General features: G+C 44.0%; 46 protein-coding genes (1 of these 46 only partly in view). 31 read left to right on the top strand and 15 right to left on the bottom strand.

Going from position 1 to position 57,671, the window contains the following annotated elements:
- Window positions 1-133: 133 nt before the first annotated feature.
- Window positions 134-313 (bottom strand): hypothetical protein, encoded by a 180-nt coding sequence (locus tag B0682_RS01825; protein WP_078306397.1) that lies wholly within the window; start codon window positions 311-313, stop codon window positions 134-136.
- Between the two features lie 524 nt (window positions 314-837).
- On the opposite strand from B0682_RS01825, the gene grpE reads away from it, so the two are divergent.
- From grpE to B0682_RS01780, 9 genes are all read left to right on the top strand, one after another.
- The gene (gene grpE / locus B0682_RS01820; RefSeq protein ID WP_078306396.1) at window positions 838-1,458 is read left to right on the top strand and encodes a nucleotide exchange factor GrpE; all 621 of its coding nucleotides are present in this window, start codon (window positions 838-840) and stop codon (window positions 1,456-1,458) included.
- 202 nt (window positions 1,459-1,660) lie between these two features.
- A complete protein-coding gene (gene dnaK / locus B0682_RS01815; RefSeq protein WP_078306448.1) occupies window positions 1,661-3,598 on the top strand; it encodes a molecular chaperone DnaK in 1,938 nt (645 codons plus the stop codon).
- 300 nt (window positions 3,599-3,898) lie between these two features.
- Window positions 3,899-6,802 carry a response regulator gene (locus tag B0682_RS01810; RefSeq protein WP_078306395.1) on the top strand — a complete coding sequence of 968 codons (2,904 nt, stop codon included), beginning with the start codon at window positions 3,899-3,901 and terminating at the stop codon, window positions 6,800-6,802.
- 194 nt (window positions 6,803-6,996) lie between these two features.
- Complete coding sequence (fmt, locus tag B0682_RS01805; RefSeq protein WP_078306394.1) at window positions 6,997-8,058, top strand: methionyl-tRNA formyltransferase; 1,062 nt, start codon at window positions 6,997-6,999, stop codon at window positions 8,056-8,058.
- Between the two features lie 20 nt (window positions 8,059-8,078).
- Window positions 8,079-9,419, top strand: a complete 1,341-nt coding sequence (rsmB, locus tag B0682_RS01800) for a 16S rRNA (cytosine(967)-C(5))-methyltransferase RsmB (protein ID WP_143823232.1) — start codon at window positions 8,079-8,081, stop codon at window positions 9,417-9,419.
- 95 nt (window positions 9,420-9,514) lie between these two features.
- Window positions 9,515-10,945, top strand: a complete 1,431-nt coding sequence (gene thrC, locus B0682_RS01795; RefSeq protein ID WP_078306393.1) for a threonine synthase — start codon at window positions 9,515-9,517, stop codon at window positions 10,943-10,945.
- A 169-nt stretch (window positions 10,946-11,114) separates the two neighbouring features.
- The gene (locus B0682_RS01790) at window positions 11,115-12,251 is read left to right on the top strand and encodes a LysM peptidoglycan-binding domain-containing protein (RefSeq protein ID WP_240494814.1); all 1,137 of its coding nucleotides are present in this window, start codon (window positions 11,115-11,117) and stop codon (window positions 12,249-12,251) included.
- 112 nt (window positions 12,252-12,363) lie between these two features.
- Window positions 12,364-13,602 carry a DNA-processing protein DprA gene (gene dprA / locus B0682_RS01785; RefSeq protein ID WP_078306391.1) on the top strand — a complete coding sequence of 413 codons (1,239 nt, stop codon included), beginning with the start codon at window positions 12,364-12,366 and terminating at the stop codon, window positions 13,600-13,602.
- 55 nt (window positions 13,603-13,657) lie between these two features.
- Window positions 13,658-14,290, top strand: coding sequence for an L-threonylcarbamoyladenylate synthase (locus B0682_RS01780; protein ID WP_078306446.1), 633 nt, complete (start codon window positions 13,658-13,660; stop codon window positions 14,288-14,290).
- An 86-nt stretch (window positions 14,291-14,376) separates the two neighbouring features.
- On the opposite strand, the gene B0682_RS09580 is transcribed toward B0682_RS01780, so the two are convergent.
- The 5 genes from B0682_RS09580 to erpA form a co-directional block, all read right to left on the bottom strand.
- The gene (locus B0682_RS09580) at window positions 14,377-15,009 is read right to left on the bottom strand and encodes a methylated-DNA--[protein]-cysteine S-methyltransferase (RefSeq protein ID WP_078306390.1); all 633 of its coding nucleotides are present in this window, start codon (window positions 15,007-15,009) and stop codon (window positions 14,377-14,379) included.
- On the bottom strand, window positions 14,993-15,517 hold the full coding sequence (locus tag B0682_RS01770; protein ID WP_078306389.1) for a disulfide bond formation protein B: 525 nt from the start codon (window positions 15,515-15,517) through the stop codon (window positions 14,993-14,995). Before B0682_RS01770 ends, B0682_RS09580 begins: the two co-directional genes overlap by 17 nt.
- A gap of 45 nt (window positions 15,518-15,562) precedes the next feature.
- On the bottom strand, window positions 15,563-17,122 hold the full coding sequence (gene gshA, locus B0682_RS01765) for a glutamate--cysteine ligase (RefSeq protein ID WP_078306445.1): 1,560 nt from the start codon (window positions 17,120-17,122) through the stop codon (window positions 15,563-15,565).
- Window positions 17,123-17,368: 246 nt separating this feature from the next.
- On the bottom strand, window positions 17,369-17,725 hold the full coding sequence (locus tag B0682_RS01760; protein WP_078306388.1) for a hypothetical protein: 357 nt from the start codon (window positions 17,723-17,725) through the stop codon (window positions 17,369-17,371).
- Window positions 17,726-18,150: 425 nt separating this feature from the next.
- Window positions 18,151-18,486, bottom strand: a complete 336-nt coding sequence (erpA, locus tag B0682_RS01755; protein WP_078306444.1) for an iron-sulfur cluster insertion protein ErpA — start codon at window positions 18,484-18,486, stop codon at window positions 18,151-18,153.
- 206 nt (window positions 18,487-18,692) lie between these two features.
- Between erpA and B0682_RS01750 the strand changes: the two genes are divergently transcribed.
- Both B0682_RS01750 and B0682_RS01745 read left to right on the top strand, forming a co-directional pair.
- On the top strand, window positions 18,693-20,651 hold the full coding sequence (locus B0682_RS01750) for an ATP-binding cassette domain-containing protein (RefSeq protein WP_078306387.1): 1,959 nt from the start codon (window positions 18,693-18,695) through the stop codon (window positions 20,649-20,651).
- 30 nt (window positions 20,652-20,681) lie between these two features.
- Window positions 20,682-21,710, top strand: a complete 1,029-nt coding sequence (locus tag B0682_RS01745) for a DnaJ C-terminal domain-containing protein (RefSeq protein ID WP_078306386.1) — start codon at window positions 20,682-20,684, stop codon at window positions 21,708-21,710.
- A 54-nt stretch (window positions 21,711-21,764) separates the two neighbouring features.
- Here B0682_RS01745 and B0682_RS01740 read toward each other — a convergent pair whose 3' ends face one another.
- Window positions 21,765-23,372, bottom strand: coding sequence for a mechanosensitive ion channel family protein (locus B0682_RS01740; protein ID WP_240494812.1), 1,608 nt, complete (start codon window positions 23,370-23,372; stop codon window positions 21,765-21,767).
- A gap of 174 nt (window positions 23,373-23,546) precedes the next feature.
- Entirely contained in the window at window positions 23,547-24,302 is a 756-nt protein-coding gene (gene hisA, locus B0682_RS01735; protein WP_143823236.1) for a 1-(5-phosphoribosyl)-5-[(5-phosphoribosylamino)methylideneamino]imidazole-4-carboxamide isomerase, read from the bottom strand.
- 349 nt (window positions 24,303-24,651) lie between these two features.
- Between hisA and B0682_RS01730 the strand changes: the two genes are divergently transcribed.
- The 8 genes from B0682_RS01730 (at window position 24,652) to B0682_RS01695 (ending at window position 32,812) form a co-directional block, all read left to right on the top strand.
- On the top strand, window positions 24,652-26,001 hold the full coding sequence (locus tag B0682_RS01730) for a Na(+)-translocating NADH-quinone reductase subunit A (RefSeq protein WP_078306383.1): 1,350 nt from the start codon (window positions 24,652-24,654) through the stop codon (window positions 25,999-26,001).
- Between the two features lie 4 nt (window positions 26,002-26,005).
- Entirely contained in the window at window positions 26,006-27,241 is a 1,236-nt protein-coding gene (locus tag B0682_RS01725) for an NADH:ubiquinone reductase (Na(+)-transporting) subunit B (RefSeq protein WP_078306382.1), read from the top strand.
- Window positions 27,222-28,076 carry a Na(+)-translocating NADH-quinone reductase subunit C gene (locus B0682_RS01720; RefSeq protein ID WP_078306381.1) on the top strand — a complete coding sequence of 285 codons (855 nt, stop codon included), beginning with the start codon at window positions 27,222-27,224 and terminating at the stop codon, window positions 28,074-28,076. Before B0682_RS01725 ends, B0682_RS01720 begins: the two co-directional genes overlap by 20 nt.
- 2 nt (window positions 28,077-28,078) lie before the next feature.
- Window positions 28,079-28,750 (top strand): NADH:ubiquinone reductase (Na(+)-transporting) subunit D, encoded by a 672-nt coding sequence (locus B0682_RS01715; protein ID WP_078306380.1) that lies wholly within the window; start codon window positions 28,079-28,081, stop codon window positions 28,748-28,750.
- Window positions 28,750-29,358 carry an NADH:ubiquinone reductase (Na(+)-transporting) subunit E gene (gene nqrE, locus B0682_RS01710; protein ID WP_078306379.1) on the top strand — a complete coding sequence of 203 codons (609 nt, stop codon included), beginning with the start codon at window positions 28,750-28,752 and terminating at the stop codon, window positions 29,356-29,358. The genes B0682_RS01715 and nqrE overlap by 1 nt, the downstream gene beginning before the upstream one ends.
- Before the next feature lie 90 nt (window positions 29,359-29,448).
- Window positions 29,449-30,687 (top strand): NADH:ubiquinone reductase (Na(+)-transporting) subunit F, encoded by a 1,239-nt coding sequence (gene nqrF / locus B0682_RS01705; protein WP_078306378.1) that lies wholly within the window; start codon window positions 29,449-29,451, stop codon window positions 30,685-30,687.
- Between the two features lie 139 nt (window positions 30,688-30,826).
- A complete protein-coding gene (locus tag B0682_RS01700) occupies window positions 30,827-32,110 on the top strand; it encodes a sodium/glutamate symporter (RefSeq protein ID WP_078306377.1) in 1,284 nt (427 codons plus the stop codon).
- 57 nt (window positions 32,111-32,167) lie between these two features.
- Window positions 32,168-32,812, top strand: a complete 645-nt coding sequence (locus B0682_RS01695; RefSeq protein ID WP_169832897.1) for a lysophospholipid acyltransferase family protein — start codon at window positions 32,168-32,170, stop codon at window positions 32,810-32,812.
- Between the two features lie 217 nt (window positions 32,813-33,029).
- Here the strand turns inward: B0682_RS01695 and B0682_RS01690 are convergent, their stop codons facing one another.
- Complete coding sequence (locus B0682_RS01690; protein ID WP_078306376.1) at window positions 33,030-34,604, bottom strand: mechanosensitive ion channel; 1,575 nt, start codon at window positions 34,602-34,604, stop codon at window positions 33,030-33,032.
- 720 nt (window positions 34,605-35,324) lie between these two features.
- Here B0682_RS01690 and B0682_RS01685 point away from each other — a divergent pair.
- The 6 genes from B0682_RS01685 to B0682_RS01660 all read left to right on the top strand — a co-directional run bounded on the left by B0682_RS01685 (window position 35,325) and on the right by B0682_RS01660 (window position 44,709).
- Entirely contained in the window at window positions 35,325-36,068 is a 744-nt protein-coding gene (locus B0682_RS01685; protein ID WP_078306375.1) for a BamJ family beta-barrel-assembly machinery protein, read from the top strand.
- Between the two features lie 337 nt (window positions 36,069-36,405).
- Window positions 36,406-37,044, top strand: a complete 639-nt coding sequence (locus tag B0682_RS01680) for a hypothetical protein (RefSeq protein ID WP_078306374.1) — start codon at window positions 36,406-36,408, stop codon at window positions 37,042-37,044.
- A 5-nt stretch (window positions 37,045-37,049) separates the two neighbouring features.
- On the top strand, window positions 37,050-39,191 hold the full coding sequence (gene recG, locus B0682_RS01675; protein ID WP_078306373.1) for an ATP-dependent DNA helicase RecG: 2,142 nt from the start codon (window positions 37,050-37,052) through the stop codon (window positions 39,189-39,191).
- A gap of 64 nt (window positions 39,192-39,255) precedes the next feature.
- Entirely contained in the window at window positions 39,256-40,209 is a 954-nt protein-coding gene (locus B0682_RS01670) for a hypothetical protein (protein ID WP_078306372.1), read from the top strand.
- An 82-nt stretch (window positions 40,210-40,291) separates the two neighbouring features.
- Window positions 40,292-41,638, top strand: a complete 1,347-nt coding sequence (locus B0682_RS01665; protein WP_078306371.1) for an efflux RND transporter periplasmic adaptor subunit — start codon at window positions 40,292-40,294, stop codon at window positions 41,636-41,638.
- Entirely contained in the window at window positions 41,638-44,709 is a 3,072-nt protein-coding gene (locus tag B0682_RS01660; protein ID WP_078306370.1) for an efflux RND transporter permease subunit, read from the top strand. Before B0682_RS01665 ends, B0682_RS01660 begins: the two co-directional genes overlap by 1 nt.
- A 106-nt stretch (window positions 44,710-44,815) precedes the next feature.
- Here the strand turns inward: B0682_RS01660 and argH are convergent, their stop codons facing one another.
- A complete protein-coding gene (gene argH, locus B0682_RS01655; RefSeq protein WP_143823235.1) occupies window positions 44,816-46,189 on the bottom strand; it encodes an argininosuccinate lyase in 1,374 nt (457 codons plus the stop codon).
- A 179-nt stretch (window positions 46,190-46,368) separates the two neighbouring features.
- Between argH and B0682_RS01650 the strand changes: the two genes are divergently transcribed.
- The 4 genes from B0682_RS01650 to B0682_RS01635 all read left to right on the top strand — a co-directional run bounded on the left by B0682_RS01650 (window position 46,369) and on the right by B0682_RS01635 (window position 50,295).
- A complete protein-coding gene (locus tag B0682_RS01650; protein ID WP_158077838.1) occupies window positions 46,369-47,484 on the top strand; it encodes a histidine kinase in 1,116 nt (371 codons plus the stop codon).
- A gap of 182 nt (window positions 47,485-47,666) precedes the next feature.
- Entirely contained in the window at window positions 47,667-48,404 is a 738-nt protein-coding gene (locus tag B0682_RS01645; protein ID WP_078306367.1) for a LytR/AlgR family response regulator transcription factor, read from the top strand.
- A gap of 20 nt (window positions 48,405-48,424) precedes the next feature.
- Complete coding sequence (gene hemC, locus B0682_RS01640) at window positions 48,425-49,390, top strand: hydroxymethylbilane synthase (RefSeq protein WP_276206612.1); 966 nt, start codon at window positions 48,425-48,427, stop codon at window positions 49,388-49,390.
- Window positions 49,387-50,295, top strand: coding sequence for a uroporphyrinogen-III synthase (locus B0682_RS01635; protein WP_078306366.1), 909 nt, complete (start codon window positions 49,387-49,389; stop codon window positions 50,293-50,295). Before hemC ends, B0682_RS01635 begins: the two co-directional genes overlap by 4 nt.
- Here the strand turns inward: B0682_RS01635 and B0682_RS01630 are convergent.
- From B0682_RS01630 to B0682_RS01610, 5 genes are all read right to left on the bottom strand, one after another.
- Entirely contained in the window at window positions 50,292-51,179 is an 888-nt protein-coding gene (locus B0682_RS01630) for a fructose bisphosphate aldolase (RefSeq protein ID WP_078306365.1), read from the bottom strand. The genes B0682_RS01635 and B0682_RS01630 overlap by 4 nt on opposite strands.
- 137 nt (window positions 51,180-51,316) lie before the next feature.
- A complete protein-coding gene (locus B0682_RS01625; protein ID WP_078306364.1) occupies window positions 51,317-52,183 on the bottom strand; it encodes a hypothetical protein in 867 nt (288 codons plus the stop codon).
- A gap of 189 nt (window positions 52,184-52,372) precedes the next feature.
- On the bottom strand, window positions 52,373-53,491 hold the full coding sequence (gene mraY, locus B0682_RS01620; RefSeq protein ID WP_078306363.1) for a phospho-N-acetylmuramoyl-pentapeptide-transferase: 1,119 nt from the start codon (window positions 53,489-53,491) through the stop codon (window positions 52,373-52,375).
- 383 nt (window positions 53,492-53,874) lie between these two features.
- A complete protein-coding gene (locus tag B0682_RS01615) occupies window positions 53,875-54,213 on the bottom strand; it encodes a P-II family nitrogen regulator (protein ID WP_078306362.1) in 339 nt (112 codons plus the stop codon).
- A gap of 157 nt (window positions 54,214-54,370) precedes the next feature.
- Entirely contained in the window at window positions 54,371-55,165 is a 795-nt protein-coding gene (locus B0682_RS01610) for a universal stress protein (RefSeq protein ID WP_078306361.1), read from the bottom strand.
- 215 nt (window positions 55,166-55,380) lie between these two features.
- Here B0682_RS01610 and murD point away from each other — a divergent pair, with 215 nt between their 5' ends.
- On the top strand, window positions 55,381-56,934 hold the full coding sequence (gene murD, locus B0682_RS01605) for a UDP-N-acetylmuramoyl-L-alanine--D-glutamate ligase (protein WP_078306360.1): 1,554 nt from the start codon (window positions 55,381-55,383) through the stop codon (window positions 56,932-56,934).
- A gap of 231 nt (window positions 56,935-57,165) precedes the next feature.
- Window positions 57,166-57,671: the beginning of a putative lipid II flippase FtsW gene (gene ftsW / locus B0682_RS01600; protein WP_205760086.1), read on the top strand. 697 nt of this gene lie beyond the right edge of the window; only the first 506 of its 1,203 coding nucleotides appear in the window; its start codon is at window positions 57,166-57,168; its stop codon lies beyond the right edge, outside the window.

Genomic DNA, 57,671 nt, shown 5'->3' with positions numbered 1-57,671 from the left:
ACAATAAAAAAGCCAGCAAACTGCCAGCTTTTTGTTCACTGTGATTTTTAATAACGCTAATTTTTGATACTATGACAAAGTAACGTCATGTTTAAAAAAACATGTTTAAAAAGTAACGCCTAAAAAGCAACGTTTAGATACCTGCCGCTGATTTAAATGCGGCTTCATCGAAGTCATCGCCATGGGTAACCACGATACAGTTGTCCAAATTGACGTTAACAAACTTAACGCCTTGCACATTTTCAGTCTTTTTAACGATTTCATCGGCTTTATCTTTATCAGAAATTTTTACATCAAATTTGGTCTGTGACATACACTGTTCCTTGTAATTGATAAAATTTGTTAAGAGTGATTGAGTTAAGAGTAAGAGTGGTTAGTGGTTAAAGCATAAAAACCAACTCTTTATCAGAATAACAAATACCATCACAAAATACCATCCATTCCAACCCATCATCTTACCGTTTGTCTAATCATCTTACCGCTTGTCTAATAAGCAACATAAAGTTGCACAACCACAACACACCTTAACCTGTCATGACTCACAAAATTGATAAAAATAAATTTATGCAACAAAATACCCCTATTATCTTGAAAATCTGCCCCATGACCATTATCAATACAAACAACACAACCACTGTCCATCACCTGCCCACCATTTGTTTTCCCAGCAAAGTGATGAATAAGCCAAGCGATAAGTAGGCGGTATAATGATAGTTAAGTCAAAATGACGGTATTTAATAAACAGTATTTAATAAACAGTATTTAATAAACAGTATTTAATAAAACGACAGTTAGTCCACAGTCCACAGATGACATTTGGTCAAAAAAGGAGCAATCATGAATGACACCACCCCCAAAAACCAGCAAGCACAACATCTAAACGAGCCATCTGCCAATCATAGCAACCTAGATGAACAAGCGACCGTGCTGGAGCAAACCATCAATGAATTTGATCCACAGCACAACCAAGATGATGATACCATCAAAAACAACATCGACTTAGATACCTTTAAAGCTCGCATTGCTGAGCTAGAAAGCGAAGTCAAAGCCGCTAAAGAAGGGCAAGCTCGTGCCAATGCTGAGTCTTATAACGCCCAAAAACGCATGGAACAAGAAACAGATAAAGCCAAAAAATTTGCCTTGCAAAAATTTGTAAAAGAGCTGTTAGAAGTGGTAGACAACCTAGAGCGAGCCATCATCAGCGTACAAAATGATGATAATGCCGATGATGCCATCATGGATGGGGTGAAGCTTACTCATAAGTCCTTATTAACCGTATTAAACAAACATGGCGTCGAAGTGGTTGACCCACAAGGTGAAAAATTTAACCCTGAATATCATGAAGCCGTGGGCATTGACACTGATGCTGATGCTGATATGGTGGGCGAAGTGTTACAAAAGGGCTATACCTTAAATGGTCGCTCTGTCCGTCCTGCCATGGTAAAAGTAGGTGGGTAAAAAAAAGTAGGTGGGTAAAAAAGGGATAAAAATTAGAATGAAAATAACAAAAATATTGTTTTACCCCTTGAAAAAATCTGTAAAAAACCGATATAGATAAGCAAGCAAAAACGATGAAAGTTCTTTTTTAAAAGTTCTTTTTCATCAGTAAAATGAAACATCAGTGATTAAACAGTTATTAAAAAAATACGGAGAATTTATTATGGCGAAAGTCATTGGTATTGATTTAGGCACAACCAACTCATGCGTGTCAGTGATGGAGGGTGATAAGGTTAAAGTCATTGAAAATGCTGAAGGGGCAAGAACCACCCCATCTATTGTTGCCTTTAAAGATGGTGAAACCCTAGTTGGGCAATCTGCCAAGCGTCAAGCCGTTACCAACCCAACCAACACCTTATTTGCTGTTAAGCGATTGATTGGTCGTCGTTTTGATGACAAAGTGGTACAAAAAGACATTGGCATGGTGCCATATAAAATCGTCAAAGCCGACAATGGTGATGCGTGGGTAGAAGTCAATGGTAAAAAACAAGCACCACCACAGATTTCTGCTGAAGTATTAAAGAAAATGAAAAAAACGGCAGAAGACTACCTTGGTGAAAAAGTAACCGAAGCGGTGGTTACTGTGCCTGCTTACTTTAACGACAGCCAACGCCAAGCCACTAAAGATGCAGGTAAAATTGCAGGCTTAGATGTCAAACGCATCATCAACGAGCCAACCGCTGCCGCCCTTGCCTATGGCATGGACAAAAAACAAGGTGATAAGACCATCGCTGTCTATGACTTAGGTGGTGGTACGTTTGACGTGTCCATCATTGAGATTGCCGATGTGGACGGTGAACAGCAGTTTGAAGTACTCTCAACCAACGGTGATACCTTTTTAGGTGGTGAAGACTTTGACTTGGCGTTGATTGATTATTTGGTTGAGGAATTTAAAAAAGAGCAAGATGTTAACCTAAAAGGTGACCCACTTGCCATGCAACGTCTAAAAGAAGCGGCTGAGAAAGCCAAAATTGAGTTATCATCAGCTCAAAGTACCGAAGTCAACCTACCTTATATCACCGCAGACAGCTCAGGTCCTAAGCACTTGGTGGTTACCATCAGCCGTGCCAAGCTTGAAAGCTTAACCGAAGAGTTGGTACAGCGTACCATTGCCCCTTGTAAAATCGCATTGGAAGATGCTGGCTTATCAGCAAGTGATATTGATGATGTGATTTTGGTCGGTGGTCAGACTCGCATGCCTTTGGTACAACAAAAAGTACAAGAATTCTTTGGCAAAGAGCCACGCAAAGATGTCAACCCAGACGAAGCGGTCGCCATGGGTGCTGCCATTCAAGGTGCGGTGTTGTCAGGAGATAAGACAGATGTGTTGCTACTTGATGTCACACCATTGACTTTAGGCATCGAGACCATGGGCGGTGTGATGACACCAATCATCGAAAAGAACACCATGATACCCACCAAAAAATCACAAGTGTTCTCAACCGCTGAAGATAATCAGCCTGCGGTAACCATTCAGGTGTATCAAGGTGAGCGTAAAATCGCTGCCCAAAACAAGTTGTTGGGTAACTTTAACCTAACTGACATTCCACCTGCACCCCGTGGCATGCCACAAATTGAAGTCACCTTTGACATCAATGCTGATGGTATTATGAACATCTCTGCTAAAGATAAAGGCACAGGTAAAGAGCAAAGTATCCAAATCAAAGCCGATTCTGGTCTATCGGACGAAGAAATTGAGCAAATGGTGCGTGATGCTGAAGCCAATGCGGCAGAAGACGAGAAATTTGCTAAGCTTGCTCAGGTGCGTAATGAGGCTGATGGGCGTATCCATGCGGTACAAAAAGCCATCAAAGATGCTGGTGATAAGGTAACAGAACAAGACAAGCAATCTGTCGAAGATGCCATTCGTGAGCTTGAGCTTGCCACCAAAGAAGATGACCATGATGACATCAAGTCAAAACTTGAAGCCTTGGATAATGCCTTTTTGCCTGTGAGCCAAAAAATCTACGCTGGAGGTGAAGGTGCTCAAGGGGTTGACCCAAGTCAATTTGAGCAACAGGCAGGGCGTGCAGATACGGGCAATGCACAAAATGATGATGTGGTGGATGCAGAGTTTACCGAGGTTAAAGACGATAAATAATCTGTTTTGTTGCAGCAATTTTGGTAAAGAACATGTCTTTGAAAAATGTATTTTTAATGAAAAACGCATCTTAAGGGGTGCGTTTTTTTATGGTGCTGGTGTCATGACAGTAACACAGTAACAATGACAATGGTAATGGTAATGTGTGGTGAGACATCACCTACTATCACCTATTATCACCATATGCCACCACTATGGATACCTTGTTTTGGTGAGGTGGATAAGGCAGAATAGACAAGTAGACAAAGCAGACTAAATAATAATAAATAGGACAGACGGTAACGCAAAAGGCAGTTGTGAATGAGACCAGTACGCACGATTTACGGTGGTTTTTTTTATTATATGTTGTCCATCATGGTGTTGGTCGGAGCGTATTATTATGTGTGGATTGCCAAGGCAAGACAATACCAAGTCGAACAATCTAAGCTGATTTATGCGTTGATGTCACAAACTGCCTTGGTCATCGATGCTGAAATTGTTAAGCGTTATCAACAGGTTGCAATGACCGATACTAAGAGCATAAAAACGCAATACGTCAATATTCTTAGCCACTTGCAAAAATCATCACCTCTACAAGGCAGCACTTTTAATATTCATTTAAGTCAAAATCACTCTCTTAAGCCACAAGCGACCATCAATTTAAGCCACCAAGGATTAGATAATCAGTTTGATGATTTGTCTCAGATTGCTTTTTTTAAACAAAAACATGCTAAACAAAGTCATGATGCTTATGTCATCGATGGTGAACAGCTCACAGGCTATATTCCGTTGTCTTTTGGTTATGGCATCATGGTGCAGGTTAAGCATCGTCCCATTGATTATCAGCCACAGGCGTTGGGGTTTTGGTTGCCGATTATGTTGGCGTTACCACTGTTGTTATTGGGGCTTTATGTGTCATGTCATCGTAACCGACAATGGCAAATGGTGATTGACGATGCCCATGCGATTGCATCGCCACAGTCGCCTTTATCTTATCAATGTTTGTCGATGCCAAATAAGCATTTGGGTGATGCGTTTGACGGCTTATCCACCGCATTCAGTCGTCTTTTTTTGCAGACACAGCGTCAGCGTCGTGCTTTGCTTGTTAACAAAAGATTGACTCAGCGTTTGATGGAACATGCTCCCATTCCCATGGCGTTGGTGTGTCGCAGTGGGCATATTGGCTATGTGAATGCTCAATTCCGTAACGTGTTTCATTTGGAGGTTATCGATGATGCCAAGCGGTATGTGAGTGATTTTATCATGGGGGCAGACAAATCGGCACAAAGATTCATTAATCATTTGACAGACGTGCCATTATCTAAGCAGGCGATGGTGGTGGGATGCTTTGATAAGCGTCATTATCTGCTTAACATGAATCCGTGGTTTTCTGAGCATGGGCAGATGCAGGGCATCATGGTGAGCTTTACTGATGTGCATGAGTTGGTTATTAAGACAGCTGATGATACGCAAGTGATTGAGCAACTCAGTGCTCGTTTGTCATCGTTTGACAAACTTTGGTCAATGATGGGGCATGAGTTAAGAACGCCTTTGTCGGGTATTTTGGGCATGCTGGAGTTGTTTGGTAAAGACAGCTTAAACAATGAACAAAAAGAAGCCTTTGCGACGGTTGAGCGGACGGCAGAGAGCATGCTGGGCATGCTCAATGACATGCTAGACATGGCAAAGATGGATGCAGGTAAATTACAAATTAATTACGAAATCACTGACATCTTGACCTTGTGTCGGCAAGTGTGTGAGCTGATGGTTGGTAATGCACGCAAGCAGGGCATTGAGCTGTTGTGTTATTTTGACACCAGTTTTCCCAGATACATCAGCACAGATTCGGTACGATTGCGTCAGGTGCTGATGAATCTGTTGGGTAATGCCATTAAGTTCACAAAAACAGGCTATGTTGCGTTAATCATCAGTTATGATGAACTGCCAACTGATGAGCAACACACAGCAGGCAAACAGCACACAGCAGACAAACAAGAAGATGGCAATCAGCCTTGGCTTAGGTTCTCAGTACAAGATACGGGCATTGGCATCAGTCAAGAAGAACAACGCCATTTGTTTACCTTTTTTAATCAAGCCAATAACAGCATCAGCAGTCAATTTGGTGGCACAGGGCTGGGGCTGGCGATTTCTAAAAGCTTTGTCCAAATGATGCACGGTACGCTTAAACTGACCAGCATTGTGGGTCAAGGCAGCGATTTTAGCGTCTATTTGCCTTACCAACGTCATAACCAGCCTGTCTATCAATTTTCGACTGATTTTACGGGAATTGGCTTATATGTCATCAGTAGTCAAGCCATTAGTGGCAAATATTTGACACAAATTTTTAATGACATGGCATTGCCTGCGTTTGTGCGTGTGGGCATCAATGACAAAACCTTAAGCGATATTACAAACAAACAACAACAAGTAGATGGTACATTAAAAAGCGTGCTGTTGATAGAACATGAAGCACTGAATGACACATCATTGACACTGCTTAGTCAATTGCCCGATTATCAAAACATGGCAAAGATATTACTGAGCATGCAACCTGAACGCATGGTTGGCTTGAACTTACTTGATGAGTTTGATGGTTTTTTAAATAAGCCGTTAGACATCAGTGATTTGGTGTCTGAGTTAATGCGATTGACCCGACCAAATCAATATTTTGACAGTGTGGATACCCGACTGTCTGCCGTACAGACGCAGTTTAATGCCTTTATGGAACGCCATGCCCAATCTAACTTAATCCAATCTGACTTAATCCAATCTAATTTAGCCCAAGAGCAAGAAAACCAAAGTCAAGACCATCAAAGCACACACGCCATCATCGCCAATATTCGTCCCAATGTGCTGTTGGCAGAAGACAACCCCATCAACCAAACGGTGGCAAAAAAAGTACTCAATAAACTGGGCTATGACGTCATTGTTGCTAACAATGGGCAAGAAGCATTGGAATTATTGGCAAAACATCGGCAGAAAATCGCCTTGGTACTGATGGATTGTCGCATGCCAATCAAAGATGGGTTGACCGCATCTCAAGAAATTCGCCAAAAACGTGACAGCATTCCTATCATCGCTTTAACCGCTAATGCCAGCGATGAAGACCGACAATTATGCCTAAAAGCAGGCATGAACGACTTTTTAACCAAGCCCGTCAGAGTGCAAAATCTAGAACCGTTATTGAATAAGTATGACTTACAATCTAAGATATCCAAACATTAAAACTTAGGATACAAGAACTTAGGATACAAAAACTTAGGATACAAAAATTGTGTGGACATTGAAATTTGGGCATCAACATGACATATGACATCAGCCACATCAGTTAAATTCGGCATCAGTTAAAGTTAGGTTAAATAAAGTTAAATTAAATAAAGTTAAATTAAATAAAGTTAAATTAAATAAAGGTAAGCGTTATGAATTCAAGCCCACCTGTTAGCACCTTACAAGCAAAAACCGCCCAAGAAAAAACCAAAAAAACTCGAGTGGTATTTGCAGGCACGCCTGACTTTGCTAAAGTTGCCTTACAAACCTTAATTGACCATCAACATCAGCTAAACATTGACATCATCGCTGTCTATACCCAACCTGACCGCAAGGCAGGGCGTGGACAAAAGCTGACTGCAAGTCCTGTTAAAGAATTGGCCCTTGCCCATCATATTCCTGTGGAGCAACCTGTCAGTTTTAGCCTAAAGTATCAACCAGACAATGGCATCAGTGGTCAAGTTTCACGTGAAACATTGGCAAATTACCGCCCTGATGTGATGGTTGTCGCAGCGTATGGTTTGATTTTACCACTTGGTGTGCTCAACATGCCCACCTTTGGTTGTCTAAACATTCATGCTTCTTTGTTACCACGTTGGCGTGGGTCAGCCCCCATTCAACGAGCCATTTTAGCAGGTGATGCTAAAACAGGCATTACCATCATGCAAATGGCAAAAGGACTGGATACAGGTGATATGCTATATCAAGTGGGTTGTGAAATCACCGATACCGACACCACCCAAACCTTGCATGACAAACTGGCACAATTAGGTGGCAAAGCGATTGTTACTGTGTTGGCAGAGTTGCAAAATTATCAAGAAAATGCTCAAAAACAAGAAGACACGGTTGCCAACTATGCCAAAAAAATCACCACCGAAGAAGGCAAAATAAACTGGCAAGAAGATGCTTTCACCATTCAACGTCATATTCGAGCGTTAAATGCCTTTAGTTATTTGGATAACGATAAAGACCACAATGCACGAATAAAAATACTGGAAGCCAAGCCCATTAAGCCTGAGCAAACCACCACCTATCCAGCAGGATATGTGGTGAGTGTGGGGCGTAATGCGATTTTGATTGCTTGTGGTAAAGGAGCAGATGGTATGCAAAGGCTAATTAACATCACCAAAATGCAATGGGCAGGTGGTAAACCACTCACTGCCGAGCAAATTGCCAATGGGGATAAGTTAAATGATGGAGATATGTTTGTATGATGTGCCACAATGCTCCCAGCATGTCGTCTAATCCTTCGTCTGGCACCTTGCTTAGTACTCGTGCCAAAATCATTATAATCCTTGAGAAAATCCAACAAGGTCAATCGCTTGCCACATTATTGAATGATTTACTAGGTAGCGTATCGCCCCAAGATAAAGGGTTTGCTCATGAATTGTTACTTGGCACACTGCGTCAATGGTGGGCATTGTCTCGCATTGGCGAGGGCCTGATTGAAAGAGAGGTCAGTGATAAAGGTGTTTGGGCAGGTTTGAATATTGGTTTATACCAACTATTATATATGGATACGCCCGATTATGCAGCGATTGGTGCAACGGTTGAAGCGATAAAGCAACTGAATAGAGGTTACGGTGCAGGGCTTGTCAATGCGATTTTACGAAAAGTACAAAAAAACCCTGCTAAATTCCACAAAAAAATCACCAAAAACCACAGTTTGCCCAACTGGCTTGCCCAACAGCTTAAGCAAGATTGGGGTGAGTATTATGGTGAATTGGGGCAAGCATTACGCCAATCTGCCCCGATTTTTTTGCGAGTCAATGCCCAATTTAGCACCATGGCTGATTATGCCAAACTGCTGAATGAACAAAACATCAACTTTGATATTGTCACAACAGGCTTTAATGACACCCAAGCCATACGCCTAATTGATAACGTTAAAATCACCCAATTACCTCATTTTAATGATGGCTGGGTCAGTATACAGGATTTGCATGCCCAGCTTGGTGGTTATATTTTGCATGAATTGCCATTAGCAAAACCGATGACATTACTAGACACTTGCACGGCTCCAGGGGGGAAGTTGACTCACTTATTAGAGTTGTTTCATGTGGAACAATTTGCACAAGTTGTTGCACTTGATAATGATAAAGAACGTCTAAAAAAAGTGGGTGAAAACCTTGAGCGATTGCAGTTACAGAATAAAAAAGTAACATTGGTGTGCGATGATGCCACCACCTTTGTTGTGGATGCGCCCTTTGATGTCATTGTGTTAGATGCTCCATGTACTGCCACAGGGGTGATACGTCGACACCCTGACATTGCCCTACTTCGTACTGAACATGATGTGGCACAAACGGTGAGCTTGCAACGGCAAATTTTGGCAAATTGTTGGCAAAATTTGGCGGTTGGGGGGTATTTGTTGTATATTACTTGTTCGTTATTAAAAGCAGAAAACGAACAGCAAATCCAAGTTTTTTTGAGCAAAAATCAAAATGCTGATGTGGTGGATTTTGTGTTGAATTTAAATAACCAAATCAAACGAGACATTGGTTATCAATGTTTACCCATTAACCCCAATGGCGGTGATGGGTTTTATTATGTGTTGTTAAATAAAAGAATGTGATAATGTGTTGGCGACGATGTGTTTGGGCAACCACAGCAAACCGACCACAGTAAGCCATCAATGGTATGAACTTTAATTAATCATTGGAAAATCAAATGCACTATATCAGCACCCGTGGCAATACCGAAAAAATGTCATTTAGTGATGTGTTACTGATGGGACTTGCCCCAGATGGTGGCTTGATGCTCCCTGAGAGCTACCCACAGATTGATGATGCCACGTTAACTCAATGGCGTGAACTTAGCACCACAAAAACAGGGTATCAAGACTTGGCTTTTGAAATTATGAGCTTATTTGCCACTGACATACCAAAAGTGGACTTAAAAAATTTGATTGACAAAACTTACACTGCCCAAACCTTTGGTACAAATGACATCACGCCCATTCGTACATTAAAAGATGGCATCAAAATTCTTGAATTGTCCAATGGCCCAACGTTAGCCTTTAAAGACATTGCCATGCAGTTTTTGGGTAATGCCTTTGAATATGTGCTAAAACAAAAAGGCGAACGTCTGACCATCATCGGTGCAACATCAGGCGACACAGGCAGTGCCGCTGAATATGCCTTGCGTGGCAAAGACAACATTGAAGTGTTTATGATGTCGCCGTATGGCAAAATGAGTGCGTTTCAGCGAGCCCAAATGTATGGCTTAGACGATAAAAACATTCATAACATTGCCATTAAAGGCATGTTTGATGACTGTCAAGACATTGTCAAAGCCTTACAACAAGATGCCAACTTTAAAGCCAAATATGACTTAGGCACGGTCAATTCCATCAACTGGGGACGTATCTTGGCTCAAATCGTGTATTATTTTAAAGGCTATTTTGCCAGTACCACCGATAATGGTCAAAAGGTCAGTTTTTGTGTGCCATCGGGCAACTTTGGCAATATTTGTGCAGGACACATTGCTCGTGAAATGGGCTTGCCCATTGGGCGACTAATTGTGGCGACCAATGAAAATGATGTCTTGAATGATTTTTTTACCACAGGAAAATACACCCCACGCACCGCTGATAAGACTTATGTGACATCTAGCCCATCAATGGACATCTCTAAAGCATCTAATTTTGAGCGATTTATTTATTTGTTGTTAGACAAAGATGGTGAAAAATTAAGCCAACTTTGGGCAAATGTGAACAGCGGGCAAGGTTTTAACTTAAAAGAGTTATTAGAAAATATTAACAATAAATACGGCTTTGCGTCAGGTAAATCCACCCACGCCGACCGCATTGCCACCATTAAATCTGTCTATGAAAGTGATGATGACTTACTGGACCCACACACGGCAGACGGCGTGAAAGTGGCTCGTCAAGTGCGTCAAGATGATGAAATCATCATCTGTGCTGAAACCGCACTGCCTGCTAAATTTGCTCAAACCATCAATGAAGCGGTGGGTGAGATTGACATTCCTAGACCTGAGCATACCAAAGGCATTGAAGCCTTGCCACAGCACGTTACGGTATTGGACAATGATGCCCAGTTAGTGCGTGAGCAGATTGAGAAGTTTGTCGTGGCGAAATGATGGGCAAAAATTGAATTTTTAGCTAAAAAATGGCTCATTTTGTCAGTTTGTTGCCAAATCTTGCTGATATTATGTTATTGTTAGACGATATGTAAATGAGATACAATGTTTATTTGGTCATGATTGCAATGATTCCAGTTCAGTTTCATTTTATGCTCAATGTCATTTTATGATGGATACAACAATGAAAAACACCGCTCGCTTTGTTAAAAAAATGCTTACTGGCAGTGTCATGGCAGCCACGTTGCTGTCAGCCATTCCTGCTCAAGCGGACAATCCCCCACCGACCTTTAAGGCAGATGCCCCCAACCGTTATGTGGTAAAAAAAGGCGATACCCTTTGGCACATCTCGGGGCGTTACCTTGAAAGCCCTGCTCGTTGGCGTGAGATTTGGGCAACCAATCCACAGATTAAAAACCCCCATCTTATCTACCCCGGGGATATTTTAATTTTGTGTGTCATTCGTGGTGAGACCATGGTTGGCATTGATACAGGTGAAGGCTGTGCAGGGGTAGAAAAACACGTTACAGGTCAAGTTACCCAAACCCCTCAAGTTACCCAAACCCCTTCTGTTGTTGTTACTGATGTTGCCAATAGCATTCCTGCCATTCCGTTATCTACCATTCGTCATTGGTTGGATAAGACCGTCATCGTCGACCCAACCAATTATGAAGCCACACCGTATGTCTTGGCATCTAAAAATCGCAATCTGCTTACCGCAGAAGGGGATAAAATCTATGTCAAAGGTGTTCCGTTAATTGTTGGTCAAAGATATGGTGTGTATCGTGAAGGTCAGCCGTATGTAGACCCATTAACCAATCAAGTCATGGGCTTAGAGGTTACACAAGTGGCATCAGGCATCGTTACTGATGTGGCGAGCAATGGCATATCTAGCCTACAGTTGCTAAAAAACTATGATAAAGAAGTGCGTGAAGGTGATCGTGTCTTTGTCGAATTGGGTAATTTTGTTCCTCCTGTGTTTAATCTTCGTCCTGCTCAAGTCAGCCGTGGCGGTCGTATTTTAAGGGTGATGGATTCTATCAACTATGCTGGGCAAGGCAGTGTGGTGTCTATTAACTTGGGTGCACTACAAGGGGCAAATCCTGGTGATGTGCTGACGGTTTATCGCAGTGGGGCATTGGTGCGAGACATACGAGATGATGACGCAACAGTGCGCCTACCCAGTGAGCCTGCTGGCAACGTGATGATATTTAAAACATTTGATAACATCAGCTATGCGTATGTGCTTGACTCAACAGTGCCGTTAGATGTGGGTGATAAGTTATTGCCACCACCTTATATTTAAGTATTTAATCATCACATTGCCATTTACTCCCATGTCGCATCAATCGGGCAGATAATGTTATCTGCCTTATTTTTATGTTTTTATGGCATATTTTTGATAATGGTTTTGATTTATGACAGTGATACTCACCCATCAACAGCAAGCGATATTGAGCCTTTGGCAACAAGTCAATGCGTCATTGACTGCCTATCACAAACTATTGACCCATTTTGGGTCAGCAAGGTCGGCTCTTGATGCTGGTGGGCAGGCTTGGGCAAAGATTGGCATTCATGCCACACATGTGGCTCGCCATCAAGACACAGATAAAAGTCAGCAGGTGTTAGAGCAGATTGAGCGGTCTGTTTATCAAGGTGAGTATCAGCTAGTCTTTGCTGATGGCAAAGATTATCCTCAACAATTAAGCCATCTATATGACCCACCACCGTTGCTGTTTGTCAAAGGCAACGTAGCACGCTTGCAAGATGCCCAAATTGCCATTGTTGGCAGTCGCAAGCCCACGCCACACGCACAAAAAATCACCTTTGACATGGCACAATATTTGGCTGAGCGGGGCTATGTCATCACCAGTGGCTTGGCTCAAGGGGTAGATAAGCAAGCTCACCTTGGGGCGTTAGAACAAAGTTCACCTGAACAACTTGGACGCACTGTGGGTGTGATGGGCACTGGCATTGATGTCTGTTATCCCAGCAGTCATGCTTTGCTGTTTGAGCGTATTGTTCAGACAGGGGGCTGTTTGGTAAGTGAGCTGTTACCCAGCACTCCCGCCAGTAAGCACACCTTTCCACGGCGTAACCGTTTGGTTGCAGGTTTAAGTCTTGCCACCATTGTTACCGAGGCCACCGTCCAAAGTGGTTCACTCATCACCGCACGGCTGACCAGTGAACAAGGTAAGCAGGTCTTTGCCATACCCAGTCACATTGATAATGCCAACGCTGAAGGCTGTCACCATTTGATACGAGAAGGGGCAACGCTCATCTATCACCCTGAGCAAGTCATCGAAGATGTACAAACACAGCGACACATCATCAGCCGTATTAGCCAGCCCAATACTCAACCGCCAACGTATGCTCATCAGCATCAAACCAACAAACCGCACATCAATCAACCACCAGAAAATATCAACACTGACCAACCATCGACTTCAACCATCACCAGTGCCACCTCTGTATCACAAATCACTGTACCCACACACCTACAAGCAATCTATGCCCACATTGACTGGAGAGGCATAGACCTAGACAATTTAGCGGTTAAGTTGGGTAAAGATGTCCAAACCCTGCTGGTACAACTGATGGAGCTTGAGCTGATGGGGCTGGTCATGACTCAAGGTGGACGCTACCTAAGAGTTTAGCCAAGTTTAATTTGGTTTAATGGACAGACACCCAATGACCACCACCCAACCTTTGTTGTCATCATCATATCCATCTTGCATCACCACTGAGCCAATGATTGCCAGTCAATGGCTTAAACAAGGTGAGCTGTTGGCATACCCGACTGAGAGTGTGTGGGGTATTGGTTGTGATGCCATGAACGAGCAAGCTGTCATCAAGATACTGACCATCAAACAGCGTCATGTTAATAAAGGCTTGATTGTGCTGACGGACACCACTGAGCGACTCATTCCACTGCTGGTTACTTTAACCAATAAGCAACGCCAGCAACTTGAAAAAAGCTGGCAAGCCCAACACCTAAAAGACCAACCCCCACAAGCACAAACGCAAGCCAGCACATGGCTATTGCCCTTACCCCATGGCATTAACCTGCCCCATTGGCTGACTGGTGAGCATGGCAGTTTGGCAGTGCGAGTCATTGCCCACCCAATCATACAGCAGGTGTGTCGGCACATGGTGTCAGCCGATAATCCCTTTGGTTTTATTGTTTCCACCAGTTGCAACCCATCTGGACAAGCACCTGCCAAAACTTTGCCAGAAGCCATCTGCTATTTTGGCGATGATATCGGCTATTTGCAAGGTGATACTTTGGGTTACCATAAGCCCAGTCAAATCAAAGATGCCATCACAGGTAAAGTTATCCGCTAACAACGTTATCTGCCAACAACAAAGTTACCTACTAATAATCAACTGATTGGTTTTCTTTTTTTTGTTTTGGTGTTTTGTCTTGTCTGTCATGTTTCAATTTTTAATAACGCTTGTTTTTTGTCAATCCCCCCAGTGTAGCCACCCAGTGAGCCATCACTTCGAATCACTCGATGACAAGGAATGATGATGGAAATGGGGTTTTTACCATTGGCATTGGCAACTGCTCTGGTGGCGGTGGGCTTGCCAATACGCAAGGCTTGCTTGGCATAACTGATGGTCTGCCCATAAGCAATGCGTTGTAATTCTTGCCATACTCGTTTTTGAAAAACTGTGCCTTGTAAAAGCAAAGGAATGTCAAACGTTTGGCGATGACCAGTAAAATACTGCCTTAGCTGGTGTTCTAAGTTATCCATTTGCTCTATCAGTTCAGTTGCTGGATTGGCGATTGAATTGATGATGTGAGGTGATGCGGTTTGTTGGCAATAGACTGCATTGATAAAATCCAACCGACACAATGCCCAGTGTTGTTTTGAGTGTGGCTTTGAATGTGGTTTTAAGTTCTCTGCATGGTCTGACAGTATCCATTGGGCTTGTAACTGCCCCAATGGGCTGTTGATATGTTGAATACCATGAGTTTGCTGTGTTTGCTGGTCATTATCTAAAAAACAATGATGATGACGCAGGGTGATTGACTGAGTTAAATCATGAGACTGACACATCGGATTTTAATATCCTTAATAATAAATAAACATGCACCAACGTCAACAGGGTAAACAAAATAGATGATTGCTCAGGAATTGATAAACCCATAAACGTCCAGCTAATTGCCCTACAGTCTCCTGAGCCACGGAACACTTGTTTAATCACTTCAAACAATGGTAGGGTATTGACCATGTACTCAAGCCCAGCCCCACAACTGGGCAAATCATTGGACGGAAACCACTGCATGTATACATGACGATACGCCACCCCTGTTGCCCACGCAATCCCTGCAAAACTGCCCAGCCATAACGTGAGCTTTATCCAGCGTTTTTTAGGATTGATGAGCAGTGTCAATAAGGCAAATATACCCATGATAATCACCCCAATCCGCTGAAAAACACACAACTCGCACGGATACAATCCCAAATGTTTTTGTAAATAAAAAAAAGCAAAACTCATGGCAACCACAGACATCAACAGCAAAAACGCATTGATACTGCGATAAGATGTTAAAACATGTGGCATGGTGAGCGCCTTATTTAATTAAGTTAATTAAGCAAGTTAAATTGATTAACGATATTGTTTGATAAATTCATTAAACGCTTGTGTTTGCTCAGCTTCTAGCTCGCTTTGTTGCATAAGCGACTTCTCTGCCAGCACTTCATATTTTGCTTGTAGATGGGGGCTTAGGGCATGCCCCAATATTTGCTTACGATGATGCAACGCCAAATCATACCCCAACTGCCATGTACTGCCCAAACGTTTGCTGTCAGCCATCAGTTGTGCCGATAAAGTCAGCTCTGGGTTGCCCACTTTACCCTGCATCAGTGCCATGGCAGTGCGGTATTCGTTACCACCTTGCTTAGCGTCCAACAGACTTGCTAAAGGCAACATATTATTCATATGCTGGTTCATCCAAGTGTGTAGTGAGATTTCTTTACCTGCAACCAAAATGGTCAAGTCTTCTTTTAAGCCATCATTAACCACCCGCTCAAGGTTAATGGCAAGCTCATCGTCTTCTTGTGGCAACAGCATGGGTGAATCGGTTAACAGACAGTACAACGCCAACACTTCCAAAAAGCACGCACTGGATAAACGAATGCCCACATCGCTATAAGGGTCTAAATCAATGGCACGAAATTCCACATAAGCAATGCCACGATTTTCAAGCGCTTGGGTAGGTGTTTCTCCTACCTTGGTCACTTGTTTGGGACGAATGGGGCTATAGTATTCATTCTCAATTTGTAAAATGTGGTCATTTATTTGAATGGGGTTGCCATCAGCATCATCTACGCCAATATCGCTAAACTGAGCAAATGGCGTGCCAATCGCTTGTCGCAAGCCTTGGATATATTCAGGCAAATGATTGTAGCGAATGTCTAACTGGTCCTGCACGCTGTTGGTGTAGCCCAACTTACCCATGCGTAAAGATGTGGCATGGGGTTTATAAAAGGTCTTAGTATTTAATGGCTCAAGATCATGCTCTCGCCCTTTTAAAAAGCATGGGCAGACGCTGGGGCTTGCCCCAAACAGATACAGAACCATGCTGGTCAGACGTTTAAAATTGCGGATAAGCCCAAGATATTTTTGGTTTTTAAAACTGGTCAAATCATCATCACTGCCCACATCACGTTGCCAAGCGACAAACAAATCATCGCCAAAAGATAAATTATAGTGCAATCCTGCGATGGTCTGCATACGCCTGCCATAACGCACCCCAAGCCCACTGCGGTATAAGGTCTTAAGCTTACCACTGTTAGATGTGCCATAGTCTGCCAATGGAATGTCATCGTCATTAGATGACAGCATACACGGCATGGACAAAGGCCACATCAGCTCACCTTCTGGCAATGCCTGCTGTACCAAAACATGAAGTTGACGAAGCATGTTTAACGCATCTTTGACTGATGACTTAGGCTCAGTAATCAGCTCTAGCAGACTTTCTGAATAGTCTGTGGTGATGAAAGGGTGGGTCAGCTTAGAACCCAGTGCTTTGGGGTGGGGGGTTTGTGATAAAAACCCATTGGACTGCATACGCAAGCCTTCTTTTTCGATGCCACGGAGCATGCTGGCGGTCAAATCAGCATCTAACCAATCAGGTGGCGTAAAGGTCATATCAGCTTGGGACATGGGGGTAGATATGGGAGCAGATAAAGGGGCAAGTTGAGCAGAAGTGTGTGTGGGCATGGGAGACTCTTTTTATAAGGTTTATTCATCAAAACAGCAAAAACTGTGTATGGCGTAGATTTTATCCTATTTAACCGATGATGTGTATGATAAGCTGGCAATGTTTTAATGCCTTATTGAATAAGCAACAAAAAAACACCCACCAAAAGGTGGGTGTTCTTAGCTCTATATGATGAGCTTTGCGATTGATTAAGAAAAATCAAGCTCAGTTTCAAACCCTTTCAAGCTATGGCGAGCCATGGCAAGGTTTGATTTTTGACGGTCAAGTACTAGGTACAAAAATAAATTTTCATTACGAACCAATGGGCGTAGCAAGTGATATTGCTTGCCTAGTGTGATTAGAATGTCTTCGATAGATTCGTTCAGACCTAAGGCATCAGCGACTTTACGCTTAGCACGGATAACTTCTGTGTTACCAGCAGAAGCCAATTCAAGATCCAAACCAGTACCTAAAGTAGCCAAAGCAAGACCTGACTCGCTATCAACTAGGGCAGCAGCGATGAAGCCATCAACTTGGTTTAGTGCGTCTAAAGATAATTTAGCCATGATAATTTTCCTTTTAAAAGATTAAATTAAAATTATCGTTAATATAAATAATAATTACTTGTTAATTTTGTTTGTAAATGATAGTTCAGTCTATGGTTATAAACTTATTAACAGATAACAAATTATTTAACCTGTTTAACGACATGTTGGTTAAGAGAACATTGATATGGACAGAAAGTTAAGAAATTTATTAATGTCTCAACCCACATCAGAAAATATACCGAATAATGGGCTTGGTTGCAAGGGGGTATCTGATAAAGTGAGTAAACGGTTGATTGACTGGTTAATGATGCGAATGAATAAAGCTTTAAGTCATGGGAAATCAAGCAAAACCATGGTTTGTTGATTTGGTCGCTATTTGCTACCATTTATCGTACATGATTATCCAATTATTTTTATCAATGGTTACATTAAGGTAAATAAAACTAAATTGAAAATGATGAGCCACAACCGCACGTGGTGGTGGCATTTGGGTTGGTCACGGTAAAGCGTGAACCCTCTAGCCCTTCTGTGTAATCAACGGTAGAACCTTGTAGATATTGGTAACTCAATGAATCAACCACCAAGGTAACATCGTCATTGATAAAGCTGGCATCATCATCACCAAGTTCGTTCGCAAAGTTAAAGCCATAAGAAAATCCTGAGCAACCACCACCAGTAACATAAACTCGCAACATCAGGCTGTCATCGCCTTCTTCGATGCGTAGGCGACGCACTTTGTCGGCGGCGTTGTCAGTTAGTATCATGGTAGGGCTTGTCATGGCATGGTCTCTTTGATATGGCGTTTTGATACGGACGATTGCTTTTATGCTTTGATGTGGCATCAATTTGGCAATCATGATGGTGTCATTATGATGATGTAATATAGTATCATAATTCCATAAATCAAGCGTCTTAATTAGGTGTCTTAATGCGATTGCGTTTTAATAAGGTTGTGTTTTAATAAAGTCATGAGTAGTCAGGTCAAATGATAGAATTTAATGATGTCAGTGTGCGTCGAGATGGGCGTGTGCTGTTTAAAGATGTCAGCTTTCAGCTACACCCTAAGCAAAAGGTGGGTTTAATTGGTAACAATGGCACGGGAAAATCGTCCTTTTTTGCGGTGTTGTTGGGTGAGCTTGGTGTGGATACAGGTGAGGTGAGCATGCCACCTAACTGGCAGATTGCCCATATGGCACAGGAAGTGCCTGCCAGTGATGAGTTGGCGATGGATTATGTGTTGGCAGGTGATAAAGAATGGTATGAGCTGAATGCCAAGTTGTTGGCACAGTCTGAGCTTGATGGTGAGCAGATAGCTAAGTTGCATCAGCGATTTGATGAGATTGACGGTTATCGGATACCTGCTAAGGCGGCTCAGATTTTGGCTGGGTTGGGGTTTGCCACGCATCAGCATGATCATGCGGTTAAGGCATTTTCAGGTGGTTGGCGAATGCGATTAAATCTTGCACGCACTTTGATGAGTCGAGCTGATTTATTGTTGCTTGATGAGCCAACAAACCATTTGGATTTAGATGCCATTTTATGGTTGGAAGAGTGGATTGCTGGATTTGATGGGTTGGTGTTATTGATTTCACATGACCAAAGTTTTTTAGATGCTTGTGTGGGGCATATTTTACACATCGAATATCAGCAAATGATTTTATACACAGGTAATTACAGTCAATTTGTCCGCATTCGCAGTGAACGGCTTTCTCAACAGCAACAAGCTTATGAAAAACAACAAGCCACTCGTGCCCATTTAGAGGATTTTATCCGCCGTTTTAAAGCCAAGGCCAGCAAAGCCAAACAAGCCCAAAGCCGTATCAAACAACTGGAGCGTATGAGTAAGATTGCTCCTGTGATGGCAGACAATCCGTTTACCTTTGCTTTTTATGAACCTGCACAGCTGACCTCGCCTTTAATTGTGATGGACAATGCCAGCGTGGGCTATGATGGCGTGCCATTGATTCAAAACATTCGCTTACAGATTACCCCTGACAGTCGAATTGGGCTATTGGGTATGAATGGGGCAGGCAAATCAACGGTCATTAAAGGTTTGGTTGGTGAGTTGCCATTGTTACCAAATGACCTGTTATCAAACCATAAAGGCGTGATAGGCACACGCACTGTTGCAGACAGTCTGGCACTTGGCTATTTTAATCAGCATCAAATGGACGCATTAGACAGCGAAGCCACGCCCATGTTGATGTTACAAAGATTGGCAGGCAACACATCTGATGCCGACTTAAGGGCTTTTTTGGGCAGTTTTGACTTTCGTGGTGAGCGGATTGACACGCCCATCAAGCTGTTTTCAGGCGGCGAACGGGCAAGGCTTACGTTGGCACTGATTGTGTGGCAACGCCCTAATGTGTTGGTGCTGGATGAGCCTACCAACCATTTGGATTTACAGATGCGTCAAGCGTTAAGCTTTGCTTTACAAAACTTTAGTGGGGCGGTGATTTTGGTGTCACATGACCGAGAGATGATGGCCACGGTTTGTGATGAATTGTATTTGGTGCATGATGGCAGATGTGAAATTTTTGATGATGACATTGCGTCTTATGGTGTGTGGCTGTCGCAAGTGCGAAAAGAGCAAAGCAAAACCCTCCATCATGGCGCATGTGAAACAATAAAAAAATCTGAACAAGCCAATTTAAGTGTATCAAAAGAAGAACAACGCAAAAAATCCGCTGAGCAACGCAAACTGACCGCTCCCATTCGTCAACGCATTGAAACTGCTGAAAATGGCATTGAAGTCTTGGATAAACAGCTTGCTGATTTGGAAAATAAGCTTAGCAATACGGAGCTTTATGACGACAGCCGTAAAGCAGAATTATTGACACTATTGGATAAGCAAAAACAGCTACAAAGGCAGCACAGCGAGCAAGAAGAAGCATTGTTAATGGCAATGACAGAGCTTGAAGAGATGGAAAGCGGATTTGAATGATGAATTAAAATGAAGAAAAAAAGGAAAATTATGAGTGATAAAACCCACTACGACAGCCTAGGGGTGAGTAAAAACGCCACCGAAGCTGACATTAAAAAAGCCTATCGCAAACTGGTGCGACAATATCACCCAGATGTCAGCGATGCTCCTGATGCCGATGAAAAAATCGCTGAAATCAACAACGCTTACGAAACCCTAAAGGACAAAGACAAACGAGCCGAATATGATGCCATGTTGTCTAATCCATTTGCCAGAGCTGGCGGGTTTGGTGGCACAAAAAGCGGTGGTTTTGGTTTTGGCGGTCGCACACAAGGGAGCGGATTTAAATGGGAAGATTTAAAGGACCAGTTTGGTGAAAATTCACCGTTTACCAGTGGTAGTTTTCGCTTTGATGACATTTTATCTGCATTTGGCTCTGGCAGACGTAAATCATCACAATCTGGGTCTGCTGGGTCAAGAGCAAACGGCTTTAATTTTGATGCAGGATTTGACCCAGCTGGTTCATATGGTTTTGGGGACAGTGGTCAAGACCAGCATGCTGAGATTGAAGTGGAATTGGCATCAGTGTATACAGGCGATGATTATCATGTTCGCTTAAGCGTTCCCACACGTGGGGCTGACGGTCATATCCAAAATCAAGACAAGACGCTAAAAATTAAAATTCCCAAAGGCATCACCGAAGGTAAGCAAATCCGCCTGACAGGACAAGGGGCTGTCAGTTTAAGCGGTGGTTCAAATGGCGATTTGTTATTAAAGGTAAAAATAAAACAGGCTGATGGCATACGCATTGATGGAGCAGATGTGTATCAAACCATTAACGTTACCCCTTGGCAAGTGGCGTTGGGTGAACACATTACCGTGCAGACACCAGCAGGCAGTTTTGGCGTAACCATTCCTGCAGGCAGTCAGTCAGGCAGTAATTTACGGCTTAAAGGCAAGGGCATTCCTGCCAACGACGTGGGCGACTTGTATCTCACCTTAAACATCACCGCCCCAACCATTGACAATGATGCACAAAGACAAGCGTATGAGCAGTTAAAAGCGGTTTACAGTCATTAAATATCCCACATTAAATATCCCATACGGTTTATGGGCTGTTATTCTTATAGGTCGTTATTCTTGTGGGCTATGATGACTGAGTAAATCTTTTTCTCCATCATTGCCTTGGATTTCTGCTTCCACTTTCTGTAACAGATTGGGGTCAGGGGCGGTGTCTAATACCGCATCAATGTCTTGACATGCCAAGATTTTCTTGGCACGTTCTTTGGCAAGTTGTTTTTGGTTGTTGTCGGTTGCTGTGCTAAGTGTTGTCTTATTTGTGTTCATTGATGGGGCGATGGGTTTGTCGCTTGTGATTGAATGATTGGTGGTAAAGTGGCTGGCAAGATTAATGATGGCATCTTCTAATGTTTGGTCAAAGTTCATCATATAAATGGGCTCGGGTAAATTAAAGCCATTATTTTCAAGGGCATGTTTGGTCTCACGAATGGCGACACTGCGTGCTTTTGAGAAATCAGTTGTGGTTTGGTTTACCCAAACTTGAAAGCCAAGTAAGATGTTTGAATCCCCCACTTCTTTAATGACGGCCGTTGCTTTGGGTTCTTTTAGCACAAATTCTAACCCATCAATGGCATCTAATCCCACTTTAATGGCGGCTAATGGGTCGTTGTTGGCATCTACACCCAGCTCAAAGGTAAAACGTCTTTCTGGGTTTTTGCTGTAATTTAGGATAGTGCCTTTAAATACTTCTGAGTTTGGTAATCGTAAATGATTGCCGTCTAATGTCATTAAAATGGTTGCACGGCTGGTTAAACGCACCACAATGCCTTCATGGTCATTAATCACCACATGGTCACGAGAGCGAAATGGCTGCCTGATGCTGAGCATCAACGACGCAATGTAATTTTCGATGGTGTCTTTCACCGCAAAACCCACGGCAATCCCCAACACCCCAGCACCGCCTAACAGAGTGCCGATGATGGCTTCTGCTCCCATCAAGCTTAAGCCCAATATTAACCCCAAAATGATAAAAATCACTTTGGCGGTCTGAGCCAAAAGTTCTGCCACAAAAGGGTTGGGCGTGATGCGTTGCCAAAGATTATTGCGATTGGCAAGCCAACCGCCAAACCATGCCATCAATCCAAACGCCAATATGGCCACTAACATCAAAGGCATCGCCCTTAGCCAACCTTTGGCTTTGATGTATAGATTATTAAGTACGGGGGTTACGTTGTCTTGTACGTCCAGCGTGCGACTGATGCCATCTTCCACCGTGACCACGTTGCTGACTCGGCTGGCAAGTTTCACCGCTTGTGTGGCTTTTTTTTCATTGGCGGTTTCACCACTTAATTTTACCACCCCTTCATTGACGGTGACTGTGACCGCCATCAGCCCATCTACTTCAGCAAAAATCCCCCGAATGCGTTCAGCAATCTTATCATCATTAATCAGTGCAGGGTTGCTTTCAATTGTACCGTTGATTTCGATGTCATCGGTTGGCGTGGGTAAGCTTGTGTCATCATTGGCGGTTGCTGTGTTGTTGGCTAACTGGTCATCAGATGACTGATTGCCAGATAACTGATTGCCAGATAATATGGTATCCACCATCAATAGCTCTTCAGCAACGGCATGGGCAGATGGGGCAAACAGCCCACTGCTGACAATGAACACAACGGTGGTAAGATAAGATAATAAAGTTTGACGCATTAATGAGTTATTCATGGCTAATGGGTAATGGGTGGTTTTTTATCTCTTTATGATACTGTATTTTAATTGTGCGATGTCAAATTTATGTCAAATTTTATGTTGTTTGCATAAATATAAAATTTAATATTAATAATCAACATTAATCATAACACCACAAAAAAACGGTGTCTTTGCTGATGACATATCAGCTTAGTCTGCGTCCAACAGCATTTGGGCTTCACCCAAATCTAGCGTGCCTTCATATATCGCTCGCCCTGTGATGATGCCTTTAAGGTATTGAGCATGTGGTTTGAGCGTGTGAATGTCGCTGATGTCGGTTACCCCGCCAGAAGCAATGACAGGCAGACCGCTTTGTTTGGCAAGATGAATGGTTTGCTCCACATTAACCCCCTGCATCATGCCATCACGAGCAATGTCAGTATAGACAATAGATGACACCCCCATATCCGCAAAGTGTTTGGCAAGTTCCACTGCCTTGATGTCGGTTACCGTTGCCCAGCCATGCGTGGCGACCATACCATCTTTGGCATCAATCCCCACCATGATATGCCCTGCAAACTCACGGCATGCTTCTTTGACAAATGCTGGCTCTTCTACTGCCTTTGTGCCAATGATGATGTCAGTTAATCCTGCATTCAGATAATGCTCAATGGTGGATAAGCTGCGTACGCCACCTCCTAACTGAATGGGCAACTTTGGGTGAGCTTTGGCAATGTCTGCCACCACCTCTTTATGCACAGGCACACCGTCAAACGCCCCATTTAAATCCACCAAATGTAGCCGTCTTGCTCCTTCACGCACCCAGCGGCTTGCCATCGCCACAGGGTCATTGCTAAATATGGTGTCATCATTCATGCGTCCTTGTTTAAGACGCACACATTTGCCATCTTTTAGGTCAATGGCAGGAATGATGATGGGGCAAGATTGGGGTGATGGTGGCAACATTGACATGATGATTTCCTTGAGTGTTGTTTTTAAAGCATTATTTTTAGATGGGCAGTTTTTAGACGTGCATTGACTAAAGTTGAGACAAAAATGATGAAAAATAACATCTGACTGTAATTTTAGGTGAATTTATCGTATAATCCTAGATGATATTACATTTATATTTTGGTTGTCAGTCGCCACCGAGTTGATTTTAACGTGCTGTCAAGGCGTTTAGGTCAGCGTTATCATTGGCATTATTCCAGTTACGTTAAAATGAGTTATATTAAAAGTCGTTCAGCTTTTTTTTAAGTGGTTGGTAAGTGGTTTGGCTGGTGTGTTTTAAGTTAGTTAGAACAAGTGTTTGCTTATGATTACCATCAAAAAAGGACTCGATGTGCCCATTGCTGGTGAGCCAAACGATCAGATTACTGAGCATACGGCACGCCATATTGCTTTAGTGGGCTACGACTATGTCGGTATGAAGCCCACCATGAATGTTAAGGAAGGCGATACGGTTGCTAAAGGGCAACCCATCTATGAAGACAAAAAGCGGGTGGGGGTCATCTACACAGCCCCAGCCGCTGGCAAAGTGATTGCCATTAACCGTGGTGAGCGTCGTGTGTTTGAAAGCTTGGTCATTGAGGTTGACCCAAATGGTGAAGAGATTACCTTTGATGTCTTTGCCAGTGATGAGCTTGCCAGTTTGGACACAAAAGTTGTCGAAGCACAGCTTATCAAATCAGGCGAATGGACAGCATTTCGCAGTCGTCCTTACAGTCGCACGCCAGAGATTGGTTCCAGACCTGAGGCGGTGTTTGTCACAGCAATGGATACCAACCCTTTGGCAGTCAACCCAATGACGCTCATCAATCATGAACGACAAGCTTTTGATGATGGCTTGGCAGTCATCTCAACACTGACCCCCATCACCTATGTGTGCCATCATGGCGATGCCAATTTATCTGGCATTGATAAAACAGCACCCAATAATCGCACTGAATACCACGCCTTTGCTGGCGTGCATCCCGCTGGCTTGGCAGGCACACACATTCATTTTTTGCATCCTGTTAGCCGTCATGTCACCGTATGGACGATTGGCTATCAAGATGTCATTGCCATTGGTAAATTATTTACCACAGGTAAACTTTTTACCAAACGCTTGATTAGCCTTGCAGGGCCTCAGGTTACCACACCGCATTTGGTGGCGACCGACCGTGGTGTGGCGTTAGATGAAATTACCCAAGGTCAGCTTAAGGCAGGCGATAACCGCATTATTTCAGGTTCGGTGCTATCAGGGCGTAAAACCATTGCCAGCACAGCCTATTTGGGCAGATTTCACAATCAAGTCAGCGTGCTAGAAGAAGGGTATGAACGCCCTACCTTGCACTTTTTTAGTTTGGGAGCAAATCGCTTCTCTAAATTGCCGATTTATGTGTCGCACTTTATGAAGAAAAAATTCAACTTCACCACATCGTCGAATGGCTCACCTCGTGCCATGGTACCGATTGGGGTGTTTGAAGAGGTGATGCCACAAGATTATCTGCCCACTCAGTTGCTCAAAGCCTTGATTGTTGAAGACATCGTACAAGCGGTGGAGCTTGGGGCGTTAGAATTGGATGAAGAAGACTTGGCATTGTGTACCTTTGTGTCGCCAGGTAAATATGAATTTGGTGACATATTGCGTGACAATTTGACACGCATTGAGATGGAGGGCTAATCCAATGAAGTTTATCCATAATGTGTTTGATAAGATGGGCCCTGCTTTCTCAAAAGGGGGTAAGTACGAGAAGTACTATGCTGTCTTTGAGATGTTTGATACCTTTTTTCGTCAACCTGGCACAACCACCCATTCAGCAGCACATGTGCGTGATGGCATTGACCTAAAACGCATCATGATTACCGTGTGGCTGTGTACTTTCCCTGCGATGTTTTTTGGAATGTACAATGTTGGTCATCAAGCCTTGATGGCAATCGCTCAGCTGGGGCTTGAGCCAACAGGTTGGCGTACCATCATCACCAACATGGCAGGTTATGACCCAAATAGCATTTGGGCAAGCTTTGTCTATGGGGCAATGCAGTTTTTGCCCATTTACATTGTTACGTTTGTGGTTGGTATTCTTTGGGAGATTATTTTTGCGGTGGTGCGTGGACATGAAGTCAATGAAGGCTTTTTTGTCACCTCTGTGCTTTATGCCTTGTGTTTACCCCCTGACATTCCATTATGGCAAGTGGCACTTGGCATCACTTTTGGGGTTGTGGTTGCCAAAGAAGTGTTTGGTGGTACAGGTAAAAACTTTCTTAACCCTGCCTTGGCAGGTCGGGCATTTTTGTACTTTAGCTATCCTGCTTATATGTCAGGTGACAGCATTTGGACGGCGATCGATGGCTTTTCTGGCGCAACCCCATTGGGTTTGGCGGCCATTGGTGTGACACCAGAGCAATTTAGCAATGCTTATGGTCAAGCCATCAGCTGGACAGATGCCTTTTTGGGCAACATGCAAGGCAGTATTGGTGAGGTCTCCACCCTTGCGATTTTGCTTGGGGCGGTTGGATTGATTTGGACTCGCATCGCATCGTGGCGGATCATGGCTGGCGGCGTGATTGGCGTGGTGGTTACTGCCTTGCTGTTCAATGTGTTTGGTTCAGAAGAAAATCTGATGATGAGCATGCCATTTTATTGGCATTTGGTGTTGGGTGGATTTGCCTTTGGGATTGTGTTTATGGCAACCGACCCTGTGTCAGCGGCCCAAACCAATAAAGGACGCTGGCTTTATGGTATTTTGATTGGTGTTATGACCGTGCTTATCCGTGTGGTTAACCCTGCTTTTCCAGAGGGGATCATGTTAGCCATCTTGCTCGCCAACTTATCTGCCCCATTGTTTGATTATTTTGTTACCCAAGCCAACATCAAACGCCAAAATGCACGGAGAATGAGTCATGTCTCAGCCCAAAAATAAGTCTAAAAGTAATAACTTAAGTACCATTGCCGTTGCCTTAACCTTGTGTTTGGTCTGTTCGGTGTTGGTATCGGCAGTGGCAGTGGGGTTAAAACCCAAACAAACTGAAAATGTTAATCTTGACCGTAACAGAAACATCTTATTGGCAGCAGGTGAGTTGCAAGAAGAAGATGACAGCGAAGTGGTTAAGCAAAAGTTTGCTGACTTTGAGCCACGCATCATTGATTTACAGACAGGCAAAGTTGCCACCGATGAACAGCTTAAACAAGCAGGCATTGAGGATGTCAACGCTTATGACACCAGTTCGGCATCAAAGATAGCCAATCTGAGCAATGACTTGGGTGATGATGACCCTGCCAATATTGGGCGTGTGCCTAAGTTTGCCAAAGTTTATGTTAAAGAGGGGACAGATGGTGCAACCGAGGCGGTGGTATTGCCCGTTTATGGTTATGGGTTGTGGGGAACGATTTATGGCTTTTTGACCATCGGCTCAGACATGAACACCATCGAAGGCATCAGTTTTTATTCTCATAAAGAAACCCCCGGTTTGGGCGCACGCATTGAAGAATCTCAATGGCGGGCCCAATGGAAAGGCATCAGTGCTTATGATGAACAAGGCAATGTTGCCACTGGTGTGACCAAAGCAGGTAACCATAAAGAAAATTATGTCGATGGCATCAGTGGAGCAACGTTGACAGGGCGTGGGGTGAATAATTTCATTCAATTTTGGCTGTCTGAGCGGGGTTATAAGCCATTTTTGGATAACATGAAAGAAGGTCAAATTTCAGCAGCCACCGCTAACAGCATAAATTCAAGCACAGATAAGGAGATATGAGCATGGCGGATACCAAAAGTATATTGACCAAACCCATATTTGATAACAACCCCATTGCGTTGCAAATATTGGGCATTTGTTCGGCATTGGCAGTAACCACCAGCGTTACCAATGCGTTGGTGATGTGTATTGCGTTGACGTTAGTAACGGCATTTTCAAGCTTTTTTATCTCCATTATCCGTAACAAGATTCCTTCATCGATTCGCATCATTGTACAGATGGTGATCATCGCTTCTTTGGTCATTGTGGTTGACCAAGTGCTTAAGGCAGTGGCGTATGATGTCAGTAAGTCTTTGTCCGTCTTTGTGGGTTTAATCATCACCAACTGTATCGTCATGGGTCGTGCTGAAGCCTTTGCCATGAGCAATCCACCTATCCCAAGCTTTTTAGATGGCATTGGTAATGGGCTTGGCTATTCGGCGGTGTTGATTTTTGTTGCCAGTATCCGTGAGCTGTTGGGGGCAGGCAGTTGGTTGGGTATTCAGCTATTAAATCCTGCCACTGATGGTGGTTGGTATGTTCCCAATGGCTTGTTATTGTTGCCACCGTCAGCATTTTTTATCATTGCTTTGTTCATTGTTGTGGTGCGTTTGTGGAAGCCAGAACAGGTTGAAGAATCAGAGTTTGTGATGAAACCACAATCTAAAGGCTTGTCTCATGGAGGAAGTCACTAATGGGTGCTCATGTCAGTTTATTTATCACGTCAGTATTTATTGAGAACATGGCACTTGCCTACTTTTTGGGCATGTGTACTTTTTTGGCAGTATCCAAAAAGGTTTCTACTGCCCTAGGTTTGGGCGTGGCGGTGGTGGTGGTCATGGCGATTACGGTGCCGTTAAATAATTTACTCTTTCAATTTATCCTAAAAGATGGGGCGTTGGCATGGGCAGGCTTCCCTAACTTGGACTTAAGTTTTCTAGGCTTACTGAGTTACATTGCTTTGATTGCTGCCACGGTACAGATTTTAGAGATGTTTTTGGATAAGTTTGTGCCAGCTTTGTATAACGCTTTGGGGGTATTTTTGCCTTTGATTACGGTGAACTGTGCCATCATGGGTGGTGTGTTGTTTATGGTTGAGCGTGATTACAACTTTGGCGAGTCGCTTACCTATGGTGTGGGAGCAGGTTTGGGCTGGGCGATTGCCATTGCTTTGTTGGCTGCCATTCGTGAAAAGCTAAAATATTCAGACGTGCCTGCACCGCTTCGTGGTCTTGGCATTACCTTTATTACCGTTGGGTTGATGTCACTGGGCTTTATGTCTTTTGGCGGTATGTCCATATAATTTAGCCATTTATATTGATGTTGGTAAGGGTTGATTGATGTTGATTGGCACTGTCCCCTTACTCTCAGATAAATTAAGGAAATAAGTATCATGGAATCGTTCGGTACTGCAATTGGTGGTGTCGCCATGTTTACCCTGATTATCATGAGCTTGGTTGCCATCATTTTGATGGCACGCTCACGATTGGTCAGCTCTGGTGATGTCACCATTCGCATTAATGATAACCCAGATAATGATGTCGTCACTCCTGCTGGTGGCAAACTGCTACAAACCCTTGCTAATGAAGGCATCTTTTTATCTTCGGCATGTGGTGGGGGTGGCACATGTGGGCAATGTCGCTGTAAAGTGAATGAAGGTGGTGGCTCAATTTTACCCACCGAAGAGGGGCATTTTACCCAAGGTGAAATCCGTGACAACATGCGTTTGGCGTGCCAAGTGGCGGTCAAACAAGACATGAAAATTGAGATTGATCCAGAATTTTTTGATGTGCAAAAATGGGAGTGTGAGGTTGTCTCTAATGACAACGTTGCCACCTTTATCAAAGAGTTGGTATTAAAAATTCCAGAGGGTGAAGAGGTCAACTTTCGTGCAGGTGGTTATGTGCAACTAGAAGCCCCTCCGCATGAAGTGCATTATAAAGACTTTGATATTGATGAAGAATATCGTGAAGACTGGGAAAAATTTAACATGTTTCGTTATGTCTCTAAGGTTGATGAGACGGTGGTGCGTGCCTATTCCATGGCAAACTATCCAGACGAAAAAGGCATCATCAAGTTTAATATTCGCATCGCAAGCCCTCCACCAAGAGGTCCTGAGGGCATTCCTCCTGGTAAGATGTCGTCTTGGGTGTTTAGTCTAAAACCTGGTGATAAGGTAACGGTATCAGGTCCTTATGGCGAGTTTTTTGCCAAAGATACCAAAGCTGAGATGGTCTTTGTCGGTGGTGGTGCGGGCATGGCACCGATGCGTTCACACATTTTTGACCAGCTTAAACGCTTAAGCTCTGACCGTAAAATCAGCTTTTGGTATGGGGCCCGCTCCATTCGTGAAATGTTCTATGTGGAAGACTATGACAGCTTAGAAGAAGAGTTTGACAACTTTGAATGGCATGTGGCGTTGTCTGACCCCTTACCTGAAGATAACTGGGACGGATACACTGGCTTTATCCACACTGTCTTGTATGAAAACTATCTTAAAGACCACCCAAATCCTGAAGACTGTGAATTTTATATGTGTGGACCACCTGTCATGAACGCTGCTGTCATTGACATGTTGCATTCGTTGGGGGTGGAAGATGAAAATATCTTATTGGATGACTTCGGTGGTTAAGCCATGCCCCTTTAGTAACATTCACTTTTTGTTTAAAATAAGCCCCATGTTGATTGGGGCTTGTTTTATTGATAGAGTGGTTCGGTTTGAGTTTATTTTAACGTATCGCTGACTTTAACTTATCATGATGAGATGAATTATGGAATTTGAATTAAATGGCTACTACACGCTGATTTTAGCCACTTTGGTGTTGTTATTAGGGCGATTTTTGGTCAAACGCATCAAATTTTTATCTGACTTTAACATTCCAGAACCTGTGGCAGGTGGCTTGGTTGCTGCCATAATCGTCTATGTGCTTAATTTGACCTTAGGATACAATTTTAATTTTCAAAAAGAGCTACAGACTGCTTGTATGTTGATGTTTTTTGCGTCCATTGGGTTAAGTGCTGACTTTGGGCGACTGAAAGCAGGCGGCAAGCCGTTGGTGGTGTTTTTGGTGCTGGTCTCAGGTTATATCATCGTGCAGAATGTCGTCGGCGTGGCAATGGCAAAGGTTGTGGGGCTTGAGCCATTGATGGGCTTGGTGATAGGCTCAATTTCGTTGACAGGCGGGCATGGCACAGCAGGAGCATGGGGGGCGGTGTTTGAGTCAAAATATCAAATCACTGGGGCGACCACGCTGGGCATTGCTTGTGCAACTTATGGCTTGGTTGCAGGTGGTTTGATAGGTGGCCCTGTTGCCAAACGCTTGATTAAAAATCTAAACATCAGCCCAATGATGAATCAGGACAATCAAACCGATCAGACTGATGTCGAAAAGTTGGCAGGAAAGCAATCGCTATATAGCACCCGCCATCATGAAGATGATGATGGCAAAGCCAAAGAAATCTTTGAAAGACCTGATAACATTCGTTTAATCACCGCATCATCAACCATTGAAACTTTGGCGATGTTCGCTGGGGCGTTGGCATTTGCAGGCATCATGACCGATGTTGCTAAAGGCACTTTGTTTGAATTGCCGACGTTTGTTTGGGCGTTGGGTGGTGGGGTCATCATTCGCAATGTGCTGACCACATTCTTTAATTTTGATATGTTTGACCGTGCCATTGATGTGTTGGGCAATGCGTCATTATCGCTGTTTTTGGCGATGGCGTTGATTTCGCTTAAGCTGTGGGAATTGGCAGATTTGGCAGGTCCTGTGTTGATTATTTTATTGGTACAAACGGTGATGATGATAGCGTTTGCTTATTTTTTAACCTTCCGTGTGATGGGCAAAAACTACGATGCGGCTGTCTTATCAGCTGGGCATTGTGGTTTTGGCTTAGGGGCAACACCGACTGCCATCGCCAACATGCAAGCCATCACTGACCGTTATGCCCCATCGCCCAAAGCATTTTTGATTGTGCCGATGGTGGGGGCATTTTTTGTGGATATCATCAACGCCACGGTGTTGCAGATTTTTACTCAATTGCCATTTATGTGATTAGGTTGATATGATAGCCTAAAGGTCAATCACATTTTATAACCGAGTATTTACCCCATGCCCAGCTTATCTTTCACAATGTCGTCCATTGACCCTAATGCCATTGGCGACAACGTGCCACGCCGTCATAACCCCATCATTGCCAAATATGCCGATAAATTTCTAAAAATGCTGGGTTGGGACATTGTTGGCAACATTCCCAATGTTAAAAAATGTGTGTTGCTTGCCGTGCCACATACGTCTAACTTTGATGGTGTTTATGCCATTCCCACCTTGTTGGCATTAGACGTTGATATCAAAATATTGGGCAAAAAAGAGTTGTTTAAAGTGCCTGTGATGGGTAAATTCTTAAAATGGGCGGGCATCATCTCCATAGACAGGCAACAAAAAGGCTCAACTTTACAAATGACCATTGACCGTTTTTGGCAAGAAGACCAGCTTTGGCTCGGACTTGCCCCAGAAGGCACTAGGGATTACACCGAAAGCTGGAAAACGGGCTTTTATTATTTGGCATTGGGGGCAAAAGTACCCATCTTACCTGTGGCGATGGATTATCAAACCAAGCAGGTGCGTTTTATGCCATTATTTTATCCAACTGGTGATATTGACGCAGATTTACCAAAAATTTATGACTATTATCGTGGTGTGCAGGGCAAACATGTCAATAAAATGTCTAAGCCTCTGCAAGATATGAATAAATAGAAGAGAGAAATGAATAGAAAAGGTGCGTCAATAATAAGGTATTTGTATTTTCATCAGGTTATCAGGTTAATCATGTCAATGCACAGACGTTGATGATAAATAAAAAATGACAAATAGAAAATGACAAATAAAAAAGGGCGACCACAGTCTCCCTTTTTTTTGTATCAACGTTATTGTGTCAGCTTTATGGCATCAACATTGCATCAACCGCTGATGTTTATTTTAGGTCTTCGCTGTTGAACGAGCTGGTTTGATGAAACGTGGTTGATGTGGCATTTACACCTTGAACATTATCATTGCCTTGAGTGATGTGGGTGGACTCAGACGCATTGTTGATTTTGTTGGCTTCACGCTCGGCTTTATCCTGCATGTTGCGTAATAGGCGAGCGGCAGCTTCTTGACCACCCAACCCAAAGGACAAAGCGAATGCCACGGCAACCGCACCTAAGGTTAGACCAAATGCCAAGTTAACAATCGAGTCAGCGATGCCCATGGCTTTTAGACCCATGGCAAGTACCAAGCCCATAATCAGCACACGCACGATGTTGGCTAAAAATTGTGAGCCTTTTTCAGAGCGTTCAACCATGCCAGCGATGAGGTTGGCCAGCCAAAACCCAATAAATAGGATAACCGCACCCAACAATATGTCAGCACTAAAAGTAATGAACAGAGAAATTAAGTCACTCACACGGTTAAAGCCTAAGCGATTAGACGCTTCGATAGACGCAAATAACATGGTGAAAAAAACCAGCAACATACCAACCAAATCAGATACCCGCTTTTCACCCAAGATGTCTTGCACACCAACTTTGTTAGGTAATTCATTAATGCCAGTGTTGACTAACAAGTTAGCAACAATGTTGGCAACAAACTTAATCACATAATAAGCAATGCCCAAAATGGCAGCGGCAGCAATGATGTTAGGAATGGCTTGCATGATTTGGTTAAGCATGTTGGTTGCAGGGCGTGAGATGACCTCAATTTTTAGGGCATCTAAAGACGCAATCAACGATGAGATGATAACCACCAAAAACACCAACGTCCCTGCAATATTGGCAATGCTGGTGTCGTTGCTAACACCTGCTTTATTGGCAACTGATTGGATATTGAGGGTGGATACCAAGTTGGTAACGATGCTGCGTAAAATTTTGGCGATGACATAACCCACGCCAAAAATGACCACGGCGATGACCATATTGGGAATGAAGTCTAGCATCTTGCTGACCATGCCACTGACAGGCTCAAGCAAGCCAGTCAAACGCAACTGCCCCAATATCATGGGTAAAAATATTAATAAAATAAACCAATACACCACATCAGAGATGGTGCTACTCAAAGGCTGTATGCCAGCTTCGGCACTCAATCGCTCATCCATGGTGGTCTTAGACAATGCGGTGCTGATGGCGGTACGAGCCACCGTCGCCACAACCCAGCCGACCACGCCAATGGCAACTGCGGCAATGAAATTAGGGATAAAGGACAACACTTGGTTGACCATATTGGCAAATGGGGTAGAAATTGAATCAAGATTCAACTGATTTAACGCCCCAGAAATGGCGATGATAAAGATAAACCAAAACACCACCTTAGAGATGATGTTCTCAATGTCGTGTTGCTTGCCTGTTGATGAATTGATGCGTTGATTGAGATTGACCTTTGCCAAGACGTTGCGTATCAACGCACCGCCAATCATGGCAACAATCCAGCCAAAGATGAATATTACAATTGCCCCAATCACAGAGCCGATGGGTCCTGCCAGGTTGTGGTTAAACCAACCCAATGTGTTGTTCATACTGTCTCCAAAAATGAGTTTGTCGCTTCAAAAACTTGTTGCTAAAAAACTTATTGCTAAAAAAAAGTTGTCCTAACCGAACTGATGGGCAAATGAGAATTTGCCATCTAAAATGGGGTAAGACGGTGAAATGTTTGACGATGGGGTTTGACAGAGTTTGTCAATGTGTCAACATATGTGTCATATATCAATGTGTCATATATCCATGTGTCATGATATCAACACATCATGCGTATCAACATATGATGGTGGTTATGCTGACGATTTTAACAGAGTGATGTTCCAAACACTAGCATCTGACATACTGCCATCATTAATACTGCAAGGCTAAAAAAACTTGATAAAATTTTTAGTGGTCAGTGTGGTCAGTCAATCACAACAATTCCTTACTTAAAAGTCATCAAAAGTTGTCTAACATGGTTCTATCAAAAAATAGGCAGACAAAAAAGCAAATAAAGCCTGCTGACTTGCTTGCTGACTCTAATTTGATGACTCATCACGCCACTTTTTGACAACACTTTTACAACACTTTTTTTTGACAACTCACCTTGATGTTGTCAAAATATGCTTGATAATATTAGGTTTGATAAATGTTGATAAGTTTTGTACAGCAAATTTTGCTAAATGTTTATATGCCAAAAGGCGTTTGATGGCCATTTTTTTGTTTTTTATCAAGGGTGTGTTTATCAGCGGTCATTTGGGCATCATTAAGGATAAACTATGCGTAATAAATCAGTTTTGACAGCAATGACCATGGGGGTCAGTGTGTTTTTATTTGGTTGTAACAATGGTGGTCAGCAAGCCCAAACCGCCCAAGCCACTAAAAGCACCATGACCATCACCAATGAGTCGCCTGAGCTTGAAAAAGTGGGCTATAGCTTGGGTTATATGATGGCAGAAGGTAATAAAGGTCAGGTTGATGATTTAAACCTTGATGCCTTTGAGACAGGTTTTCGTGATGGTTATGAAGAAAAAGAATCCGCTCTTACCCAAGAGCAGATGCAACAGGTGTTGGTGAGTTATCAAGAGAAAAAACAAGCTGAATTGATAAAAGAGATGGAAGCCAAAGCCGCCAGTAATAAAGAAGAGGGGCAGAAGTTTTTGGCAGAGAATAAAACCAAAGAAGGGGTACAGACCACCGATTCAGGTTTACAATATAAAGTGGTCAAAGAAGGTAGTGGTGCATCACCAAAAGCGACTGATATGGTTAAGGTACATTATGAAGGCAAGCTGATTGATGGCACGGTATTTGACAGCTCTTATGAACGTGGTGAGCCAATTGAGTTCCCATTAAACCAAGTCATTCCTGGTTGGACAGAAGGCGTGCAACTGATGAAAAAAGGGGCAGAATACGAGCTTTATATTCCGTCTGATTTGGCATATGGTGAGGCGGGTAATCCGGGGATTGAACCCAATAGTGTGTTGATATTTAAGGTTGAACTGTTGGACTTTCACTCTGCTTAATCGTTTTGTGGGTTGGATTGTGTCAACAACGCCAACAACATCAGCAAAAAACGCCTAAAAAACGCCAACATGATTTGGCGTTTTTTGGGCGTTTTTGTGTCATGTTGCGTCCATGATGCCACTGTATTTGTGTTTAATTATTTGTGTTTAATTTCCGTTCTCATCATTCACTTTCGTTAAAGAAGTGAAGTTAAAGAGGTGAATATGATACATAACGCACACAACTATGTTGCCTAAGCTTTGCTTGGGTTTGTTATGATGGTTAGCATTTCTTTTCTGTGATTAATTTTTATTGGTTTTTATCAACATTCATTTTATTAATATTAAGGATACCACCATGAAGCATCAGAACCGCCATGTTTCACCTCTTATCCCAATTCTTAACCCCAATTTTACTTTAAATTCTTTAAGTTCGCTAAATTCTCTAAGCTGGTTACGTTCTTTGGCACATCGTTCCGTGGTCATGGCAGTGGGTATGCTGTCTGCCACTGCATTGATGATGAGTCAAGCCACAGCAGAACCGCTACCCAGCACCCAACCTGCAACCAATTGGGTAAATGCGTCAAATGGTGGTACTGGTGGGGTTAATGGCATCACCATAAACACCACCGCCCAACTTGTCAGTAATGATAACGGACAAGAAGTGTTTATGCCACTGAATGCACAGACCCAACTGGTCAGGGGTAATGTCATTGAATATCATGTGTATTTAACCAACACCAATAACGACCGTATCCGTACCATGAAAGCCAATATCACCATTTCCAATGGTGTTCAACTGTTGGGAGCGGTTAGCCCAGAAGCGACCATGGGCAGTGTTGATGGACAAAACTTTTATCCCATGCCTTTGCGTACGCAAGTGGGTGGACAAATTCAGCCCATTCTCTTAGGTCAATATAAAGCCCTACAATGGCAAATTGAAGATGTGGGGCTTAACCAAACTGCCAACGTCAGCTATCGTGTGGTGGTTGAGTAGTCGTTTTGGTTGAGTGGTTTGATGTCATTGATAAGCCTGTTACTGCTTTGACAGGGGTTGGCAGTCAGGTTGCCCAACAGTTGGCTGATTTGGGTATTCACCGTTTATTTGACTTACTTTTACATCTGCCCAGAGATTATGAAGATCGCAGTCGTTTGTGTACCATTGATGGTGTGCAGTCGGGGCAGTCGGTGCTGGTGGAAGGAACAATCCTGCATGTGAACAATAACCAGCGTGGCATGACGGTGATTTTGGCAGATGCCAGTGGGCAGTTACAGTTGCGTTTTTTTAAGGTGTATCGTGGGCTTACTCAGACCATGCAGGTGGGCAATCGGTTGCGAGTGTTTGGGGAGGTGAAGATGAGCCGTTATGGCACACAGATGCACCACCCTGAATACACTGAAGTGGTGATTGGCAGTCCGTTACCACAGATAGGGCCACAGCCAATTTATCCGACGGTAAAAGGTTTGCACCAAAACAAACTTCGCACATTGATGCGATTGGCATTGGCAACTTGGGCATCACAAGCTAAAAATCAGTCACAGATGCTCAATCTGTTCACCGATGAGCGTGTGGGCATGGATATGGCTCAACATTCTCAACATCATGGCTTGTTTGATTTGAGTTTGTTTGAGGCATTGACGTTATTACACACACCGCCCATTTATGCCAATATCGGGCATCAACAGCGACTTTTAAGCCAAATCCGTGAACGCACTCACCCTGCCTGTCAGCGACTGATTTTAGAAGAGCTGACTGCCCATCAGTTAAGTTTGTTGCAACGGCGTGAACAATTGCACACTCATAAAGCACCCAAATGCCAGTTTCACAGTCCGTCGGCAGATGCGTTGATTCAGATGTTGCCATATCTGCTGACATCAGCACAACAGCGGGTGGTCAGTGAGATTGTCAATGACTTGACCACGTCTGTTCCTATGCTTAGGTTGCTACAAGGTGATGTGGGAGCAGGCAAAACGTTGGTGGCGGCATTATCAGCGTGTCATGCCATTGACAGTGGTTGGCAAGTGGCGATGATGGCACCCACTGAGATATTGGCAGAACAGCATTTTAATAATTTCAAAGATTGGTTTGAGCCGTTAGGTATCGGTGTTGGGTGGTTGGCTGGCAAGCAAGGCAGTAAAGAGCGTCAACAAATGCGACAAGCCATGGTTGATAATGATGTGCAGGTCGTGGTTGGTACGCATGCGTTATTTCAACAGCAGGTCAGTTTTGCCAAACTGGGCTTGGTCATCATTGATGAACAGCATCACTTTGGGGTAGAACAAAGAAAAGCCTTGACTGACAAAGGGGTCATGGGCAGTACACCACATCAACTGGTGATGACCGCCACCCCCATTCCAAGAACCCTTGCCATGAGTGCCTATGGTGATATGGACACGTCCATCATCGATGAGTTGCCCCCAGGGCGTACGCCTGTTACCACCGTTACCATTGACCGTAACCGCCGTGATGCGGTGATAGAGCGAATCGCTGCCAACTGTGCTAAGGGTAAGCAAGCCTATTGGGTTTGTCCTTTAGTGGAAGAATCAACCGCACTTGATGCCCAAGCAGCTCAGGCGACTTATGCCGATTTATGTGAGCGTCTTGACATTCGCATTGGTCTTGTGCATGGAAAAATGAAAGCGGTTGAAAAACAAGCGGTGATGCAGGCATTTAAAGCAGGTCAGCTGGATTTATTGGTGGCGACAACGGTCATTGAGGTGGGAGTAGATGTGCCAAATGCGTCACTGATGGTCATCGAAAATGCCGAGCGTTTGGGGCTGTCGCAGTTACATCAGCTCAGAGGTCGAGTGGGGCGAGGCAGTCAAAAAAGCTTTTGCGTGCTATTGTACCAAATGCCATTGTCTGCCACAGGAATTGAGAGACTCAATGTACTAAGAGACAGTAATGACGGCTTTGTCATTGCCCAAAAAGACTTACAAATCCGTGGGCCGGGGGAGCTGCTTGGCAAACGACAAACAGGCAATGTGGGATATTATGTGGCAGATTTGACTCGTGATGAAACGCTATTGACTTTGGCCACGCAGTTGGCAAAACGGTTATTGGCAAACAAAGACAACCACCCAGCCATCATCAAACTGATTGAACGTTGGATACCAAAAGCAAGCCGTTTTGGTCATGTTTAAAGATGAAAACAAATAAAAGCATGAAAACAAACAAAAGTATGAAAAAATCCAGAGGTATCAATCCATGAATAATATGGTGTTATTTGCCACTTTTTATGCGGTTATTCTCCAATCATTCGTCAGGCAAATCAGGCAAAAACTGTCTAAAAAATGGTTTAAGCCAGTCATTTGTTCGGTGTTGATGCCATGGTCCATGTTGCCGATGTTCAGTCATGCCATTGAGCCGATTGGTTTGGTGGCGGTTGAATTTAATCATGAATTGAAAGACGGTCATGAATTGAAAGACAGTGGGGTGCAAGGGATTTGCCAACGTTTTAACATGACTTGTGCCACTGATGCCAAACTGTGGCAACTGCCTAACCAACAGCGACCAAATCATTATTATTTGATTGACAGTACACCGCAATTTGTGGAACTACAAATGCAAGACCATCACATGACCGCTAAGGGTGTGGAAGACAAAGATGATAAATTGCTGGGACAGTGGCAATTTACCAATTATTTGCATCAACGTGTGAGCGATGACAACATTGGTGATAATATTGGCGATAATATTGGTGATGGTATTGGCGACAACACTGGCATAAAAACTGACAGCCCGCTGCTGTTTATTGCCCCAAATCTGTATCCAATTAACCAAACTGAGACGGCCATCGCTTTAATCAATCAAATAGACATCTCATTTGACGGTGGGGTAACCCGTGAACGGTCAGCAGACTTTATCCAGTTATTGCCCAACGGCAAGCATGAGCAGGTACTTACCAATGTGCCTTTTGATGGTCATTACAGTTATAATGCGTGTTTTAGTGAAGAAGAAAAATCACAGTCTGTTCACTGTCAAGAAGAAGGTTGGCAAGTGCTTAACGTGTCAATGAAAGACATCAAAACACCCTTGTATCAATGGATATTGGCATATGAAAATAAAATTTGGCCAGCACACACTCCAGAAGACAAGGCGGTATTAGAAACCCATCAAGTCAAGGTGATGCCCTTTGGTGATACGGCAACCTTATTTTAATCAAGTCAGAACCTTCAATCAGCAACATATCACGCATATCAGCAACACACACATACACATAAAACACATAAAGGAAGCGACCATGCACGAGCCACAACGTCCACAGTCATCCGCTGAACAGCCAAAGCATGATAACGCAACCCGTCATGAACCGAGCATCAGCCATCACACTCAACCCATACATCATGGATTTAAAAAATCCGCCCCCAATCTTTGGGCGTATGTGCTTGGTTTGATGGCCGTGTTGTTGGTGGGCTTGGGGCTGGGGCATCATTGGGGCAGTAAGCAAGGCAAAAATTCCAATCAAGCGATGGCCAACACAGACAAAACAGCCGTCAACCCCACTGGCACTGATAAATCTGCGGTATTGACCGTGGAAGTCATCTCACCCACAAGCCAAGATGTGGACAACAACCTGTTGGCAGATGGCACGGTGGCAGGCAAGAGCATTGCCAACGTCAGTGGGCGAGTTAATGGGGTTGCCATTGAAAAAATATTGGTTGATGAAGGTGATTGGGTAAAAGCAGGGCAGACGTTGGCGGTGTTCGATGCAAAAGGACTTGAGCAAAATGTCATCGAAGCCCAAGCAAGCGTTGTGGAAGCCCAAGCCAACCATGCCAATGCGGTTGCCAATGCAGAGCGGGTCATACCACTATTGGACATTGACGCTGTCAGTCAGCAAGAAGTGGATCGCTATGTCAGTACCGCTGAGCAGGCAAGAGCACTTTTGGTTTCTGCCCAAGCTCGTCTAAATGGGGCTGAGTTGACCTTGCGTGATAGCAAAGTCATTGCCCCTGTCAGTGGCATCATCAGCAATAAACACGCACAAATTGGCAGTGTGCCACAACAGGCATTGTTTAGCATCATCGAAGGAGGCGTGCTGGAATGGCAAGCTAAGGTTGACCCAGAACAGTTAAAGCTTATCCAAGTCGGCATGCCCGTCATCGTCAAAACACCAAGCAATGACTGGATTAATGGCAAAGTGACTCGCATCTCCCCAAAAGTTGCCGATGACCGTCGCATGATGGTGGCCGCCACTTTAGAAAATAGCCGACAAATACAAGCGGGCATGTTATTAAGTGGTGAATTTGTCATGGACAGCCAGCCACAGACGGTTGTGCCAGTGGCATCAGTGGTTAGTCATGATGGTTATGAGTATCTGATGCTGGTGAAAGACATCAGCGACCAAGATGGCAGTCGTACAGGCACGGTCGAACGCCTAAAAGTTGAATTGGGTAAGCAAATAGATAAGCAAGTGGTGGTCAATTCACGATTACCAAACAATGCCTTGATTATCCGCCAAGGTGGTGGGTTTTTAAATGACGGTGATAAAGTACGAGTGGTTACTGATGTCAATGCTGCTCAAGCACAAGCCACTGGTCAAGCACAAGCTCAAACACATTCTAAATCAATGGGAGTAGGCAACTGATGAACTTTTCTGCCTATTCCATTCGTAACCCTTTGGTGGCGATTTTATTATTTGTGTTATTGACTTTGGGTGGTTTATTTGGTTTTCAGCAGATGAAAGTCCAACAGTTTCCTGACATTGATTTTCCTGGGGTGGTGGTAACCGTAACCTTACCAGGTGCTGCCCCCAGTCAACTTGAGAATGACATTGCCAAAAAAATTGAAAACAAAATTGCCAATATTGAGGGTGTCAAGCACATGCGTACGGTGCTACAAACAGGGGCTGCCACCATCAGTACTGAATTTACTTTAGAAAAAGACATTCAAGAAGCGGTGGACGATGTGCGGTCTGCTGTGGGTGAGGTGCAAGGCGAGTTACCTGCTGCTGCCAATGACCCCATCATCACCAAAATAACCACCGCAGGGTTTCCTGTTCTGACTTATACCGTGTCAGCAGACAACATGAGCGTGGAAGATTTGTCTTGGTTTGTTGATGATACCATCGCTAAGCATTTATCAGACATCGAGGGGGTGGGGCAGATTGCGCGTATTGGTGGTCTTAACCGTGAGATAACCGTCGCTGTTGACCCAAATCGCCTAAATGCCCTGCAACTGCCCATCAGTCAACTGTCTGAGCAAATAGCAGGCATGCAGCAAGACACATCAGGCGGTGAAGCCAAAGTGGGCAAACGCACCCAAAATATCCGAGTCTTAGGAGCGGTGGATAATGTGCAACAATTGGGTAATGTGCAAGTTGCCTTACCCACAGGCGATGCTCAAAGCTTGGCGAGCATGGCAACCATCACCGATGGTGCAGGAGAACCAGCATCGATTGCCAAACTTGATGATAAAACCGTGGTGGCATTTAATATCAGTCGCTCACGAGGGGCAAGTGAGGTGGATGTGGCGACACGTGTCGATGCTGTTTTGGCACAGCTACAAAAAGACATGCCACACATTCATGTGGATAAAGTGTTTGACACCGCCACGCCTGTGGCAGAAGACTATCAGGCATCGATGCAGATGTTATTAGAAGGTGGTATTTTGGCGGTGGTGGTGGTGTTTTTATTTTTACGCAATGTGCGAGCAACCATTGTGGCAGCCGTGGCGTTGCCATTGTCCATCATTCCGACATTTTTGGGCATGTGGTTGTTTGGCTTTAGTTTGAACATCATTGCCTTACTGGCATTGTCTTTGGTGGTGGGCGTTTTGGTTGATGATGCCATCGTGGAAGTTGAAAACATCATTCGTCATTTACGCATGGGTAAGTCGCCTTATGAAGCGGCAATGGAAGCGGCTGATGAAATTGGGTTGGCGGTGATTGCCACCACGTTCACATTGATAGCGGTATTTTTACCCACGGCATTTATGAATGGCGTGGTTGGGCAGTTTTTTCGCCAATTTGGTTGGACAGCAGCGATGGCAATTTTTGCATCACTGTTAGTCGCACGCTTAATTACCCCAATGATGGCGGCGTACTTGTTAAAACCAGAGCCTGATAAAGTTGAAAAAGATGGCAAGTTGATGACAGGCTATCTGAAGGTAGTTAACTGGACATTGCGTCATCGTTGGCTGACGCTTGGTTTTACCTTAGTGTTCTTTGTGGCATCAGTCAGTCTTGCAAAACTGTTGCCCAGTGCGTTTATTCCTGATAATGACATCAATCAAACTCGTGTTGCCATTGAGTTAACCCCTGATGCCACTTTAGAAGACACCGAAGCGGTCAGTGATAGGGCGATAGATGCCATTAAACACATTGATGGCGTTGCAAGCATCATGGCTGCCATCGGTCAACCACAAACTCACTTAGGTCCTCACCGTGGTTCAGGACAAGCCAAAAATACCGCAAGCCTTGACATTATCCTTGAGCGTCGTGGCGAACGAATGAGTAAAACTGACATAGAACAGCAGATAACCCAAGCCATCAGCCAAGTACCGGGGGCAAGATTTACGGTGGGTTTGTCCAGTGGTGGTGAAAGTGGCTATGGCTTTCAACTCACCAGCAGTAATGCTGTTCTGTTAAATCAGTACGCTCAACAGGTGATGAATGACATTCGTCAGCTGTCGCTGGCAGGCGATGTGACCAGTAATCTTAGTCTACCCCGTCCAGAGCTGACTGTCATACCCAACCGTTTGGCAATGGCAGATAAAGGCATAACCACTCAAAGCATCGCTGATACCTTACGTATTGCCACATTGGGAGATTATGAACAACGTTTGTCTAAACTCAACTTAGACACTCGACAAATCCCCATTGTGGTGCGTTTGCCTGATGATGCAAAAGCCAACATCAATCAGCTGGGTGATTTGTATATTCCCAGTAACCGAGCGATGGGGCAAGGCGTGCAAGTGGCACATGTGGCTCAACTACAATTTGGCAATGGGCCTGCTGAGATTCGCCGTTTTGACAGAGAGCGTGCCATACGCATTACCGTGCAGTCTGCCACAGGTGAGCTGGGTCCTTTGGTAGCAGCAGTAAAAGCCACACCCAGCTTACAAGCCCTGCCCAATGACGTGACCATGATTGATGAAGGGCAAGCGGAGAACATGACAGAATTGTTCACAGGTTTTGTCATCGCCATGAGTGTGGGGATAGTTTGTATCTTTGGCGTGTTGGTGTTGCTGTTTCATCGGGTGCTACAACCGTTTACCATCTTAGTGGCATTACCTTTGTCCATTGGAGGGGCGTTTGTTGGCTTGCTGTTGACAGGCTCTAGCTTGTCGATGCCATCGATGATTGGCTTTATCATGCTGATGGGCATCGCCACCAAAAACTCAATCTTATTGGTGGACTATGCCATCATTGCCCAAACCGAATATGGGTTAGCAAGGTTGCCTGCGTTGATTGATGCTTGCCATAAACGGGCTCGTCCCATCATCATGACCACCATTGCCATGGGAGCAGGTATGATGCCTTTATTATTGGGATTTGGCGACCATGACCCCACATTTCGTCAACCGATGGCGGCGGCGGTGTTGGGGGGATTGGTTACTTCAACGTTTTTAAGCTTGGTGGTCATTCCTGTGGTGTATACGTTGATGGATGATTTGTCCCTGTTGATGGCTCGTTTTACCAGAGCAAAAAGAGCCTAAACGTTAGGGAAAGAACGTTAGGGAAAAAACGTTGGGTTGTGAATTTCACCATTGGTGTTTGCCACCCAACGTTCTAACCTACTTACGCCAATGTTTATGACAATGTTTATGACAATGTTTCAACCCGCTCACGCCCACGCTCAATCGCCAGTTTTACTTGATTGGGGGCAGTGCCACCGATGTGATTGCGAGCGTTTAATGAGCCTTCCAATGTCAAACAATCAAACACATCATCAGCAATCAACTCACTAAAACTGGCCAGTTCATCTGGCGACAGCTCAGACAAATCTACGCCCTTTTCTACCCCAAGTGCCACAGCTTTTCCCACCACTTCATGAGCATCACGAAAGGGTAAGCCTTTTTTGACCAAATAATCCGCCAAATCGGTTGCCGTGGCATAACCTTTTAACGTGGCTTGTCGCATGTTGTCTTTATTTGGCACAAGGTTTGGGAGCATGTCTGCAAATGCCAAAAGTGAGCCTGTCAGAGTGTCCACACAATCAAACAGCGGTTCTTTGTCTTCTTGGTTGTCTTTGTTGTATGCTAAGGGTTGGTTTTTCATCAGCACAAGCAAGGTGGTCAGCTGACCAAACACCCGTGCGGTTTTGCCACGCACCAACTCTGGCACATCAGGATTTTTCTTTTGGGGCATGATAGATGACCCTGTACAAAAGCGGTCTGGCACTTGCACAAAGCCAAATTGAGCCGACATCCATAAGATAATCTCTTCACTCATACGAGACAGGTGCATCATTAAAATACTGGCATTACTGGCAAACTCAATGGCAAAATCACGGTCAGACACCGCATCAAGTGAATTTTGACAAATGCCCTCAAAGCCCAAAAGCTTGGCTGTCATGGTACGGTCAATCGGATAAGGCGTTCCTGCTAAGGCTGCACTGCCCAATGGCATTTGGTTGATGCGTTTGCGAGTGGCAATAAAACGCTCACTGTCACGAATCAGCATCTCAAACCATGCCATCACATGATGAGCAAAGCTGACAGGTTGAGCGGTTTGCAAATGGGTAAATCCTGGCATGATGGTATCGGTGTGCTGGCTTGCCAAATCAAGCAAGCCGATTTGCAGGCGTTTTAATAATCCCAAAATCACATCGGTCTGCTCACGCAAATAAAGCCGAATGTCAGTCGCCACTTGGTCATTACGGCTTCGCCCTGTGTGCAGTTTTTTACCGACATCACCTATCATGTTGGTCAGTTGAGCTTCTATGTTCATATGCACATCTTCTAACGCCACCGACCAATCAAACTGTCCATTGGCAATCTGTTGTTTGATTTTTTGTAGACCATCTATGATTTTATCGCTTTCATCGGTTGTGATGATGCCACAATGCCCCAACATGGTGGCATGGGCAATAGAGCCATCAATGTCATGATTTGCCATGCGTTTATCAAAATTAACCGATGCGGTGAATTGGGCAACAAAGCCATCTGTCGCTTCACGAAAACGCCCACCCCACATATTAGATGGGTTTGTCGTATTTGTGGGTAAAGCGGACATAGAAACCTTGGCAGTTGTGTTAGAATCTAAGCGGTAATCGTTCATAAGGTGAGTTGGGTGTGAAAAGTTATTGGCAGTCATATCAATCTAAGCTTAATAAAAAAAATGGTGCATTGAGTATAGCAAACGATGAGCTAGAAATGCTAATGCAAAAATTGGCGTTTTTTTTACCCAGTCAGCAAGCGTTGTTGCGGTCATTTTATTTGCCCATTTATGGTGCGTTGTGGGGGTTGCTGATGGCGTTAGTCAGACTGGCTCATGACATACAAATTAGCCATATGGAGTTTTTATCAACGTTATTTATTGACATGCTGTTGCTTTCTTTGATTGCTTATATTGGGCTGTTTGTGTATGAAAGCATCAGACCCATGTTATTCAATTTACATCATTTAGTGGCGTGCGTTTGGGTAACACTTATCTTTATTGTCAGTGCATTACTTGTGGGGCTTTTGGCACATGTTGCATTGCCTTTATTGATGTATGGGCATGTTGCTGATGTGTTTTATGCTATCGTTAACATACTGATTGACATTATTGTAACCACTGGCATCACAATCCTGTTTTTATTGTATTATCTTAAACGCCATCAAGATTTGATGATGCTACAAAAAATGTTTGATATAGAAGTTGCGATGCAAAATGACCAAATCAAAGCTCGTATCGCTCCGCATTTTTTGTTTAACACCATCAATGGTTTGGTTTCGTTGGTGGAGACCAATCCTGACAAAGCCATTATCATGCTGGGCAATGTCTCTGAGCTGTTTCGTGCCAGCTTTTCTAAGTTTAAAGAAATTGGCATGGACACTGAAATTCACGTGTGTAAAGTATTTTTAGAAATTGATGACATGCGATTTCAAAATAAGCTGAAAGTTAAGTGGCATTTACCTGATGAAGACACACTATATGACATGACCATCTGTGGCATGACCTTACAAAGCATCATTGAAAAACTGCTCAACCAAGTGGTGGAACACACGGTGGAAGAGATTGAGCTTATCATCAGCATGACATGGCAGAATCATAAAGTTAACATCGACGTAAGCCTACAACTGCCTAAAGATTTGCTGATGATGCGTCATGATTTATTGGATCGGTTGGATTTCTCCATTCAAGAAAGAAAATTACAGGTATTTTTTGGTAATCAAGCGAGCATCATCACCAATATCCATGACAATCACATCGTTACCAATATTCAATATTGCCTATTTGACACAGCGGTTGACAATGACGTATGCAAAACATGGCAGATGGAATAAGGCTAAATCAGATAAAAAAATCATGAATAAAAATAAAGTTGCATCTGTTGTTAACATCTCGTAACCTATCTGATGACATAAAAACAAATGGTCAAAAAGTTTTAAAAAAAATCAGCAAACAACATGCCATCAATACATATAAAAGTAACGCATGAAAAGTAACGTATGAATAGGAGTGAACTATGAAAGTAGTGGTCTGCGATGATGAGCCGTTATCACGTGAGCGTCTGGCAAGGATAATCAAAGAAGGCGGCCACGAAGTCGTCGCCATGGCAAAGACAGGATATGAAGCCATTGATGCGGTCAAAGAACATACCCCCGATGTGCTACTTTTGGACGTGCGAATGCCAGAGTTAGACGGTATCCGAGCCGCCAACGAGATTGCTAAATTTGAACATCCCCCTGCCATCATTTTTGTTACCGCCTTTGAACATTATGCCATTAAAGCTTTTAAAGCCAACGCCATCGGCTATTTGCTCAAGCCTGTCAACAAAGATGAATTGCTTGAGATATTAAGCCAAGCCAAACAACTCAACGCCGCTCAGATGTTTGCCATCAAACAAATGGAAGAATCAAATAACAAACCTGCTCGCCAACACATCGCTGCTCGCACACATCGTGGCGTTGAGCTGATTGCTTTAGCCGATGTGCTGTATTTTACCGCTGACCAAAAGTACGTCAAACTGCGTCATAAAAATGGCATGGTGTTGATTGATGATACGCTAAAAGAGCTTGAGCAAGAGTTTGAACATGAATTATTTCGCATTCACCGCAATGCCTTAATTAACCTAAATCACATGCAAATGCTAGAAAGTATCGATGCAGGACAATATCAGGTGCGTTTTAAAGGCATTGATGACGTATTGGCGGTCAGCCGTCGACATTTGCCAATGTTGCGTGAAAGAATGCAAAACATGTAGGCAGATAGGCTGAATTTTTTATGGTCATGACAACCCCCACCACCTTAAACATTGCCACTCGCCAAAGCCCCTTGGCACTGTGGCAGGCAAGACACATTCAAACCAGATTGCAAGCGTTATACCCACAACTTAGCATTAATCTGGTTACCATGGTTACCAAAGGCGATAAAATATTAGATACCCCATTGGCAAAAATCGGGGGTAAAGGCTTGTTTGTCAAAGAGTTAGAGCAAGCCTTATATGAAAAACAAGCCGATATTGCGGTGCATTCTTTAAAAGATGTGCCAATGGATTTGCCAGATGGCTTAACTTTAGGTGCATACTGCCAGCGAGAGCAACCGACAGATGCCTTTGTGTCCAATAAGTTTTCTGCCCTTGATGACTTACCACAAGGGGCAACGCTTGGCACATCAAGCTTACGCCGTCAATGTCAAATTCAGCAATACCGTCCAGACTTAAACATCATCAGCCTGCGTGGCAATGTTGGCACACGCTTGGCAAAACTGGATAATGGCGACTATGATGCCATTATTTTGGCGACCAGTGGCTTAAAGCGACTGGGTTTGACTGAGCGTATCTGTCATGAGATTGATACTGACATCAGTTTGCCAGCCGTGGGGCAGGGAGCGTTGGCGATTGAATGTAGAGCTGATGATACGGACGTGTTGAACTTATTAAAGCCACTTAACCATGAGCCAAGCCGTCTGTGTGTGCTTGCTGAGCGAGCGATGAATCGCCACCTACAAGGGGGCTGCCAAGTACCGATAGCAGGGTTTGCCGTGATTGAAGATGATAAGCTCACATTAACAGGGCGAGTGGGCAGTGTTGATGGCAACGTGTTACTCAAAGCTCAACAAACCAATGCCTTAACTGATGATGCTCAGGAAAATGAACACATTGCCAACGCCATGGGCATCACGGTGGCTAAAGCGTTACTGGCTCAAGGAGCAGATGATATTTTAAAAGAGATTTACCGCCAGCAATGACGTTGATTAACACACGCCCAACAGATAGGGCCAAGCCATTAACCAGGCATCTGCGTCAAGCAGGCATTGATGTGTTAGAGTTGCCATTGCTTGCCACACAACCACGCACGCTCAGCGATGTTGACCATCACACACTTAAGCAATGGCATGATTATGATGTGATGGTTGTCGTTAGCCCAACCGCCGCCAAGCTGTTTTTGCAACATTTGGCCAACTTTTCAACAAGCACAAACGCCAAAACAAGCTTGGCAAAAACATCGATGTCAGTCCAACCCCCCATATTGGTGGCAGTTGGACACGCCACAGCAGACGTGTTGCAACAACAAGGTTTGCAGCAACAAGGTTACGCCATACAAATTCCCACGACACACAATAATGAAGGCATGTTAGCGATGCCTTGTATTGCCATGCTACAAGCAGGACAGCGAGTGCTTATCTGTCGTGGGGTTGGTGGTCGGCAATTGTTGATAGATACGTTAAACAAGCGGGGCGTGCAAGTAGATACCGTGCCACTTTACCAACGTCAACTGCCAGAGCAGACGCAAGCCACCTTTGTGAATTGGGTAACTGCTGATTGGGTAACACAAACTCATCTGCCAAATGATGACCGTACGGAGCAAACAGACGCACTGGCCACCGTGCTGATTAGCAGTGGTGAAAGTTTTGAGCATTGGCAAAAGATTTGTCAAAATCTGTCTGTGTGGTTGCAAAGGTGGTTGCAAACGCAACCACATAAGTCATTAAATGATAAGCGATTGGTTGACCATGCCAATTTATCTTGCTATCGTTATTTGGCGCTGGGTAACAGATTGTGTGCCATGCTAAGTGAGCAACAACTGAATGTGACCATGTTAGACAGCCTTGAACCGCAGCACATTCTTATTCAATATCAACGGCTTGGTTAAACGTGAGATGCTTGGTAAATTTGCTGAATCGAATTATCCATGGTCGCATCAAACTCGGCATCTGTCTGTCCCTTACTTAAGCCTTCGGTAAAGGCACGAGAGAAGCTGGCTATCATGCCTTTGTTTTCGCTGAGACGCTGACAAGCATCATCACGAGAATAGCCACCAGACAACGCCACCACCTTTAATACCTTGGGGTGATTAACCAGCTCATCATAAAAGCCTGCCTGTTCTGGTAAGGTCAATTTCAGCATGATTTGCTGGTCATCAGTCAATCGCTCTAGCTGACGCAAGATTTGAGCTTTTAAGATAACTTCAGCTTCCTGCTTGTCTTTGGCATGAATATTGACTTCAGGCTCAACGATGGGCATAAAACCTTCAGACAAAATTTGCTTAGCAACGTCAAACTGCTGTTGTACCACGATTTCGATGCCGTCCACATTGGCAGCATGAATGACCGAACGCATTTTTGTGCCAAAGATGGGGTAATTTTTGGCTTTTTGTAGCAAACTTGCTAAATTAGGAATGGGTTTCATCACTTGCACATCGGCTTGTTGCTCAGCCAAACCTTTATCAATCTTCAAAAATGGTACGATGTTTTTATCTTCCCACAGATAGTTAGCGGTGGGCTTATTGTTGACTTGTCTGTCCATGGTGTCTTCAAATAAAATCGCCCCAAGCACACGCTCACCATCAAACTTATCTGATGTCATGATGCGAGTACGCATTTCATGCACTTTGGCAAACATCTCCTTGTCGTCATGATATTCCTTTTCAGTAACACCATACATGGCAAGGGCTTTTGGTGTGCTACCACCACTTTGGTCTAGAGCAGCAATAAAGCCTGTGCCGTTTTGGATACGTTGCTGTTGGTCGTCATTCATAAAAAATCTCCAATGATGTGTGATAACAGACATGTGATTAACAAAGTATTATTATAAAAATGTTGCGGTGGTTATGATAACAGAAATTTGAACGATGTTGATACATTTTGCCACCCATCAACGACCTAAGCCCATCACTAACCGCCCATAAACAACAGCAACACACAGCCGATGGCCAGCCCAATGCCCAACACATTGATGCCCGACAGTCGTTCTTTAAAAATGACCATACCCACCATACTGGCAACCGCAATCACCCCCACATTCATGCCCGTAAACACCACACTGGGCGAGTTTGCCAACGTTTGATGGGCCTTAACATAAGCATAGATATTGCCCATATTCAGCACCCCTAACAGCACCCCTGCCAATAGGGCAGATTTTTGCCAGCGAATACGCTTGATTAACAGATACGCCAATAGCAACGTGCCAGCCAACGCAAAACTGACCAACAACGTCAATGAAAATACTGCCCCTTGTTTGGCAACCTGCTTAAATAAAATATCAATCACCCCATAGCCAAGCCACACCATCAATAACCAGCCAGCAGACGCAGAACGCTTGACAGATGGTACAGATGACATGGCTTGTGGGCGATATACCAACGCCAGTAATGCCAAAAATCCCACACCAATGCCGATGCCACGTTGGGGCGTTAAACTCTCACCAAACAGCACAAAGGCAGATATGATGGGAATGATGAGTGATAAGCGTTGTGCTGCATCGGTTTTGATGATGCCCACATGGTCAATGGCACGCCCAAGCACCACAAAAATCAAGGGCAACAGCACCCCCAACGCCATGACAATGCTCAAGCTGATGGGGTTGTTAAACAGTGTCGACAGCCCTGCCAAATCAGGACGCAACAAAATCCACGTTAACAAAAACGCCACAGGATAACCCATGACGATGGTCTGTCTGATATCAAGATGGTGTTGACGCAAAATTTTAAGCAACACTGACACAGCAACACTACAAAATATGGCAAAAACAAGGTAACTCATCTGTGACTCCAAAAAAAAGTCTAATGTATAAAATGTAACAAAATATGTCAAGATGGCAGATGGTGTGGTTCATCTATTTTTGCCACAAAACTTGCCACAAAAAAAACAGCCGTATGATAACGACTGCTTAACTGGTTTAACTTTTGATGGCTGCTGGCTACTGATGACGGCAATTTTTTGTGCTGTTTTTTAGCGAAGCTTTAAGGTCATCAGCCCAAGCACCACCAAAATGATGGAAATGATCCAAAAACGTGCCACCACTTGCGTCTCTTTCCAACCAATCTCTTCAAAATGATGATGCAAAGGTGCCATGCGAAACACTCGTTTTTTACGCAGTTTATAAGAACCCACTTGTAACATCACCGATAAGGCCTCTGCCACAAACAACCCTCCCATGATGGCAAAAGCAATCTCTTGGCGAGTCATCACCGCAATCGTACCGAGCATGCCCCCCAATGCCAATGCCCCCACATCACCCATAAACACTTGAGCAGGATGGGCGTTAAACCACAAAAAGCCCAACCCAGCACCAATCATGGCCGCACAGACAATGGTTACCTCTGAGTTATGGACAATATAAGGCACATGCAAATAATTGGCAAAACGAACATCACCTGTCACATAAGCAAACACCCCAAGCCCTGCTGCCACCAACACCACAGGCAAAATGGCAAGCCCATCTAAACCATCGGTGAGATTAACAGCATTAGATGCCCCATTGATGACAAAATAAGTAAAAATGATGAACCCAAGCCCAAACGGTACTGATGAAAAAGGCACAATCCAGTCTTTAAATAGGGGAATGAGTAAGTCCTGCATGGCGTGAGTGGTGGCAATGTCAGAAGCCTGTATGGCACAATAATACATTGCCCCACCAGCAATCAACGCCCCAAGCGATAAAAAAGCGTATTTCTTACGTGCAATGAGTCCTTGTGGGTTCTTATACTTGATTTTTAGCCAATCATCTGCCCAACCAACCCCCCCAAAAATGACCATCACCAACATTAAAATCCAAACATAAGGGTTGTCTAACCTTGCCCAAAGCAAGGTTGCCACTCCGATGGCGGACAAAATCAGCACGCCACCCATGGTTGGCGTGCCTGTTTTGACCAAATGTGATTGTGGGCCATCATCACGTATGGCTTGACCATATTTAAGTTGACGTAAATGACGTATGGTTCTGCCACCAAACATAATGCTAAAGGCAAGTGTGGTCAGCACCGCCAGCAATGCTCGCAAAGTCAATGATGACACTGCTGAAAACGGAGAATAAAATTGGCTTAGCCACTCAAATAACCATACCAGCACAACAACAACCCCAAGTTAAGTAAAAATAAAGTTAGGTAAAAAATTAGGTAAAAATAAAACCTTATTTATTATACGTCATTTTTTTGCTGGATACAGGCATTCATCAAATAAAACGCACGTCCGTATGGGGGCTAAGCTGTTTAAACCGCTCTTTGATGTTGATTTTGTCATGGTCGGTGGCGATGGCACGTTCGCTGGTGATGAATTTTTAGGCAGTAGCGTTCTTGACTGCCGTCAATGATGGCATGCGACAATTCTTGTTTTAGCAGTTCAAAGTCAATGCCACGCTGGGTGATGGGGTGTCCGTTTTTGTCTTTGATGATGTTGCCGCTTGCGTCGGTTTTTGCTTTTTCGCTGATGACTTAACACAAGCATGACACGCATTAAATGGCATCTGCGCCTGTCTCACCTGTGCGAATGCGAATGACTTGTTCAAGTGGGGCCACAAAGATTTTACCATCACCAATTTTGCCAGTGCTGGCAACCTTGGTAATGGCATCAATCACAGGCTCGACCATCTCAGCAGTCACTGCCACTTCAATTTTGATTTTGGGCAAAAAGTCCACCACATATTCTGCCCCACGATACAGTTCGGTGTGTCCTTTTTGTCGTCCAAAGCCTTTCACTTCAGTGACGGTTACACCATTGACTCCCAGTTCTGATAAGGCTTCTCGCGCGTCATCAAGTTTAAAGGGTTTTAAAATTGCGGTTACCAGTTTCATCAGACAGCTCCTTGATGGTTTTATAAGGTTATTTTAAGTGATAAATCTGTCATCATCATAGCCAAACATCATGGCAAATGTATTCACAACAAGGCAAAAAGTTAAGGTTTTCTAACCATGACATCGACTAAGCTTTAGGGAATAACCAAGCTTTAAACTAAGCTTTAGGGAATAGTAAGTACGCTGTGTCACTGCCTTGCAACAGATGCTCAGTATCACTGCCCTGTAGCCATTGTCTTAGGCGAGATTGTCCAAACGCACCAGACACCAACATATCAAGCTTGTGTTCTTGTTGATAATACAATAAGGCAGATGCCACATGTCGACTATGAATCAGCTGTTTTTTGCATTTATAGCCTGCTTGGGTTAATTTGACATAGGCTTCTCTGAGTGCGTCTTGGTTGCTGTTGGTGATTTCTGCCACCATGACCACATGCAAGGTCATGCCACGTAACAACGGCATTTCGACCACCCAATCAAGCAAGCGATGGCAGGTGGGTTTGTTGTCAAATGCCAATAATGCTGAGCTTGGGGTGATGAATGTGTCTGCGGTAACCAAAATCGGACGATGGCTTGGGCGGATAAAGTTTGCCAACGTTGATTGACAAGTCAGGGTACGCCCTGTGATGATAAGGCTGGCACTGGTATCCACATAATCCAAACTCTCACTCATGCTACAATGGCGGTGTAGGGAATAAATGGGTTCTTTACAACAGTGTTCATTGCAATAGACAGTGGCAGATTGTAGTAACTGCTTGCTGCTATCTTGCTTGGCTTGGGCATCAGGGCGTGAATAGAGTAGGGTAATGGGGTTGTGCAATCGCTGGGCTGCCCAAATACTGCTGTCCAAAATGGTTTTGATGGTGTCAGGTGCGTCCAAAAAAGCGATGATGCCATCAGGTTTTAGGGTACTGTTTTTTAGGGTGTTGTGTTTTAGAGTGTGGTGTGGCACGAATAATGACCAGCCTTGCGACTAAAATGTTAACTGTAAAATACCAAATCCATGCGTTAATCTTAATGCGTCAATCTTAAAAAAAGAATGCGTGAAAAACGCATGCGTGAATGCGGTATAATACCTTAATTATCACCAGCATGCCAATGACCAGCCACGCATCTTATCGTTAATGCATCTTACCATCAACACACACTGCCAACTAAGAGTTTATCATGCCATCTTCTGCCCTTTTTGCCACTGATTTGACCACTGACATACCTAACTTATCATCTTTATCACAATCAAACGCATCACAATCTGGGCCATCTTGTCGGTCTGAGTGGTCATACAAAGTTGATGGTTTGCAGGTGGTGATTGGGCTTGGGGCATCGGGGTTATCAGCGGTTAAGTTTTTACTGGCTCAAGGTCATCAAGTGGCGGTGACTGATGCGAGCTATCCCACATTGGCAACACAGTTATCTGAAGCGGTCAGCATTCGTCCGTTTGGTAAGATTGATGGTGAGTTGTTGTTAAAAGCCAGTCGCATCATCATAAGTCCAGGGGTTAATCCCAACATCACCGCCATACAAGATGCCAAACAAGCAGGCATTCCCATTGTCAATGACATTCAGTTGTTTTGTGATGCCTTAAGTCATCGCACAACGACCGATGGCAAACCAATTTCCATCATCGCCATCACAGGCTCTAATGCCAAAAGCACCGTCACTACCTTGGTTGGACAAATGGCAACAGATGCGGGTGTGCAGGTGGGCGTGGGGGGCAATATTGGTACGCCTGCCCTTGAGCTGTTGGCAGACCCTAAGCTTGAGATGGCAGTACTTGAGCTGTCTAGCTTTCAACTAGAAGCGGTCAGTCATCTCAACGCTCATGTGGCAACCGTGCTGAACATGTCGCCTGACCATTTAGACCGTCATGGCGACATGCTCAGCTACCATCAAGCCAAGCATCGTATTTTTCAAGGAGCAAAGTCGGTGGTCATCAATCGTGATGATGCCTTAACTTATCCCTTGGTTGCTGATGATTTGACGCTTGATGAGTTAAGAAAAATCAGTGTCGGTAACCATGCCCCAGATAAGGGGCAGTATGGACTGATGACTGATGGTGATGGGCAGACCTTTTTAGCAAAGGGCAATGACCGATTGATGAATGTCAATGACTTACTCATCAAGGGTCGCCATAATCATATCAATGCGTTGTCAGCACTGGCACTGGGAGAGTTGGCAGGCTTGCCAATGGACAGCATGCTGACCACCCTATCTGCTTTTAACGGCTTGCCACATCGTTGTCAGTTTGTTGCTCAAGTGGCAGGGGTTGATTATTATAATGACTCCAAAGGAACAAACATCGGTTCTACCATGGCGGCAATCAAAGGCCTGGGAGAAAGTTATGCCCAACAACATACTCACACATCGCCACAAGAGGGCAAAATGATGCTGATTTTGGGTGGTCAAGGCAAAGGGCAGGCGTTTGGTGATATGGTTGATTTGGTGAATCAATATGTCAGTCATTTGCTGTTTATCGGTGAAGATGCTCACATCATTGAAGAACAGCTGAAGCAAGCTGGTTTGGCGAGCAATGTCATTTGTCAGCATAGCCAAACTTTGGCGACAGCAGTGAATGATGCTAAGTTTGCTAGCCAAAACAGCACCACCAACATCACAGCGGTGTTGTTGTCGCCTGCTTGTGCCAGCTTTGACCAGTTTAAAGGCTTTGTTGACCGTGGCGAGCAGTTTGTAACTTTGGTGCAAGCGTTATTAGAATCTTAACTGTTGCCTTTATCTTTTATATGGGTTTGTGCCATTTTTTTAGGTTAAGAACATTAAGCACATTGCGTTAGCTAGGTTTGTTTGGTTTGTTTGTGTGGTTTGGTTTGTTTGCTTGTGTTAAACGCCCAAATTGCCAATCTGGGTTTTTAATCCTAAGCTTTCAATTTTAAGCTTTTAATTCTAAGATTTCAATTCTAAGCCGTGTCAAAATTGAGGTTGTGTCAAAAATTTATGTCAAAGTCTGTCAATCCACCTAACCGTCCTAAGTTGACTCCTTTTTTCAAACATCAACCATCTGACTATTGGTATCTGCCATCTGCCAGAGCGGTGATGCTCAGTTGTGTGGCGTGCTTATTGGTGCTTAGCTTACTGATGGTAACATCTGCGTCCATTCCCTTTACCTTACATCATGAGGCGTTAACCCAACTACATTTTTTTTGGCGACAGCTGTCGTATATCTTGGTTGGCATGGTGGCAGCCTATGTTGTTACTTTTGTGCCACTTAAGTGGGTGTTTAATCTGACTTTAGAGGTGTTTGCCTTACTTTTTGTGATGGTATTGCTGGTAATGACGTTATTGACCACGCCCATCAATGGGGCAAAACGTTGGCTGGATTTGGGCATCATTAACTTACAGGCAGCAGAGCTTGCCAAACTTGCCATCATCGTATTTACTGCCAACTTTGTGGTCAGGCGTTCATCAGAGGTGCGTGAGAGCTGGGGTGGGGTGGTGCGACT

Origin of the sequence: Lwoffella lincolnii, assembly GCF_002014765.1 — a bacterium.
Lineage (GTDB): Bacteria > Pseudomonadota > Gammaproteobacteria > Pseudomonadales > Moraxellaceae > Psychrobacter > Psychrobacter lincolnii.
Note: the sequence above shows the minus strand (reverse complement) of the source record. Positions and strands in the feature narration are given on the sequence as shown.

Excerpts from the sequence above, each read along its gene's own strand:
- B0682_RS01660 (WP_078306370.1), top strand. The coding sequence starts at position 41,638 with ATGAACTTTTCTGCCTATTCCATTCGTAACCCTTTGGTGGCGATTTTA.
- hisA (WP_143823236.1), bottom strand. The coding sequence starts at position 24,302 with ATGTTGCCACCATCACCCCAATCTTGCCCCATCATCATTCCTGCCATT.
- B0682_RS01825 (WP_078306397.1), bottom strand. The coding sequence starts at position 313 with ATGTCACAGACCAAATTTGATGTAAAAATTTCTGATAAAGATAAAGCC.
- B0682_RS01740 (WP_240494812.1), bottom strand. The coding sequence starts at position 23,372 with ATGAATAACTCATTAATGCGTCAAACTTTATTATCTTATCTTACCACC.
- B0682_RS01725 (WP_078306382.1), top strand. The coding sequence starts at position 26,006 with ATGAAGTTTATCCATAATGTGTTTGATAAGATGGGCCCTGCTTTCTCA.
- B0682_RS01615 (WP_078306362.1), bottom strand. The coding sequence starts at position 54,213 with ATGAAACTGGTAACCGCAATTTTAAAACCCTTTAAACTTGATGACGCG.
- B0682_RS01690 (WP_078306376.1), bottom strand. The coding sequence starts at position 34,604 with ATGAACAACACATTGGGTTGGTTTAACCACAACCTGGCAGGACCCATC.
- B0682_RS01685 (WP_078306375.1), top strand. The coding sequence starts at position 35,325 with ATGCGTAATAAATCAGTTTTGACAGCAATGACCATGGGGGTCAGTGTG.
- B0682_RS01695 (WP_169832897.1), top strand. The coding sequence starts at position 32,168 with ATGCCCAGCTTATCTTTCACAATGTCGTCCATTGACCCTAATGCCATT.
- B0682_RS01680 (WP_078306374.1), top strand. The coding sequence starts at position 36,406 with ATGAAGCATCAGAACCGCCATGTTTCACCTCTTATCCCAATTCTTAAC.
- rsmB (WP_143823232.1), top strand. The coding sequence starts at position 8,079 with ATGTCGTCTAATCCTTCGTCTGGCACCTTGCTTAGTACTCGTGCCAAA.
- B0682_RS01810 (WP_078306395.1), top strand. The coding sequence starts at position 3,899 with ATGAGACCAGTACGCACGATTTACGGTGGTTTTTTTTATTATATGTTG.
- hemC (WP_276206612.1), top strand. The coding sequence starts at position 48,425 with ATGGTCATGACAACCCCCACCACCTTAAACATTGCCACTCGCCAAAGC.
- B0682_RS09580 (WP_078306390.1), bottom strand. The coding sequence starts at position 15,009 with ATGTGTCAGTCTCATGATTTAACTCAGTCAATCACCCTGCGTCATCAT.
- B0682_RS01665 (WP_078306371.1), top strand. The coding sequence starts at position 40,292 with ATGCACGAGCCACAACGTCCACAGTCATCCGCTGAACAGCCAAAGCAT.
- B0682_RS01625 (WP_078306364.1), bottom strand. The coding sequence starts at position 52,183 with ATGAGTTACCTTGTTTTTGCCATATTTTGTAGTGTTGCTGTGTCAGTG.
- B0682_RS01630 (WP_078306365.1), bottom strand. The coding sequence starts at position 51,179 with ATGAATGACGACCAACAGCAACGTATCCAAAACGGCACAGGCTTTATT.
- B0682_RS01730 (WP_078306383.1), top strand. The coding sequence starts at position 24,652 with ATGATTACCATCAAAAAAGGACTCGATGTGCCCATTGCTGGTGAGCCA.
- B0682_RS01650 (WP_158077838.1), top strand. The coding sequence starts at position 46,369 with ATGCTAATGCAAAAATTGGCGTTTTTTTTACCCAGTCAGCAAGCGTTG.
- B0682_RS01745 (WP_078306386.1), top strand. The coding sequence starts at position 20,682 with ATGAGTGATAAAACCCACTACGACAGCCTAGGGGTGAGTAAAAACGCC.
- B0682_RS01770 (WP_078306389.1), bottom strand. The coding sequence starts at position 15,517 with ATGCCACATGTTTTAACATCTTATCGCAGTATCAATGCGTTTTTGCTG.
- fmt (WP_078306394.1), top strand. The coding sequence starts at position 6,997 with ATGAATTCAAGCCCACCTGTTAGCACCTTACAAGCAAAAACCGCCCAA.
- nqrF (WP_078306378.1), top strand. The coding sequence starts at position 29,449 with ATGGAATCGTTCGGTACTGCAATTGGTGGTGTCGCCATGTTTACCCTG.
- B0682_RS01760 (WP_078306388.1), bottom strand. The coding sequence starts at position 17,725 with ATGGCTAAATTATCTTTAGACGCACTAAACCAAGTTGATGGCTTCATC.
- B0682_RS01670 (WP_078306372.1), top strand. The coding sequence starts at position 39,256 with ATGAATAATATGGTGTTATTTGCCACTTTTTATGCGGTTATTCTCCAA.
- B0682_RS01715 (WP_078306380.1), top strand. The coding sequence starts at position 28,079 with ATGGCGGATACCAAAAGTATATTGACCAAACCCATATTTGATAACAAC.
- B0682_RS01720 (WP_078306381.1), top strand. The coding sequence starts at position 27,222 with ATGTCTCAGCCCAAAAATAAGTCTAAAAGTAATAACTTAAGTACCATT.
- dnaK (WP_078306448.1), top strand. The coding sequence starts at position 1,661 with ATGGCGAAAGTCATTGGTATTGATTTAGGCACAACCAACTCATGCGTG.
- argH (WP_143823235.1), bottom strand. The coding sequence starts at position 46,189 with ATGTGGGGTGGGCGTTTTCGTGAAGCGACAGATGGCTTTGTTGCCCAA.
- B0682_RS01750 (WP_078306387.1), top strand. The coding sequence starts at position 18,693 with ATGATAGAATTTAATGATGTCAGTGTGCGTCGAGATGGGCGTGTGCTG.
- grpE (WP_078306396.1), top strand. The coding sequence starts at position 838 with ATGAATGACACCACCCCCAAAAACCAGCAAGCACAACATCTAAACGAG.
- nqrE (WP_078306379.1), top strand. The coding sequence starts at position 28,750 with ATGGGTGCTCATGTCAGTTTATTTATCACGTCAGTATTTATTGAGAAC.
- B0682_RS01790 (WP_240494814.1), top strand. The coding sequence starts at position 11,115 with ATGATGGATACAACAATGAAAAACACCGCTCGCTTTGTTAAAAAAATG.
- B0682_RS01635 (WP_078306366.1), top strand. The coding sequence starts at position 49,387 with ATGACGTTGATTAACACACGCCCAACAGATAGGGCCAAGCCATTAACC.
- dprA (WP_078306391.1), top strand. The coding sequence starts at position 12,364 with ATGACAGTGATACTCACCCATCAACAGCAAGCGATATTGAGCCTTTGG.
- erpA (WP_078306444.1), bottom strand. The coding sequence starts at position 18,486 with ATGACAAGCCCTACCATGATACTAACTGACAACGCCGCCGACAAAGTG.
- gshA (WP_078306445.1), bottom strand. The coding sequence starts at position 17,122 with ATGTCCCAAGCTGATATGACCTTTACGCCACCTGATTGGTTAGATGCT.
- murD (WP_078306360.1), top strand. The coding sequence starts at position 55,381 with ATGCCATCTTCTGCCCTTTTTGCCACTGATTTGACCACTGACATACCT.
- thrC (WP_078306393.1), top strand. The coding sequence starts at position 9,515 with ATGCACTATATCAGCACCCGTGGCAATACCGAAAAAATGTCATTTAGT.
- B0682_RS01645 (WP_078306367.1), top strand. The coding sequence starts at position 47,667 with ATGAAAGTAGTGGTCTGCGATGATGAGCCGTTATCACGTGAGCGTCTG.
- B0682_RS01700 (WP_078306377.1), top strand. The coding sequence starts at position 30,827 with ATGGAATTTGAATTAAATGGCTACTACACGCTGATTTTAGCCACTTTG.